The sequence below is a fragment of the Streptomyces typhae genome (assembly GCF_009755605.1).
Lineage (GTDB): Bacteria > Actinomycetota > Actinomycetes > Streptomycetales > Streptomycetaceae > Streptomyces > Streptomyces typhae.
This window is the reverse complement of sequence record NZ_WPNZ01000006.1, coordinates 286774-344444: the sequence shown is the minus strand read 5'-3', so window position 1 is coordinate 344444 and position 57671 is coordinate 286774. Positions and strand designations below refer to the sequence as shown.

41 protein-coding genes (2 of these 41 only partly in view) are annotated in these 57671 nt (G+C 73.4%); 26 read left to right on the top strand and 15 right to left on the bottom strand.

Features of this window, described 5'->3' with window-relative positions; genetic code table 11:
• Positions 1–461, top strand: partial view of a TylF/MycF family methyltransferase gene (locus tag GPA10_RS13665; protein WP_343040786.1) — the 3' portion only. Its footprint begins 319 nt before the window's first position; only the last 461 of its 780 coding nucleotides appear in the window; its start codon lies off the left edge, out of view; the stop codon is at positions 459–461.
• 36 nt (positions 462–497) lie between these two features.
• Here GPA10_RS13665 and GPA10_RS13660 read toward each other — a convergent pair whose 3' ends face one another.
• Genes GPA10_RS13660 through GPA10_RS13640 form a run of 5 tightly spaced genes read right to left on the bottom strand, consistent with a single transcriptional unit; the run spans position 498 to position 7493 of the window.
• Positions 498–2336 (bottom strand): fatty acyl-AMP ligase, encoded by a 1839-nt coding sequence (locus tag GPA10_RS13660; RefSeq protein WP_157165733.1) that lies wholly within the window; start codon positions 2334–2336, stop codon positions 498–500.
• Positions 2333–4240 (bottom strand): ABC transporter ATP-binding protein, encoded by a 1908-nt coding sequence (locus tag GPA10_RS13655; RefSeq protein WP_157165732.1) that lies wholly within the window; start codon positions 4238–4240, stop codon positions 2333–2335. The genes GPA10_RS13660 and GPA10_RS13655 overlap by 4 nt, the downstream gene beginning before the upstream one ends.
• Positions 4221–5753, bottom strand: coding sequence for an aromatic amino acid ammonia-lyase (locus GPA10_RS13650; protein ID WP_157165731.1), 1533 nt, complete (start codon positions 5751–5753; stop codon positions 4221–4223). The genes GPA10_RS13655 and GPA10_RS13650 overlap by 20 nt, the downstream gene beginning before the upstream one ends.
• Positions 5750–7243 (bottom strand): class I adenylate-forming enzyme family protein, encoded by a 1494-nt coding sequence (locus GPA10_RS13645; RefSeq protein WP_157165730.1) that lies wholly within the window; start codon positions 7241–7243, stop codon positions 5750–5752. Before GPA10_RS13645 ends, GPA10_RS13650 begins: the two co-directional genes overlap by 4 nt.
• 4 nt (positions 7244–7247) lie before the next feature.
• On the bottom strand, positions 7248–7493 hold the full coding sequence (locus GPA10_RS13640; protein WP_214660346.1) for an acyl carrier protein: 246 nt from the start codon (positions 7491–7493) through the stop codon (positions 7248–7250).
• Between the two features lie 818 nt (positions 7494–8311).
• Between GPA10_RS13640 and GPA10_RS13635 the strand changes: the two genes are divergently transcribed.
• From GPA10_RS13635 to GPA10_RS13610, 6 genes are all read left to right on the top strand, one after another.
• Positions 8312–8995 (top strand): LmbU family transcriptional regulator, encoded by a 684-nt coding sequence (locus tag GPA10_RS13635; RefSeq protein ID WP_198351590.1) that lies wholly within the window; start codon positions 8312–8314, stop codon positions 8993–8995.
• Positions 8996–9208: 213 nt separating this feature from the next.
• Positions 9209–10318 carry a DegT/DnrJ/EryC1/StrS family aminotransferase gene (locus tag GPA10_RS13630; protein ID WP_157165728.1) on the top strand — a complete coding sequence of 370 codons (1110 nt, stop codon included), beginning with the start codon at positions 9209–9211 and terminating at the stop codon, positions 10316–10318.
• A gap of 60 nt (positions 10319–10378) precedes the next feature.
• Positions 10379–11761 carry an NDP-hexose 2,3-dehydratase family protein gene (locus tag GPA10_RS43685; RefSeq protein WP_343040805.1) on the top strand — a complete coding sequence of 461 codons (1383 nt, stop codon included), beginning with the start codon at positions 10379–10381 and terminating at the stop codon, positions 11759–11761.
• A 24-nt stretch (positions 11762–11785) separates the two neighbouring features.
• Positions 11786–12421: a dTDP-4-dehydrorhamnose 3,5-epimerase family protein gene (locus tag GPA10_RS13620; RefSeq protein WP_058852785.1), complete on the top strand. Its 636-nt coding sequence runs from the start codon at positions 11786–11788 to the stop codon at positions 12419–12421.
• On the top strand, positions 12414–13463 hold the full coding sequence (locus GPA10_RS13615; protein ID WP_157165726.1) for an NAD-dependent epimerase/dehydratase family protein: 1050 nt from the start codon (positions 12414–12416) through the stop codon (positions 13461–13463). Before GPA10_RS13620 ends, GPA10_RS13615 begins: the two co-directional genes overlap by 8 nt.
• A gap of 65 nt (positions 13464–13528) precedes the next feature.
• Positions 13529–13978: a 2-thiouracil desulfurase family protein gene (locus GPA10_RS13610; RefSeq protein WP_157165725.1), complete on the top strand. Its 450-nt coding sequence runs from the start codon at positions 13529–13531 to the stop codon at positions 13976–13978.
• 511 nt (positions 13979–14489) lie between these two features.
• Here the strand turns inward: GPA10_RS13610 and fabG are convergent.
• Positions 14490–15194, bottom strand: a complete 705-nt coding sequence (gene fabG / locus GPA10_RS13605) for a 3-oxoacyl-ACP reductase FabG (protein ID WP_157165724.1) — start codon at positions 15192–15194, stop codon at positions 14490–14492.
• 74 nt (positions 15195–15268) lie between these two features.
• Entirely contained in the window at positions 15269–16168 is a 900-nt protein-coding gene (locus tag GPA10_RS42415; RefSeq protein WP_343040785.1) for a TetR/AcrR family transcriptional regulator, read from the bottom strand.
• 117 nt (positions 16169–16285) lie between these two features.
• On the opposite strand from GPA10_RS42415, the gene GPA10_RS13595 reads away from it, so the two are divergent.
• Positions 16286–18085, top strand: coding sequence for an MFS transporter (locus GPA10_RS13595; RefSeq protein WP_157165722.1), 1800 nt, complete (start codon positions 16286–16288; stop codon positions 18083–18085).
• 178 nt (positions 18086–18263) lie between these two features.
• On the top strand, positions 18264–18635 hold the full coding sequence (locus tag GPA10_RS13590; RefSeq protein WP_157165721.1) for an STAS domain-containing protein: 372 nt from the start codon (positions 18264–18266) through the stop codon (positions 18633–18635).
• A gap of 222 nt (positions 18636–18857) precedes the next feature.
• On the opposite strand, the gene GPA10_RS13585 is transcribed toward GPA10_RS13590, so the two are convergent.
• On the bottom strand, positions 18858–19250 hold the full coding sequence (locus GPA10_RS13585; protein WP_058852852.1) for a DUF5997 family protein: 393 nt from the start codon (positions 19248–19250) through the stop codon (positions 18858–18860).
• A gap of 58 nt (positions 19251–19308) precedes the next feature.
• Between GPA10_RS13585 and GPA10_RS13580 the strand changes: the two genes are divergently transcribed.
• Positions 19309–20163, top strand: a complete 855-nt coding sequence (locus GPA10_RS13580) for a LysR family substrate-binding domain-containing protein (protein WP_343040784.1) — start codon at positions 19309–19311, stop codon at positions 20161–20163.
• A gap of 98 nt (positions 20164–20261) precedes the next feature.
• The gene (locus GPA10_RS13575) at positions 20262–21737 is read left to right on the top strand and encodes a M28 family metallopeptidase (protein WP_198351589.1); all 1476 of its coding nucleotides are present in this window, start codon (positions 20262–20264) and stop codon (positions 21735–21737) included.
• 91 nt (positions 21738–21828) lie between these two features.
• Here GPA10_RS13575 and GPA10_RS13570 read toward each other — a convergent pair whose 3' ends face one another.
• On the bottom strand, positions 21829–23133 hold the full coding sequence (locus GPA10_RS13570) for an MFS transporter (RefSeq protein ID WP_157165720.1): 1305 nt from the start codon (positions 23131–23133) through the stop codon (positions 21829–21831).
• A 463-nt stretch (positions 23134–23596) separates the two neighbouring features.
• Between GPA10_RS13570 and GPA10_RS13565 the strand changes: the two genes are divergently transcribed.
• From GPA10_RS13565 to GPA10_RS13525, 9 genes are all read left to right on the top strand, one after another.
• Complete coding sequence (locus GPA10_RS13565; protein WP_157165719.1) at positions 23597–24925, top strand: condensation domain-containing protein; 1329 nt, start codon at positions 23597–23599, stop codon at positions 24923–24925.
• Between the two features lie 177 nt (positions 24926–25102).
• A complete protein-coding gene (locus GPA10_RS13560) occupies positions 25103–26056 on the top strand; it encodes a fatty acid desaturase family protein (RefSeq protein WP_157165718.1) in 954 nt (317 codons plus the stop codon).
• A gap of 90 nt (positions 26057–26146) precedes the next feature.
• Positions 26147–26803 carry a GNAT family N-acetyltransferase gene (locus tag GPA10_RS13555; RefSeq protein ID WP_058852795.1) on the top strand — a complete coding sequence of 219 codons (657 nt, stop codon included), beginning with the start codon at positions 26147–26149 and terminating at the stop codon, positions 26801–26803.
• Entirely contained in the window at positions 26775–28502 is a 1728-nt protein-coding gene (locus GPA10_RS13550) for an aspartate aminotransferase family protein (RefSeq protein WP_157165717.1), read from the top strand. Before GPA10_RS13555 ends, GPA10_RS13550 begins: the two co-directional genes overlap by 29 nt.
• Before the next feature lie 2 nt (positions 28503–28504).
• A complete protein-coding gene (locus tag GPA10_RS13545) occupies positions 28505–30037 on the top strand; it encodes an AMP-binding protein (RefSeq protein ID WP_246259090.1) in 1533 nt (510 codons plus the stop codon).
• Positions 30034–31032 carry an amidohydrolase family protein gene (locus tag GPA10_RS13540; protein ID WP_157165715.1) on the top strand — a complete coding sequence of 333 codons (999 nt, stop codon included), beginning with the start codon at positions 30034–30036 and terminating at the stop codon, positions 31030–31032. Before GPA10_RS13545 ends, GPA10_RS13540 begins: the two co-directional genes overlap by 4 nt.
• Positions 31029–31277 (top strand): hypothetical protein, encoded by a 249-nt coding sequence (locus GPA10_RS13535; protein ID WP_157165714.1) that lies wholly within the window; start codon positions 31029–31031, stop codon positions 31275–31277. Before GPA10_RS13540 ends, GPA10_RS13535 begins: the two co-directional genes overlap by 4 nt.
• Complete coding sequence (locus tag GPA10_RS13530; protein ID WP_157165713.1) at positions 31274–32212, top strand: amidohydrolase family protein; 939 nt, start codon at positions 31274–31276, stop codon at positions 32210–32212. The genes GPA10_RS13535 and GPA10_RS13530 overlap by 4 nt, the downstream gene beginning before the upstream one ends.
• Before the next feature lie 124 nt (positions 32213–32336).
• Positions 32337–38861, top strand: a complete 6525-nt coding sequence (locus GPA10_RS13525) for a non-ribosomal peptide synthetase (RefSeq protein ID WP_157165712.1) — start codon at positions 32337–32339, stop codon at positions 38859–38861.
• Here the strand turns inward: GPA10_RS13525 and GPA10_RS13520 are convergent.
• Positions 38858–39436 carry a TetR/AcrR family transcriptional regulator gene (locus GPA10_RS13520; protein WP_058852802.1) on the bottom strand — a complete coding sequence of 193 codons (579 nt, stop codon included), beginning with the start codon at positions 39434–39436 and terminating at the stop codon, positions 38858–38860. The two genes, GPA10_RS13525 and GPA10_RS13520, sit on opposite strands and share 4 nt — an antisense overlap.
• Positions 39437–39772: 336 nt before the next feature.
• Between GPA10_RS13520 and GPA10_RS13515 the strand changes: the two genes are divergently transcribed.
• The 4 genes from GPA10_RS13515 to GPA10_RS13500 are packed head-to-tail and all read left to right on the top strand — an operon-like array spanning position 39773 to position 44625.
• Positions 39773–40357, top strand: a complete 585-nt coding sequence (locus GPA10_RS13515; RefSeq protein ID WP_157165711.1) for a (2Fe-2S)-binding protein — start codon at positions 39773–39775, stop codon at positions 40355–40357.
• Positions 40354–41364 carry an FAD binding domain-containing protein gene (locus GPA10_RS13510; RefSeq protein WP_157165710.1) on the top strand — a complete coding sequence of 337 codons (1011 nt, stop codon included), beginning with the start codon at positions 40354–40356 and terminating at the stop codon, positions 41362–41364. The genes GPA10_RS13515 and GPA10_RS13510 overlap by 4 nt, the downstream gene beginning before the upstream one ends.
• Positions 41361–43508: a xanthine dehydrogenase family protein molybdopterin-binding subunit gene (locus GPA10_RS13505; protein WP_157165709.1), complete on the top strand. Its 2148-nt coding sequence runs from the start codon at positions 41361–41363 to the stop codon at positions 43506–43508. The genes GPA10_RS13510 and GPA10_RS13505 overlap by 4 nt, the downstream gene beginning before the upstream one ends.
• Entirely contained in the window at positions 43501–44625 is a 1125-nt protein-coding gene (locus GPA10_RS13500) for an XdhC family protein (protein WP_343040780.1), read from the top strand. Before GPA10_RS13505 ends, GPA10_RS13500 begins: the two co-directional genes overlap by 8 nt.
• 30 nt (positions 44626–44655) lie before the next feature.
• Here GPA10_RS13500 and GPA10_RS13495 read toward each other — a convergent pair whose 3' ends face one another.
• Positions 44656–47193, bottom strand: coding sequence for a polysaccharide lyase family 8 super-sandwich domain-containing protein (locus GPA10_RS13495; protein WP_157165708.1), 2538 nt, complete (start codon positions 47191–47193; stop codon positions 44656–44658).
• Between the two features lie 195 nt (positions 47194–47388).
• Between GPA10_RS13495 and GPA10_RS13490 the strand changes: the two genes are divergently transcribed.
• Positions 47389–50469: an NACHT N-terminal helical domain 7-containing protein gene (locus tag GPA10_RS13490; RefSeq protein WP_157165707.1), complete on the top strand. Its 3081-nt coding sequence runs from the start codon at positions 47389–47391 to the stop codon at positions 50467–50469.
• A 112-nt stretch (positions 50470–50581) separates the two neighbouring features.
• Here the strand turns inward: GPA10_RS13490 and GPA10_RS13485 are convergent, their stop codons facing one another.
• The 4 genes from GPA10_RS13485 to GPA10_RS13470 are packed head-to-tail and all read right to left on the bottom strand — an operon-like array spanning position 50582 to position 54562.
• Positions 50582–51559 (bottom strand): ABC transporter substrate-binding protein, encoded by a 978-nt coding sequence (locus GPA10_RS13485; protein WP_343040804.1) that lies wholly within the window; start codon positions 51557–51559, stop codon positions 50582–50584.
• Positions 51560–51615: 56 nt separating this feature from the next.
• Positions 51616–52386 (bottom strand): amino acid ABC transporter ATP-binding protein, encoded by a 771-nt coding sequence (locus GPA10_RS13480; RefSeq protein WP_058852809.1) that lies wholly within the window; start codon positions 52384–52386, stop codon positions 51616–51618.
• On the bottom strand, positions 52383–53414 hold the full coding sequence (locus GPA10_RS13475) for an amino acid ABC transporter permease (RefSeq protein ID WP_058852810.1): 1032 nt from the start codon (positions 53412–53414) through the stop codon (positions 52383–52385). The genes GPA10_RS13480 and GPA10_RS13475 overlap by 4 nt, the downstream gene beginning before the upstream one ends.
• Positions 53411–54562 carry an LLM class flavin-dependent oxidoreductase gene (locus tag GPA10_RS13470; protein ID WP_157165706.1) on the bottom strand — a complete coding sequence of 384 codons (1152 nt, stop codon included), beginning with the start codon at positions 54560–54562 and terminating at the stop codon, positions 53411–53413. The genes GPA10_RS13475 and GPA10_RS13470 overlap by 4 nt, the downstream gene beginning before the upstream one ends.
• Before the next feature lie 466 nt (positions 54563–55028).
• Here GPA10_RS13470 and GPA10_RS13465 point away from each other — a divergent pair, with 466 nt between their 5' ends.
• Positions 55029–57671, top strand: partial view of a tetratricopeptide repeat protein gene (locus tag GPA10_RS13465; RefSeq protein WP_343040803.1) — the 5' portion only. The gene runs 222 nt beyond the window's last position; 2643 of the gene's 2865 nt are visible here — the first part of the coding sequence; it begins with the start codon at positions 55029–55031; the stop codon falls past the right edge of the window.

Genomic DNA, 57671 nt, shown 5'->3' with positions numbered 1-57671 from the left:
CGTACGACGTGAAGGACCGCACGGTCTGGGTCGCCGACTCCTTCGAGGGCATCCCCAAGGGGGACCCGGAGAAGTATCCGGGCGACGACCTCGCGCCGCTGTACCGCTTCAACGACGTCTTCGGCGTCTCGCAGGACACCGTGCGCGAGAACTTCCGCCGCTACGACCTCCTGGACGACCAAGTGCGGTTCCTTGCGGGCTGGTTCCGCGACTCGCTGCCCGGCGCCCCCGTGGAGCGGCTCGCCGTGCTCCGCATGGACGGCGACCTGTTCGAGTCCACGACGGACGCCCTGGTGCACCTCTACCCGAAGCTGTCGATCGGCGGCTATGTGATCGTCGACGACTACCGCGCGCTGCCTCCCTGCCGGGTCGCCGTCTACCAGTACCGCAAGGAGCACGGCATCACCGACCCCATCGAGGAGATCGACGGGGTCGGTGTCTACTGGCGGCGCACCCGCTGAACACGTCTTTCAAGGCGCGGCGTACGGACACGCCTCTCAGGGGCGCGGCGATGCGAAGTCCCCGGCCAGGTAGCGCCGTCTGCACAGACCGCGCTGGATCTTCCCGCTCGTCGTCCGCGGCAGCGTCCCCCTGCGGACGACGACCACGTCGTGGACGGCGAGCCCGTGCTGACGGCTCACGGTCTGCCGGACGCGCTCCGCGAGGGACGCCCGGTCGGGCGCCGGCAGGACCGTCATCGCCGTGTCGGCCTCCATCAGGACGACGAGGCGCGCCGTCGGATCGCCCGCCACGCCGACGGCCGTCGCCGCGACCGGCGCCACCGACTCGACCGTGGCCTCGATGTCCTCCGGATAGTGGTTGCGGCCCCGGACGATGATGACGTCGTCCAAGCGCCCGACGACGTAGAGCCCGCCCTCGTGCCGGAAGCCCCAGTCGCCGGTCCGCAGCCAGCCGTCGGCGAACACCCGCGCCGTCCGCTCCGGTGCCTCCCAGTACCCGTCCGTGCGGTTGGGGCCGCTGACACGGATCTCGCCGACCCGCCCCGGGGCCTCCTCGCCGGTCGCCGGGTCGACGATCCGCACGGACACCCCGGGCACCGGCGTGCCGTTGCTCACCAGGCGCACGGAGTCCGGCCCCGGCGGTACGGGCAGCACCCGGCCCGCGGTGAGGGCCGCACGGTCGAAGTGCCGGCTCAGCGCGCCGGTGCCGTTGGGCGTCATCGTCACGGACAGCGTGGCCTCCGCCAGGCCGTAGCACGGCACCGGTGCGCGCGGGTCGAGCCCCGCTCCCGCGAAGGCCTCCACGAACGCCGCCACCGCCTGCGCGTGCACCGGCTCGCCGCCGATGGCGAGGGCGCGCAGCCGGCTGAGGTCCAGCGTCGCCGCCTCCTCGGCTCCGACGCGGCGCACGCAGTGGGTGAGACCGAAGTTGGGGGTGACCGTCCAGTCGGCGCGATAGTCGGACAGCGCCCGCAGCCAGCGGTGGGGGCGGTGCAGGAAGCCCATCGGACTGAGGTGCACCATGTGCATGCCCGCGCTGAGGGGGCTCGCGACGGCGCAGATCAGACCCATGTCGTGGAACAGCGGCACCCAGGACACGGCCGTGCGCGCCGGCATGAAGCGCGAGCGCATCTGGTGGGCCGCCGCGGCCAGGTTCGCCTGGGTGACCCGCACCCCCGCGGGCGCCCCGGTGGAACCCGACGTGTACTGGAGGTACGCCACGTCGTCGGGGGCCGCGGGCGGCCGCCGCCACTTCTGCGCCCGGTGCGTGGGGGCTTCGTCCACATGCAGTACGGGACCGTACCTGCGGCCCGTGCCGTCCAGGGCCGCGCGCACCGCGGACCGCACGGGTGCCGTCGTCAGGACGCAGCCGGGCGTGCTGTCCCGCAGGACCGCACGCAGCCGCGTCTGGCTGCGGAACAGCTCCGGCGCGTACAGCGGCACCGCGATCACGCCCGCGTACAGACAGCCGAGGAACGCGGTCACATAGTGCTCGTCGTGCGGGCACAGGACCGCCGCCCTCGTCCCGGGCGGGCACGTCGCCTGCAACTCGGCCGCGACCGCGCGGGCCCGCTCGTCCACCTCCCGGTACGTCAGCGTCACGACGGTCTCGGTGCGCCGGGTCCGGCCGCGCACCCGGCGGTCGCCGAGCACCGTCAGGGCGGGCGCGTCGCCGCGCTCGACGGCGAACCGGCGCACCGTGTCGGCCAGGTACTCCAGGCCGACAGGGGCGGGCCCGAGCGTGTCGAGTACGAAGCCGGTGGCCGACGCGTCCCCGGGGGCGGAACCGGTGGCCGACGCGTGCGCGGACACGGAGCCGGTGGCCGACGCGTCCCCGGTGCGGGTCGTGCCCGCGCTCATGGGCGGAATACTCATGGGCCCTCTCCCAGGATGTCGTTCGCGCGGACGGTGGTCGCCGCGGGCTCGGACACGGGCAGCAGCATCTGCGTGGCGGCGAGTTCGCGGTACAGGGCGTCCTCGCTCAGGAGCTCCTCATGGGTGCCGACGGCCCGGATGCGGCCGCCGTCCATCACCACGATCCGGTCGGCCATGCTGACCGTGGAGAGCCGGTGCGCGACCACCACGACGGTGGTCTGCGCCGTGATGCCGGTGATGACTTCGCGGAGCGCGTTCTCGTTGCGGGCGTCGAGCTGCGAGGTGACCTCGTCCAGGAGCAGCAGCCGGGGGCGGCGCAGCAGCGCGCGGGCCACGGCGACGCGCTGGCGCTCACCGCCCGACAGCTTGGTGCCCCGGTGGCCGACCTCGGTGTCGAGGCCGTGCGGAAGCCGGTCGACGAGTCCGTCGAGCCGGGCCTGCCCGACGACGCGGCGCAGCTCGCCCTCCTCGACGTACGGCATGCCGATGCACAGGTTGTCGCGGATGGTGCCGGCGAGGACCGGCGCGTCCTGCTCGACGTAGCCGATGGCGCCGCGCAGCTCGCCGAGGTCGAGGTCGCGGATGTCCCGGCCGTCCAGGCGCACCGTGCCGCCCTGCGGCTCGTAGAACCGCTCGATCAGGGAGAACACCGTGGACTTCCCGGCCCCGGAGGGCCCCACGAAGGCGGTCATGCCGGCGGCGGGCACCTCGAAGCTGATGCCGTGGTGCACCACCGGCCCCTCGCCCGGGTAGCGGAACACGACGTCCTCGAACGTGACCGAGGCGGGCACCGGAGCGTCCCGTCCGGCCGCCGCCGCGTCCCGTCCGGGCACCGGCCGCACCGGCGCCGGGCTGTACGGCTCGGTCCGCAGCCGCAGCAGCTCGCCGACCCGGGACATCGCGGCGGCGACCACGTTGAACCGGATCATCGCGGTGACGAGCGCGCCCAGCGGCGGCACGAGGTAGAAGAGGTAGAGCAGGAAGGCGATCAGGCTGCCCAGGCTCATCGCGTCGGACGCGACACGGGCACCGCCGACACCGAGGACGGCGAGGAACGCCACCTGGATGGTCACGGTGATGAAGGCGCCGACGAGGGAGTCGAGCCGCGCCACCTTGAGACTGTGCTGCCAGGCGTGGCGCGCGCCCCGCTCGGCGATCTCCGCCTCGGCCTCCTCCGCGCCGGACGCCTTGATGGTGCGGAAGGTGCCGAGCGCCCGTTCCAGGGCGGTGCTGAGTTCGGCCACGCCCTCCTGGGCGCGCCGGGCGGCGTTCTCCAGCTGGGGCAGCCCGGTGGCGACGAGCACGCCGCCGAGCAGCACGACGGCCAGCGTCGTCAGGAGCAGCACCCAGTCCATGAAGCCCATCAGGACGAGGATCGCCACCAGCATCACCGAGCCGTTGACGGTCTCCACGATCGCGGTCGTCACGGCGCTGCGCATCAGGGTGGTGTCGGCGGTGGCCCGCGACATCAGGTCGCCGGGCGGGATCTTGTCCGTCTCGGACACCCGCAGCCACAGCACCCGCCGGATGACCTCGCGGCGCGTGCTGAGGACGACCGACTCGGAGACCCGCATCAGGATGAACGTCCCGATGGCGCCCACCACGGCCGACACGAGCACCAGGGCGGTCAGGGCGATCAGCGCCGACATGACCGGCGTGCGCGACTCCAGGTTCTCCACCACGGACTTGGCGATCACCGGCTGGATCAGACCGGAGAAGCCGCCGAGCAGGGACAGGCCGCCGCCGACCAGGATGAGCCTGCGCTGCGGCCGCAGATAGCGGAGCATGTCGCGCCAGGCCTCGGCCCGCAGGATCGCGGGCCGTCCCGTCTCCGCGGGCGGTTCGGGGCCGTGCTCCTCGCGTGCGTCCGGCTCGCGGGCCGCCTCAGGCACCGTACCCAGCATCTGCGCTCTCCTCCTCCTGCTCGATGAGCTCCGCGGACCGGTGCGCGAGGACGTCGCGGGCCGCCCGCACCTCGGGGGCCAGCGGCCGGTCGGCGGCGAGCGCCGGTGAGACGGCGGCCAGTTCGGCCCAGGCGCCCGGCTCGGCGGCGGCCCCCGAGAGCGCCGCGTACTGCGCGAGCGCGACGCCCAGCGAACCCACGACGAGCCAGGCCTGCTCGACGGCGTCACTCACGGCGTTCGCGCCGTTGAGCGCCATCGGCACATGGTCCTGGTTCAGGCCGTTGCTGGGCAGCGCGGTCAGGCCCGACGGATAGACGAGCTGGCGGATGCGGGCGACGAACGAGGTGGCGCTGAGCTGTACCCCGGCGAGTCCGCTGCCGCTGCCGGGCGTCGGCGTGAGCATGGGCGGCAGACCGCCGTTGGTCTCGGGCAGGCACAGCAGGGCCAGTTGACGCTCGGCGAGGAAAGCGATCTGTTGCAGGCACAGGCCGATCTGGTCCGACGCCAGGCCCACCGGCATCGCGTGGAAGTTGCCGGCGTGCAGGAACTCGCCCTCGTAGTAGACCGGGTTGTCGGTGCAGCCGACCGCCTCGCGGACCAGGATGTCCTCCAGGACGGACAGCTGGTCGACGACGGCACCGATCACCTGAGGCGCACACCGCAGGCTGTACGGCTCCTGCAAGGGGCGTGCCGGAGCACGGCGGTGGCCGTCCGGCAGGTCCTCTCTGATCCACCGGGCGGCGACCGACTGCCCCGTCTGGCCGCGGACATGACCAACCCCCGGGTGGTACGCCTGCGGGCTCGCGCCGAGCAGGGTGACCGCCCGCGCGGTGAGCGCGGCGACCGCGCGGGCCAGGCGCAGCACCTCGCGGTGGTTCAGCAGGGTGACGGCGAGGCTCACGCTGGTGCCGTTGACGAAGGAAAGGGCCTGCCGGGCCCGCCACGCCACCGGCCGGGCACCGAGGGCGGCGAGGACGTCGGCGGCCGGGCGCACCCGCCACTCGCCCGCGTCGTCGCGCGCCCATGCCTCGCCCTGTCCGGCGAGGGCGAGCGCCGCGTGCGCGAGGGGTTGCAGGTCGCCGCTCGCGCTGACCGTGCCGTCCCGGGGGATCACCGGGGTGAAGCCCCGGTTCCACAACTCGGCGACACCGTCCCAGAACTCGGGCGCCACGGCCGAGTGGCCGAGCCGCATGCTGGTGAGCCGGATCCACACCACCAGCCGGCACGCCCGCGGGGACAGAGGCCGCCCCTGCCCGCTGCCGAGGTGGGCGATGAGCCCGCTGCCCTGCACCGTGTCCGAGGCGGCTGCCGCGTACTCGACCAGGGGGCCGAAGCCGCGCGTGACCCCGTACACCTGCTCCTCGTCCACGAGGGCCCGCGCGAGCCGGTCGGCGCCCGCCCGCATGCGCTCCGCCTCCAGGGGGCTGCACGGGCGCAGCCGGGCATCGTGGCGGGCCTGGCGCAGGATGTCCGCCAGACGTTCCTTCGGCGACTCGGCTACGTCGGTGATCATGTGGCGGCTCCTGCGTCGGCGGGGCTTGCGGGGTGGGTGCGGGGCGGCGGTCCCGTCCCGGCGCGGTCCGTGCGGTCCGTGCGGTCCGTGCGGTCCGTTAGGTCGGTTCGGTCCGTTCGGTCGGTGCGGTCGGTGCGGTCGGTGCGGTCCGTTCGGTCGGTTCGGTCCGTGCGAACCGAACGGACCGTGCCGGTCGTGTCGGCCGTGCGGTCGATGAGGTCCACCACGTGCACCTGGCGCGGCTGGACGGTGAGGTCGTGGGCCGCGACGAGCGCGCGGACGCGGGCCCGGTCGAGGCGGCTGCCCGGCGAGGGGACGACGTACAGCTCCAGGTGCTCGCCGCTGAGCGCGTCGGCGACGGGCAGGCACGCGAGGTCGGCGCAGTCGACGACGGCACGCAGCGCACGTTCGAGGGCGCCGAGGTCCACCCGGCGGCCGTTGATCTTCACGATGCGTCCGTGCCGGCCGGTGAACCGGAACCCGCGGGCCCCGCAGGGCTGTACGAGGTCGTCGGTCTGCCACCGGCCGAGCGGCGCGTGCCCCGGCCTTGCGGCGAGCCGGGGGCTGCGGACCGTCAGGGGGACGGAGCGGTCCGGGCGGCCGGGGCGGTCGGGACGGTCGCCGGGGTCGGCGCTGGGCACGCCGGAGCCGGTGCCGAGTCGGTCGGCGGTGGTGTCGATTCCTTCGGCGGTGGTGCCGGGGCCGTCGCCGGTGGTGCCGGGGCCGCAGGTGGTGGAGCCGGGGGCGCGGGCGGTGGAGCCGGGGTCGCGGGCGGTGGCGTCCTTGAAGCCGGTCCCGGGCGCGCCGAAGTCGAGTTCGACGTCGTCGAACAGCTCCCACGGCGGCTCGTCGGGCCCCCACCGCCGCCAGGCGATGCCGCCCGTCTCCGTGGACCCGAACACCTCCCGCACCGACACCCGCCCTGCGCCCGCCTCCTGGACGAAGTCACGCGCGGCGGAGGGCAGCATCGCGGTGCTGTGGAGGACGGCGACGTGCTCGCGGGCGTCGACCCACGGGCGTTTGCGGCGCAGCGCCGAGAACGCCCACGGCACCGCGATCACCGCCCAGCGGCCGCCGGGCGAGGGCGGCAGGGCGCCGAAGTACTGCGGCCGGTACCAGACGGGGATCCGCAGCCTGGCCGGCACGAGCAGGGTGGCGAGTGCCCCGTACACATGCCGGGGCGGCGCGAACGACAGGACCGCTTCGGGGCGTTCGGGCCGCAGCAGGTCGGCCAGCATGCCCGCCTCGGACCAGAGCTGGTCGCGGGTGCGCCGCCAGCACTCGCTGGGCCCCGTCGTGCCGGACGTGTGGAAGTCCAGGGCGGGCGGGAGGAGCCGGCGCACCAGGTCCCCGGGGTCCTCCGCGCCCCCCGGGTCCCTGTCGAGCAGGTCCCACCGCACCAGCCAGGGGCGGTCGTTGACGCGGGGGTCCGCGGGGCCCGCGGCCAGGAGCTCACGCGGGGTCAGTTCGGGGTGCTCGGGACGGCTCACCGGGTCACCTCCCGACCCGCTCCCGCACCAGGTCGACGAGATCCTGCACCGTCGTGATCGTGGAGAGCGACTCGTCCGGTATCTCGTCACCGGCCTGCCGCTGCAAGGTGAAGGCGATCTCCACCATGGAGAGGGAATCGATGCCGAGATCGTCCACCAACGACTTGCCCGGTGCCACCTCTTCGGCCGGAATTCCGGATACTTCTTCCACCGCCTCCGCGACAAAGCGAAGCGCGCTGTTCTGGTCCATGAGTGCGTCCATGCCCATCTTCTAATTCATGCGGTCACGACCGGTCAATGCGCCGTCGTGCACCGTTCATTACCGCATTCGGGGGCGTTGTTCGTCGTGCCCGGTCAGAAGCTTCGCCCTCCGAATTCCGATGCGAGGCCGCGTGTTCGGTGCGCTGCTATTCCGGTACGTGTACGTCTACGTCCACGTGTAGGCGTACGGGAATAGGCGCGCATCCCGGGCAGCACGGCGACGGCCACTGCCGGAACCGAACGACGCGGTCCCGGCCGTCTCCGTCCCGCCGGCGGGACGCCCCGCCGGGCCCCCGCGCACGGGCCGCGCAGCGCCGGAAGGCGGCCGCCGCGATGCCCGGACCGGCGTATCCGGAAGGGGGCCGCGGCCGCGGACGCGTGCTCCCGGAAGGGTTCCCGCGTTGCGAAAAGCGCAGGCGCGCTCCTCCTCGCCGCATTACACGGTGGTGCGGCGAAACGCCGCGAATCAGACCGCGCCGGAATGCGATCAACCACATGCCCCGGCCGGTCCCGCGGTCGGCCCATCCGGAACAACCGGCCATTCATTCCCCTGGACACCGCCCCGTACCCTGCCGCAGACTGCCGGAGTCCCGGGACCGCTCGGGACAGGTGAGAGTACAGCACGCTCACACGGAGGATGTCTTGCCAAGCAAGAGGTACGGGGGAATGCCTCCCGGCGTGAGGCCGCTAGCGCACTCGAATCCCACAACGATTACCGATCCGATTCCCGGAACCCTTGCGGGCGGGCTGCCGAGAAGTCGCGGTGCCCCGAATTCCCCGGAGCGGAAACGCGGATCGCAGGTACCGGTGAACGCGTCCGTGGTCGCCCGGCGCACCTCGCTCGACCTGCCGGTCGACCTCCCGCTGGAGCGGTGGCGGAGCCTCGGCGAGCACATCGCCGTCATCGCGGAGTCCTCCAGCTGGTGGCTCGGCGACTGGCTGATCTACGGTCAGGCCCACTATCCCGACCGCTACAAGATCGCTCTCGCCGACACGTCCCTGAGCTACCAGACGCTGCGCAACTACGCCTGGGTGGCGGGCCGGTTCGGGGTCGCGCGCCGCCACGACCGGCTGAGCTTCCAGCACCACGCCGAGGTCGCGGGTCTGGAGGAGCGCGTCCAGGACCACTGGCTGGAGCAGGCGGAGCGGCACGGCTGGTCGCGCAACGAGATGCGCAGGCACGTCAAGAACAGCCACAGCCTGCGCGCACGCGAACGCAGGCCGGTGGCGGAAGCGGCGGCGCGGCCGTCCTCCGGCGGGAAGCCGGCGGCCATCCGCTTCAAGATCACCACGGAGCGGCACATCCGCTGGCAGAAGGCGGCGGCCAACCAGGGGCAGGCGCTCGCCGAGTGGATCGTCGCCGTGCTCGACCGCTGCGCGCCCGCCACGGTGCGCACGGCGGCGGAGAACGCGGCCGCCACGGCGCTGGAGAAGTGCGGGGCCGGGCACGCGCGGCGCGGTCCCCTGGAGGCGTCGGCACCGCGGCACTGAGGCGGAGCCGCCCTCGGGGGTGACGGTGTCGCCGCACGGGGGCCGGACCTCCCTCGGGGGTGACGGTGTCGCCGCACGGGGGCCGGACCTCCCTCCGTGGTGACGGTGCCGCCGCACTGGAGCCGGACCGCCCCCGGCGGCCCCGGCTCCGCAGCACCGCGGCCGGTCCGTGCGTGACCGGCCGACCCCGAGTCGACCGAAGGGCCCGAGACCATGAGCATCAAGGTCTGGAACTACCTCGCGGAGTACGACGCCGAGCGGGCGGACGTCCTCGACGCCGTGGACACCGTCTTCCGCTCCGGCCGACTGATCCTCGGCCCCTGCGTCGAGGCCTTCGAGCGGGCCTTCGCCGACCGGCACGGCGTCCCGCACTGCGTCGGCGTCGACAACGGCACCAACGCCCTCGTGCTCGGACTGCGCGCGCTCGGCGTCGGCGACGGTGACGAGGTCGTCACCGTCGCCAACACCGCGGCGCCCACGGTGGTCGCCATCGACGCCGTGGGCGCGACACCCGTGTTCGTCGACGTGCACCCCGAGACGTATCTGATGGACGTCGAGCGGATCCCCGACGTCGTCACCGAACGCACCAAGTGCCTGCTGCCGGTGCACCTGTACGGCCAGTGCGTCGACATGACGGCGCTGACCGCGCACGCCGCCACCTTCGGACTCGCCGTCCTGGAGGACTGCGCCCAGGCGCACGGCGCGCGCAGGCACGGCAGGCCCGCGGGAACCATGGGGGACGCCGCGGCGTTCTCCTTCTACCCGACCAAGGTCCTCGGCGCGTACGGCGACGCGGGCGCCGTCCTCACGTCGTCGGCGACGGTGGACGCCGCCCTGCGCAGGCTGCGCTACTACGGCATGGAGGACCGCTACTACGTAGAGGCGACCCCCGGCCACAACAGCCGCCTCGACGAGGTGCAAGCGGAGATCCTGCGCCGCAAACTGACCCGCCTCGACGACTATCTGGCCGCGCGCAGGGCGATCGCGGCCCGCTACGCCGAGGGCCTCGCCGGCACCGGCCTCGTCCTGCCGTCCCTGGCGCCGGGCAACGACCACGTCTACTACCTGTACGTGGTGCGCCACCCGGAACGCGACACGATAATCGCCGAGATGGCCCGGCGGGACATCGCGCTCAACGTCAGCTACCGCTGGCCGGTCCACACCATGAAGGGCTTCGCCCGCCTCGGCCACCGCACGGGCGACCTGCCGGCCACCGAGCGGGCCGCCGACGAGATCTTCTCGCTGCCCATGTACCCCTCGCTGACCAAGGCCGAGCAGGACCTGGTGGTGGAGGCGCTGCGCGAGGTGCTCGCGGCGCTGTAGCGCCGGGGCCACCGCGCGCGGTGCCAGGGGTCGCCGCCGCGTTCAACGGGAGGTGCCGTCATCGTCACGTCGGAGCAGGGGCGCGGGTCCGCGTACGGGGAGCCGGACTCCGGGTTCGCCTCCTGGTGGGCCGAACGGCGCCGCGCGGCCCGCCTCTTCGTCACCCCCGTCCCGTTCCGCGAACTGCCGCACTGGTCCTTCACCCGGGACGGCGACCTCGTCCACGACAGCGGGCGCTTCTTCGCCGTCACCGGGCTGCGGGTGCACGGCCCCGCAGCCGGCGGACCGCCGCCGCGCGACCAGCCGGTGATCGTGCAGCCGGAGATCGGTGTGCTCGGCCTGCTCGTCGCGGAGCGGGACGGCGAACCGCACGTGCTGCTCCAGGCCAAGGCCGAGCCGGGCAACATCGACGGCATCCAGCTCTCGCCCACCGTGCAGGCGACCCGCAGCAACTACACACGCGTCCACCGGGGCGGCGCGACCCGGTACCTGGAGCACTTCACGGGACCCGGCCGCGGCCGGGTCCTCGTCGACTCGCTCCAGTCGGAACAGGGCGCGTGGTTCTGGCGCAAGCACAACAGGAACATGGTCGTCGAACCGGTCGGCGAGGTCGCCGAGCACCCCGACTACCGCTGGGTGGCGCTGCGTACCGTACGGCGGCTGCTGCGCGTCGACCACCTCGTCAACATGGACACGCGCTCCGTGCTCGGCTGCCTGCCGCCGGAGTCCGCGTCCGTGGCCGATGCGTCGGTGGCCGACACGTCCGTGACCGATGCGTTCGTGGCCGACACGTCCGCGCCGCGGTCCCTCACCAGCTGGCTCATCGACGCGAAACAGAGCTGCCCGTGGCGGACCCGGCTCGTCCCGCTGGCGGACGTGCGCGGCTGGACCCGGACGGACACGGAGATCGCCGCCGACTCCGGCCGGTCCTTCCGGATCATCGCGGTCCGGGTGGCGGCGGGCACCCGTGAGGTACGGCAGTGGGCGCAGCCACTGCTCGCGCCCGGCGGGCGTGGCCTCGCCGCGTTCCTGTGCCGATCCGCCGGACCCGTGCCCCGGGTCCTGGTCCGCGCCCGCACCGAACCGGGCCTCGGCGACCTCGTCGAGATCGGCCCCACCGTCCAGTGGACCACGGACACCGGGCCCGCGACGCCCGAGGAGGCCGGGCCCTTCGACGCCATGGCGCTGACCGCCGACACGGCGCGCGTACGGTTCGACGCGGAGCTGTCCGAGGAGGGCGGCCGCTTCCACCGGGCGGCGACCCGGTACCGCGTCGTCGAGGCCGACGACGCCCTCGACGACCTCCTCGACGGCGCACGACTCCCGGCCGACTACCGCTGGCTGACGGTGCCTCAGCTGCGCGCGCTGGTCGTCCGCGGCCAGCACGTCAACGTCCAGGCGCGCAGCCTCCTCGCCTGCCTGGCGGCACCGCCGCCACTGTGAGCCCCCGCTGAAAGGACATGTGCTGTGCAGACACGCGAGTTGGGAGTACGGGGCGCGCACGTGTTCACGCCCGACGTCTTCCCCGACGAACGGGGCCTGTTCGTCGCCCCCTACCAGCAGCCCGCGTTCACCCGCGCGCTCGGCGGCCCGCTGTTCCCGGTGGCACAGACCGGGCACAGCAGGTCCCGCCGTGGCGTGGTCCGCGGCGTCCACTTCACCCGAACCCCGCCCGGCATGGCCACCTACGTGCACTGCGCCCACGGCAGCGCCCTCGACTTCGTCGTCGATCTGCGCCTCGGCTCACCTACGTTCGGCCGCTGGGACCGCCTGGTCCTGGACGCCGTGACGTTCCGCGCGGTCCATCTGCCGGTCGGGGTCGGCCACGCCTTCCAGGCCCTGGAGGACGACACGGTGATGGCCTATCTGCTGTCGGGCGGGTACGCCGCCGACGACGAGAAGGCGGTCTCGGCGACCGACCCGGCCCTCGCGCTGCCCCTGCGGGACGACCTGCCCCGCCTCCTCTCCCCCCGGGACCGGGTGGCTCCCACGCTCGCGGCTGCCGAGCGCGCGGGGCTCCTTCCCGCGTACGAGACGTGCGTCCGCCTCGACGCCCGGCTGCACGAAGCCGCTCTGGCCGCGGCGGGGGAGCGTCATGGCTGACGTGCCGCGGTCCGAGGGGCCGGGGGCGGGGGTGCCCCGGGTCGCCGTGCTCGGGGCCTCCGGCTTTCTCGGCTCCGCCGTCGCCGCGACGCTCGCACGGCGGCGGCTCCGGCTTCGTCTGGTGGCGCGCCGCCCGAGCGCCGTCCCCGCCGGCCCGGTGGCCGAGGTGGAGGTGCGCGCCGCGGACCTCACCGACGCGGCGAGCCTGGCCGCCGCCGTCGACGGCGCCGACGCGATCGTCCACCTGGTGTGCCACCGCTCCGGCGCCCGCGCCTGGCGTACCGACGACGACCCGCAGGGGGAGTGGGTCAACGTCGGCATGGTGCACGCCCTCGTCGACGTCCTGCGCGCCGCTCGGGGCGGCGGGCCGCGCCCCGCGTGCGTCTTCGCCGGATCGGCGAGCCAGGTGGGGCTCACGGCCCGCACCCGGATCGACGGCACCGAGGAGGACCACCCCGCGAGCCGCTACGACCGGCACAAGGTCCTGGCCGAGCGGGCCCTGCTCGACGCCACCCGCGAAGGGGTGCTGCGCGCGGTCTCGCTCAGGCTGCCGACCGTGTACGGCGAGAGCCGCACGCCGACCGCTGCCGACGGCGGCGTGGTGACCGCCATGGCCCGCCGCGCCCTGGCGGGCGAGCCGCTGACGGTGTGGCGCGACGGCACCATCGGCCGGGACCTGCTGCACATCGACGACGCGGCGCACGCCCTCGTCACCGGCCTCGACCGGATCGACGAACTCGCTGGGCGGCACTGGCCGGTGGGCACCGGCCGCACGACCGCCCTCGGCGATCTCTTCCGCGCCGTGTCCCGGCTGGCCGCCGACTTCACGGGCGGGCAGCCGGTGCCGGTGGTCACCGTCGAACCCCCTGACCACGCGACCCCCGCCGACTTCCACAGCTTCACGGTCGACGCGACGGCGTTCCGCGCAGCCACGGGCTGGTCCCCGCACGTGCCCCTGCACGCAGGTCTCGTACGCACGGTGGGAGCGCTCGCGCGGGAGCGCGCCGCGGGGGCGGGGGCGGCGCGGCTCCGGGGGACGTGACACCTGCCCCCTGTGCGCGCCCCCCGCCCGGCTGCCCGCACACGTGCGGTGACTAGCCTGCCGGCATGGAAGCAATCCTGGTCAGTGCCTGTCTGCGCGGAGTGCCGTGCCGCTTCGACGGTCGGCACAAGGCCTCGCCGGAGTCGGCGCGCGCCGTGGACGGCCGTGACGTCGTCTCCTTCTGCCCGGAGGTGGCGGGCGGCCTCACGACACCGCGGCGGCCCGCGGAACTGGTGGGCGGCGACGGCCACGACGTCCTGGACGGAACGGCACGGGTGATCGAGGACACCGGACGCGACGTCACCGCGGAGTTCGTCGCCGGCGCCCACCGCGCACTCGCGGCGGCCCGGCACGCCGGCTGCACGGAGGCACTGCTGATGCCGCGCAGCCCCTCGTGCGGTCGGGGCAAGGTGTACGACGGTTCGTTCACGGGGGAGTCGCGGACGGGCGACGGGGTGACGACGGCCCTGCTGAAACGCCATGGGATCGCGGTGCGGGCTGCGCCGGGGCTGTGAGGGGGGCACCCCGGGGTTCCCGGGGTGCCCGTGGTGCGCCCGAGGCGCTCGCCACGCCGGTGGCGCGGGGCGGTGCCTGTGGTGTCTGCGGTGCCCGGGGCTAGGTGTTGCTTGGAGTGTGCGGGGTGTCTGCGGTGTCCGGGGTTCCGGTGGTGTGCCTGAGGCGCTCGCCACGCCGGTGGCGCGGGGCGGTGCCTGTGGTGTCTGCGGTGCCCGGGGCTAGGTGTTGCTTGGAGTGTGCGGGGTGTCTGCGGTGTCCGGGGTTCCGGTGGTGTGCCCGAGGCGCTCGCCACGCCGGTGGCGCGGGGCGGTGCCTGTGGTGTCTGCGGTGCCCGGGGTTCCGGTGGTGTGCCTGAGGCGCTCGCCACGCCGGTGGCGCGGCGCGGTGCCTGCGGTGCCTGCGGTGTCCGGGGTGCCCGTAGTGTGTCCGAGGCGCTCGCCGTGCCCGAGGCCCGGGGCGTGCCCGAGGCGCCCGGGAGTACCCGGAGGATGCCCGGTGCTCCCCGCGGGCTCAATGCCCCATGCCCAACCCTCCGTCGACCGCCATCACGGCCCCCGTGATGTACCCCGCCCCGGGCCCCGCGAGGAAGTCGACCGCCGCCGCGATCTCCTCCGCCGTGCCCATGCGCCCCAGGGGCACGGACGCGGTGATGGCCTCGATCCGTGCCTCGGTCAGGGACGAGGTCATGTCCGTGTCGACGAGACCCGCGGCGATGACGTTCACGGTGATGTCGCGCGGCGCCAGCTCCCGGGCGAGGGAGCGGCCGAAGCCGATGAGGCCCGCCTTGGACGCCGCGTAGTTCGCCTGCCCCGCCGTGCCGAGGAGCGCGGAGACCGAGGAGATGAGGACGATCCGGCCCCGGCGTGCGCGCATCATGGGCCGCACGGCCCGCCGGGCCACCCGGAAGGTGCCGACGAGGTTGGTGTCGAGGACGGCCCCGAAGTCCGTCTCCGACATCGTCGCGAGCAGCCGGTCACGTGCGATGCCCGCGTTCGCGACGAGGACCTCCACCGCGCCCTGCTCGGCCTCGACCTCCTTGAAAGCGCGGTCCACCTGCCCCCCGTCCGTGACGTCGCACCGCACCCCGAAGAGCCCCGCGGGCGGCCGGCCGGACCGGAACGTGACCGCCACCCGGTCGCCGCCCGCGGCAAGCCGCCGGGCCACCGCGAGCCCGATGCCGCGGTTGCCACCCGTGACCAGAACCGAACGTGCCATCACTGCCTCCCCGTACCGTCCCACAGTCCCCGTACGGACACAGTCCCCGTACGGACTGACGCCATGCCGCGCGCTCAGGTCGCGCGGCGGATCACCAATTGCTCGATGCCGTCGAGCAGCCGCTGGAGTCCGAACTCGAAGGGGGCGCCCGCGTACGGTGTCGCCCCGGCGGCGAGGGCCCGCCGCAGTGCCGGATAGCGGTCGAAGTCCACGAGCTGCCCGAGCACGTCGTCACGCTCCCGCGTGCTCATGCCCTCCCGGCCCTCGGTCTCCCCCCGGCCCTCGGTCTCCCCCCGGCCCTCGGTCTCCCCCCGGCCCTCGGTCTCCCCCCGGCCCTCGGTCTCCCCCCGGCCCTCGGTGTCCCCTCGGCCCTCGGCGGTGGCGGCCCCCCTGCCCGCCGGGCCGTCCGCCGCGGCCTCCTCGGCGCCGCGCAGCCGTCCGAGGCCGCGCACATAGGCGTCGACGGTCTCGATGGCGGACAGCTTCTCCGCCTCGCGGAGCCCGGTGCCGTCGAAGACGCGCAGCGCGGAGTCAAGCCAGCGCAGCATGTTCGGCCCCGGTACCTGCTCGGCCGCGCCCAGTTCGAGGACCCAGGGGTGCCGCCTGATCTGCCGCCAGTCGTCGTGCGCGAGCGCGGTGAGCTTGGCGCGCCAGTCGCCCGGCCACTCGTGCGGCAGGGTCGGTCCCACCGCGACCGCGTCGAGCATCAGGGCCTCCAGCTCGGCCCGGCCGGGGACGTAGGTGTAGAGCGACGCGACGCCGACACCGAGCTGCGCGGCGACCCGGCGCAGCGACATCGCCGCGGGGCCGTCCCGCTCGACCACGTCGATCGCGGCCTCGACGATCCGCTCCCGGGTGAGCCCGCGCGCGGGACCGCGCGAGCCACGGGTGTCCCCGCCCCAGAGCAGCGCGAGGGCGCGCTCCTGCGGGGTGGAGGTCGGCACCGTGGGTGAAGCGGGCAGTGGATCCGTCACCAGGGACATCCTCCAACGGGCCGGCCGCCCTCACGCGCGGCTCACTCTTTGCGATCAGCTCGCAACTCAGTATACCGTTCGGAGTTAACCGAACAGTGCTCGGAGTGGGGCGGACACATGATCGGAGACAGCCCGGAGGCGGACGCCCCGGCAGCGAAAACCCCGGCAGCGAAGACCCGGACAGCGGGCTCCTCTCAGGCGGGTGTCCCTGAGGCGGCCTCTCCGGAGACGGGCGCCCCGGAAGCGGCCACGGAGAAACCGTCGCCCTCCCGCCGCCGCGAGGAGCGCACGCTGTACGCGGCGGCGTTCACCAACGGCCCGAACGAGCTGTTCGACTTCGTCCTGCCCCTGTGGGCGGGCGCGGCCCTCGGCCTGACCGCCACCGAGGTCGGCATCCTGATGGCCGTGGAGATGGCCCTCTCCGTGATCGCGCGACCGATCGCGGGTGTGCTCGCGGACCTCTTCGAACGCCGCTACGTCGCCGCGACCGGCGCGTTCCTGTACGCGGCCGCCGCCGCCGGGTACGCCCTCGCGCAAAACGCCGCCTCCGCGTACGCCGCCGCCGCGGTCGGCGGGGTGGGCGGCGCCCTGCTGTGGGTGGCGGTCCGCGCCATCATCAGCGAGCGCCTCGCGGAGGACTCCGCGGTCTTCCCGCGCCTGCTCGCCTCCCAGGAGACGGGGTCCTGGGTGGCCTTCGTCGCCGGGATGGTCCTGACCGGCGGGATCGGCTTCGACGGCGTCTTCTGGGCGTGCGCCGGAGCCTGCCTCCTCGCCGCCGTCCTGCTGCTGTCCTCGCCCCGCGGGCAGAAGGCGTTGGGGCCAGGGCCGGGGCCCGCGGCCGCCGTCGCCGGGCTCGGTGCCGTCGGCCGCAGGCTCCGGCCCATGCTGCTCGCCGTCGTGGTGACCATGGCGGCCGAGGCCGCGATCTCGCTGCTGCTCCTGATGCACCTCCAGCGGGAGTTCGACTTGGAGGTCGTCGAGGTCGCGTACGTCTTCCTGCCCGGGGCGATCGTCATGAGCGTCGCCGCGGAGCGCCTGCACACCTACGTCGTCCGCTTCGGCCGCACCCGGATCCTGATGTACGCGTCGTGCGCCAGCGCCGCCTTCGCGGCCGGCCTCGCGTGGGCGCCGCACCCCGCCGTCATCGCCGTCCTGTGGATCCTCAGCGGCCTCGCCTGGGCGGCGGTCATACCGATCCAGCAGGCGGTGATCGCGGAGGCCTCCGGTGACCACGCCGGGCGCGGCATGGGCGTGTACGAGTCGGCGAACCTCCTGGGCGCGCTGGTCGGCGCCCTCGCCGCGGGGATGCTCTACGACGGCGCGGACTGGACCGTGGCCTGTCTCGGCGCGGCGGTCCTGATCCTGGCCGGGGCGGTGATCGTGCCCCGCGCGGTGCGGAGCCTCGGTGTCGCCGACGTGCCGCCGCCCCCGCCGGAGCCGCGGCGGGACGCTTCCGGGGCGCAGGCCGCTTCGGAGAAGGCCGTTGCGGGCAAGGCCGTTCCGGCGAAGGACGAGCCCTCTGAGAACTGCCCCCCTAAGAACGGCCCCCCTAAGGACGAACCCTCAAAGGACGGCTCCCCTGAGGACGAACCCTCAAAGGACGGCTCCCCTGAGGACGAACCGCCCAAGTCGCGGCAGCAGATCCTCCGGGAGCTCGCCCTGCACGCGGCCGCGTACGCCCTCGCACAGGTCGTCCTGCTGCTCCTCGGGCTCTCGTGGCTGCACGACCTCGTCGCGGGGGACACCGCTGACGTGCTGCTGCACGGCGGCGGGCAGGAGTCCGGGTTCGCCCGGGTGCCGGAGGACGGCGGGAAGATCTGGACGTTCGTCCTCGCCGGGCACGCGCTGTGGGCCGGTGCGAAGTGTCTCGCGCTCTCGCTGCGGGGAGAAGTCCACGCCGGGCGGTCCAAGGGCTGACATTCGGCCAAGTCTTGTTTAATGCAGGGCAGTTGCATTATTCTCCCGCCGACGGGTATGCCAAGGGCAAGAACGTGCCACCCCTGTCCCCGGTGGCGACAGCTCATCGCACAGACCCCGCCGCTGATCAGCTCAGGCTCACCCCGGAGCCGCACTCACGGTGCCATGAGGGGGAACGATGCTCGAGGACCACGCCGCGTTCGGCCTCCGCGCGGATGTGCGGCAGGAACGGATGATCATCGCGTTCTGGGGAGAGCTGGACATACTCGCGGACGAGGTCCTCGCCGCTCCGCTCGCGCGCCTCGCCCGGGAGAGCCGCCGCGACCTCGTGCTCGACCTGAGTGCAGTGACGTTTCTCGACTGCGGCGGACTGACGCTTCTGTGCCGGGCCCGGGATGCGGCCCGGCGGCGTGAGGCGGGTGTCGTCCTGGTCGTGGACAACCCGTTCTTCCGCAAGGTCCTGCGCCTGGCCGGTCTCATGTCGACGTTCGAGATCGCGGGGGATCTGGAGACCGCGCTCATGACGGGGGCGGAAGGGTCACCCGTGTGACGGTCCCGTGCCCGGACTGCCCGGACTGCCCGGACTGCCCGGACTGCCCGGACCGTTCCCGGCCGGACCGCTCGGGCCCGGCCGGGCCGCGGGGCGCGCTCTCCCGGCCGGACCGAGCAGACCAGGGCGGACCGGGCGGATCAGCCGGACCAGCCGTATCGGCCGGGTGGAACGAACCGGCCGGGACGCGGCGAACCAGCCGGATGGTTCGGATCGCCCCGTTCAGTCGGATTCGGCCGCGGCCTCGCGCTGCTTCTCCTTGAGGCGGGCGGTCTCCTTGCGGACCTCGGCCTGGGTGGCGCGCTCCCGCCGCAGCCACTCGGGGTTCTCCGTCTTCAGGGCGTCGATCTGCTCGGTGGTCAGCGCCTCGGTGACACCGCCGCGGGCGAGGCCGGAAATGGAGACGCCGAGCCTCGCCGCGACCACGGGACGCGGGTGCGGGCCGGTGCGGCGCAGGTCCTGGAGCCACTGGGGCGGGTCGGCCTGCAGCGCGTTGAACTCGGCCCGGGAGACCACGCCCTCCTGGAACTCGGTGGGGGTGGCCTCGAGGTACACACCCAGCTTCTTCGCCGCAGTCGCGGGCTTCATGGTCTGGGTGGTCTGGTGCGACGTCATGGTCACCAGGGTATCGAGCGCCTGAGCGGCCTCCGACCACGCCGGGTAGCCTGGCGTGGTGACAGGCTCGGAAAACACCTCTTCGTTCCGGCTGGCCTATGTCCCGGGGGTGACACCCGCGAAGTGGGTGCGTGTCTGGAACGAGCGGCTGCCCGACGTCCCGCTGACGCTCGTACCGGTGGCGCCCGCCGACGCGGACGAACTGCTCCGGAGCGGTGGTGTCGACGCGGGCCTGGTGCGGCTGCCCGTCGACCGGACCGTCCTCAGCGCCATCCCGCTCTACACGGAGACGACCGTGGTCGTCGTCCCCAAGGACCACCTCGTGACGGCTGCCGACGAGGTGGGCGTCGCCGATCTTGCCGACGAGATCGTCCTCCACCCTCTCGACGACACCCTTGGCTGGGAGGAGCTGCCGGGCCGCCCCGCGAGGGAGCGCCCCGCGACGACGGCCGACGCCGTCGAGCTGGTCGCGGCGGGCATCGGCGTGCTCGCGGTGCCGCAGTCGCTGGCGCGTCTGCACCACCGCAGGGACCTCACGTACCGGCCGCTCACCGACGTACCGCAGTCGGGCGTCGTGCTGTCCTGGCCGGAGGACGCCACGACCGACCTGGTGGAGGAGTTCATCGGCATCATCCGTGGCCGGACCGTGAACAGCACCCGAGGCCGGGGTCCGGCCGCGGCACAGACCACCGAGAAGCGGGGTGCGACCAAGGGCTCGCCCCGCAAGGGGGCGCAGGGGAAGCCCGCCTCGGCGAAGCCGGCCTCCGGGAAGACCGGCAAGTCCGCCTCGGGTAAATCCGCTTCGGGCAAGTCCGCCTCCGGCAGGACGGGAAAGCCGACCCCCGGCCGCACGGCGCGTCGCGCAGGCGGCGGCCCCCAGGCCAAACGGGGCAAGCCGCGCCGCAGGTCGTAGCGGCCCCGCAACCCCCGGCCTTTCGCCCCCGCCCCAAGGCGCCGCGGCACACCCCCGGCCCCCTTGCGTCCCGTTGTGGTGTCCATGACTATGGCCGCATGTCGGAGCAGACGGGCACTTCCCGGCGGACCGTCCTCGCGGCGGCCGCGGTCGCCGGTACGGCCGAGGCCGTCGGCCAGGCGGGACCGGCCGCGGCACGCGACGGCCGACACGCCCCGGCCGGTGCGAGCGCCACCACATCTGCCGGTGCGAGCGCCACCGCGCCTGCCGGTGGGAGCGCCACCGCGCAACCACCCCCGCGCGCCCTGCGCGCGCTCCTGCGGGAGATCGACCACCGCCGCGTCGAGGCGACCGTGCGCCGGCTCGCCGCGTTCGGGACCCGGCACACGCTGTCCGCGCAGGACGACCCCGTACGCGGCATCGGGGCCGCCCGCGACTGGATCCTCGCCGAGCTGCGGCGGCACGCGCGGGCGTCGGGCGGCCGGATGAGCGTGGAGCTCCAGTCGTACGTACAAGAACCGGGCCCGCGCATTCCACAGCCGACGCGGATCACCAACGTCGTGGCCACCCTGCGGGGATCGGCGTCCCCGGACCGGATCTACGTCGTGTCGGGGCACTACGACTCCCGGGCGAGCGACGTCATGGACGCCACCGGCGACGCCCCCGGAGCGGACGACGACGCCTCCGGGGTCGCGGTCGTCCTGGAACTCGCCCGGGTCATGGCGACCCGGCGACTCGGCGCCACGGTCGTCTTCGCGGCCGTCGCGGGCGAGGAGCAGGGGCTGTACGGCGCGGCCCACATGGCGGAGCAGTACAAGCGGCAGAAGGCGGACGTCCAGGCGATGTTCACCAACGACATCGTCGGCAGCTCCACCGCGGACGACGGCACCCGCGACCCCCGCACCGTCCGGCTCTTCGCCGAGGGCGTGCCGTCGTCCGAGACCCCCGAGGAGGCCGCCGTACGCCGCTCCGTGGGCGGCGAGAACGACTCACCGGCACGCCAGCTCGCCCGCTTCGTGCGCGATGTCGCCGACAACGACGCGACCGGGATGAGGGTGCGCGTCGTGCACCGCCGCGACCGCTATCTGCGCGGCGGCGACCACATCCCCTTCCTCGAACGGGCCTATCCGGCGGCCCGGTTCACCGAGCCCGCCGAGGACTACGCCCACCAGCACCAGGACGTGCGCGTGGTCGACGGCAAGCAGTACGGGGACCTGCCGGAGTTCTGCGACTTCCCCTACATCGCCCGGGTGGCGCGCGTGAACGCCGCCGCCCTGTGGAGCCTCGCCCAGGCGCCGGGCACCCCGCGGGGCGCGAAGATCCGTACCGCCGAGCTGACCAACGACACCGAACTCGTGTGGGAGCGCGGCCCCGAGAGCGACCTCGCCGACCTGGCCGGGTACGAAGTGGTGTGGCGCGAGACCACCGACACGGACTGGACCGAGGTCGTCGACGTCGGCGACGTCACCCGCCACACCGTCGAACTCTCCAAGGACAACGTCTTCTTCGGCGTCCGCGCGGTCGGCCGCTCCGGAGTGCGCAGCCCGGTGGCGTTCCCGGCACCCGAGCGCTGAGGCTCGGCGACCCGCGGCGACCCGCGGCGATCCCCGGCGACCCGCATCGACCCGCGGCGACCCGCATCGACCCGCGGCGACCCGCGGAGCCTCACTTCTCGGAGTAGACGTCCTCGGCCGGAGGGCCGGGCGGTCCCTGCGGGTCCTGCGGGTCCTTGGGGCCCGCAGGTGCCTGGTGGTCCGCTGCCGCGGCCCAGGGGTCGTCGCGCCCCACGGGGAAGAACTGTTCCTCCAGGAGCAGCACGAGGGCCGCCACCGTCATCAGGCCGCCCACCAGGAACGTGCCGCGCACGCCGATGGCCGGCAGGAGCAGGCTCCCCGCGAGCGCGCCAGCGGCGACCCCGAGGTTGTACGCGGCGCTGTTCGCCGCGACCGCCGTCTCGGTGCGGCCCGGCGCGAAGTGCATGACCTGGGTCTGCGTGGCCATGAACACCGGGCCGAGGGACGCGCCGAGGAGCACCATCATGGCCACGGCGACGGCCTTGGAGCCGCCCGCCGCGTACAGCCCGAGGAGCGCGGCGGCCTGGGTGGCCACGGGGACGGTGAGGGTGGCGCGCGGACAGCGGTCCAGGAGGCGGCCGTAGACCGCGACGGAGACGATGCCGGTGACGCCGAGCACCAGGAGCAGCGTGCTCACCGTGGACTCCGTGAAGCGGCTCTCGTCCACCAGGAACGTGGAGATGTACGTGTAGCCCGCGAAGACACCCGTGACGGTGAGGCCGGTGACGGTCAGGACGACGGCGAAGCGGCGGGTGTCGGGGACCACGCCCCGCACGGCGTGGCTCTCCTCCGGGCGGGAGACGGGCAGGGCCAGGGCGATGAGGACGAGCGGCGGGACGGCGAGCGCGCCGACCACCAGGAACGGCAGCTGCCAACTGCTGTGCTGGCCGAGCCAGGTGCCGCCGGGCACACCGAGGACGAGCGCCGCCGAGCCGCCCACCGAGAGCGCCCCTATGACGCGCCCGCGCACGTGCGGTGGGAAGAGCCCGACCGCGACCGGCCCCATCACCGCCCAGAACAGCGCCTGCGCGACCGCCGTCACCAGCCGGCTGGCCATCAGGACCCAGTACGAGGAGACGAGGGCCGCCACGAGGCTCGCGAGGAACAGGGCGGCGAGGAGTACGCACAGCACTGCGCGGCGTGGGACCGAACGGGTCATCTGGGCGATGGGCACCGACACGACCGCGACGGTCAGGCCGTACCCGGACACCAGCAGGCCGACGGCCGACAGTGAGACGTCCAAGTCGTCCGACATGAGTTTCAGGACGCCGATCGGGAGGTTCTCGGTGGTGTTGAAGGCGAACGCCCCCAGCATCAGGGCGGCCACCACGGCCACGCCGCGCCGGGTGGCGGCACGCTGGTCGCCGGGTGGGGCAGCTGTCGGGTCCGTCGCCATCCATCCTCCACGTTCACCGTGCGTACACGAGAGTTCCGGAACTGCTGCTTCATGTTTCAACGGGCTGTAGGCAAAGAGAGTTCGAAGTGCCGCCCCGAAGATCGTGACGGCACTCGCAGGCCAGCGTAAACCCTGGTCGTCAAGGTGCGGTCAATTCGCGCCGAGTTGGCCGGGTCCAATGCACGTAGCTTTGTGTGATTGCCGCCCGGGTAACAGGGTGGCTGGCCCTTGCATTCAGTGACATTGGCACATGCAGGCAGAGAGGTATGGACGGCCGATCAAGTGACAGGTAGGCTACGTGCGTTGTCCAGGGACCTGCCTATCCCCCCACCAATCCTCCCGCTCTTCCCGGACTCCACAACTGTTCCCCACCATTAGGTACGCACGACCAAGAAATTGTGTTCGTGACGCCTGTGCGATGTGGCGTCGATTTAAGCAAGTGTCCTCTTGAGGAGGGTGTACGTTGCTTAATCGCGAAAGAACGGAACTACCGCTCCTGGCGGCGCAGTTGCGCACATGGATGGCTCAGTCAGAAGATTTCGGTAACCCTGTTTACTGTATTTGCGACTATGTGGACATCCGTGGCCCCGTCGATCCGGAGACCATGCGGGCGGCGCACGAGCAAGTGGAGCGCGAGGCCGAGGCCCTACGTCTCGTCATCGTTTCCGACGAGGACGCGGACGGCGGTCACCGCCAATTCGTGAAGGACGATCCGGCGCCGCTGCCCTATGTCGACCTGAGTACCGGACCCGCGCCCGAAGCGGCTGCCCGCGCCTGGATGGAGAAGGACGCGGAAGGGCCCGTCGACCCGCAAGCGCTGTGCCGTGCCGCCCTGCTGAAAATCGCCGACGACCACTTCGTCCTGTACCGGCGCGTGCACCACGCGGTCGTCGACGGCTACAGCCTTGCGCTCGTCTTCAACCGCACCGCCGCCGTCTACTCGGCACTCGCCCGGCAACTCCCCGCCGAGGGCGGCGCCTTTCCCGCCTTCGCCCACCTGGTGGAGACCGAGACCGCCTACCGCGACAGCAGGAGCTTCCCCCGGGACCGGGCGCACTGGCTCGACACCCTCGCCGGACACCCCGAGCCGGTCGGTCTCTCCGGTCGGCGCGGCGGGCTCGCCATCGGCCGCCGCCGCACCGTCGAGCTGGCCCCGGACCGGGTCGGGCACCTGGAACGAGCGGCCGCCGACCTCGGCGTGACCTGGTCCGACCTGGCCGTCTCCACCATCGCGGCGTACGTGGGGAAGCACACCGGCGCGGACGAGCTGCTGCTCGGCCTGCCCACCGGCGGACGCCTGAGCCCACAGGTGCGCAACGTCCCCGGCATGACCATGAACATCCTGCCGCTGCGGCTCACCGTCGACACCGGCCTGCCCCTCGGCGCCTTCACCCGGCGCGTGTCACGCACGATCAGAAACGTCCTGCTGCACTCCCGCTATCCGACCGCCGAGATCTCCAGGGAAGTCCTCGGCGAGGGCGGCGGACGGCTGTGGGGGCCGATGGTCAATGTGATGAAGTTCGACTACAAGCTGGACTTCGGGGGGTCGGCCGCGACGATGCGCACCCTCTCGATCCCCCTCACGGTCGACATGACCGTCTATTTCTTCCAGACCTCGGCGGACGGGACGACGGACGTCATTCTCGACGCGCACCCCGAACTGTTCACCGCCCAGGAGACGGACGCGCATCTGGAGGGGATCCTCGGTCTGCTCGACGCGCTCGGGACCGCGCGTCCGGAAACCGCCGTGCGCGACCTCTTCCCCCGGCCGGCGCCCGTGGCAGCCGACTGACCGACCCGCACCGAACCGAGCGGCACACCCGGCGGACCCTGCCGGGCCACGTGTGTGCCGTCGCAATGCCGTGCCGCGCCGTGCCCAGGCCACGATGGCCGGGTTCCGTCATGCCGTGCGCCCGCGCGCGGTGTCGCACGGTCACCGGGAAAGCTACTGCGAAATCGAGGGAACACGATGGATCTGACCGCGGGCGATGCCGTCGACCCGGCCGTACGGAATCCTCAGGAGGCCACCGCTCTCAGAGCGTCACTGAAACACCTGCGCACGGAGCCCCGCGGGTGGGTGTTCACCCTCAAATTCGCCCTCTGCGCGGTCCTCACCGCGGTCGGAGTCGTCGTTGTCCTGCAACCGGTCCTGTGGTGCCGGATCACCGGTGTCGTCCTCATCGGATGCATGCTCGCGCACGCCGCGGAACTCCAGCACGAGACGCTCCACAATCTCGCGTACCGCAGCCGCAGGGCGAACACCGTCACCGGCGTCGTCCTCGGAATTCCGATGCTGATCTCCTTCGCGGCCTACAAAGCGGCGCACATGCGCCACCACCGCGATCTCGGCACGCCGGAGAACCGGGAGTTCTTCGACTACGGGGACCAGTACGGCGACAGGGAGAAGTCGACGTTCGGCACGGCGGTGGACTGGACCGTGAGATTCACCATGGCCCACCACTACTGGCTGTTCCTGCAGAATCTCGGGCGGTCGCTGCTCGGCCGGGAATTCGAGGGGGAGAGCGTCCGGGTGTCACGCCGTATCCGGCGGGACCATTTCATCGCGTTGGCCGCCGTGCTCGCGCTCACCGGAATATCCTTCGCACTGGGTTCGGCGGTCGTTCTGTGGGTATGGCTGATTCCGCTGGTGCTTGTTGCGGGACCCGTGCACGCCCTCATCGAACTCCCCGAGCACTTCGGCTGCGAGGTATTGGACCGGGACCCGTTCGCCAATACCCGTACGATCCGCTCCAATCGCGTCCTGACGTGGTTCACGAACGGCAACAATTACCATGTCGAGCACCATCTGATGCCGAATCTGCCGCTGGAGCGGCTGCCCGATCTGCACGGCGAGGTGCGCGGTCGCATCCGCTACTACAACCGCGGCTATCTCGAATACTTCGGAAAGCTGCTCCGCAAGTGAGCGGGCGCCGGAGCGCCGCCCGTCCGAAGCACCGTCCTTTCGGAGCACCGCCTGTCCGGTGAACCGTCCGTCCCGTGAGAGGAGCAGTAGGTGGAGCTGACCTTCGCAGTGGCGCGCACCGAGGCCGAACACGCCGATGTGCTGCGGCTTCGTGAGGCCGTCTACGTCGCGGACCAGGGCCGTCTCGCCGACGCAGGCGACACGGCGGCGACGTTCGACCGGTTCGACGCGCACGCCGAGTACATCCTCGGATATGTCGACGGCACGGCCGCGGGAACGGTCAAGGTGGTGCCGGACTCCGCGGCCGGACTTCCCTGCGACGACACCGTGGACATCTCGGAACTGCGCGCGGGCAACCGCCTCGTGGAATTCGGGCACTTGATGACCCTGCCGTCCATGCGCCACCGCGAGATCGGCATGGCACTGATGCGCGAGGCCGTCATCCACAGCGCCCGCGAGCACGACATGACGCACATACTCGGGGACTTCTTCGTGGACGACTCCGAAGGGCTGCGCAGTTTCTACAAGGAAATCGGCTTCTTCGCCCTGCACGAACCGTACGAGGACACCCGGTTCAAAGGTGCGCCGCTCAGCCTCGTCGCCGCGCTCGACGTCACCGAAGCGGTGCGCAGGGCCCGCACGGAGGAAGGCCGGAAGAGCAGGCTGCTCCAGTACTTCTTCGGCGACTACGACAGCTACACGGCCAAGGAGGCGGAGAATGCGGACACGGCGCCAGCAGCTGGCTGAGACCAAGGCGGCCCACAATCATCCCGCCTACGCGAAAATGGCCTTCGTCATGGGCTGCGGCGTCCAGGGCGAGGGGAAGGGCAGCCGCGTCGTCGACGACGAGCGGGGAACGCCCTACCTCGCCCTGTTCGACCAGTACGGCAACCAGTCCTTCGGCTACTCCCACCCCCGCGTCGTCGCCGCCGTGCGCGAACAGCTCGACACCGGCGTACTGAACAGCACGAAGATCATGTTCGAGGAGGTGCAGATCCGGCTCTCCGCCCGCCTCGCGGAGGCCACCGGCCAGCGCCTGCCGTACTCCTACCTCGCCAACGGCGGCGGCGAGACCATCGACAACGCCCTCAAGCTGGCCCGCGCCGCGACCGGCCGCCCCGGCGTCATCAGCGCCCGCGGCTGCTTCCACGGCAAGACCTTCGCCACGCTCAGCGCCTCCGACCGGCCCGAACACCGGGAGCTGCTCGGCCCGTTCATGGAGCACTTCCGGCAGGTCGACTTCGGCGACCTCGACGAGCTCGCCGCGGCACTCGACGACACCGTCGCCGCCGTGCTCCTCGAACCCGTGCAGGCGGAGGCCGGGGTGATCGTGCCGCCGCCCGGCTACCTCCAGGAGGTGCGCAGGCTGTGCACCGAGGCGGGCGCGCTGCTCGTCCTCGACGAGATGCAGACGGCGTTCGGCCGCTGCGGCACCTTCTTCGCGTACGAGCAGTTCGGCGTCACCCCGGACCTGGTGTGCGTGGGCAAGGCCTTCGGCGGCGGCGTGCTGCCCCTGTCGGCGGTCCTCGGCACCAAGGAGGTGTGGGAGGTCCTGCGGGTGCTGCCCTCCACCTTCGGCTCCAGCCTGGGCGGCAACCCGCTGTCGTGCCGGGTCGGCCTGGAGAGCATCGCCATCGCCTCCGACGAGGCCTTCCTCACCGGCGTGAAGGAGCGGGCCCGCACCATCGACGAACGCCTGAGCGCCGCCGCCGAGCGCCACTGCGGCATCGTCGCCGAACACCGCGGCCTCGGCATGATGCACGGCCTGGAGTTCACCGACGGCGCCACCGCCGGGTTCGTCCTCGGCCGCCTCCTCGAAGAGGGCGTCACCTCCACGTACTCGCTCTACCACGCGAACGTGCTGCGGGTGCAGCCGCCCATGGTGATCTCCGAGGCCGACCTGGACCAGGGGCTCTCGGTGCTCGAAGGCATCCTCGCGGAGGCCGACGGCACCGGGACCGCGTCCGCGCCCGCCTCCGCCGAAGGCCTCCCCGCGGCAGAACTGTCACCGGTGACGCGGACCGTGCTGCTGCCGTACCCGCCCGCCGACGTCCTGGAGCTCCTGCACTCCCGGCCCCGGCTCCTCGACCCCTTCGCGGCCGACAGCGGCTCCCCGGCCGCGGCGGGCCGCGCACCGGAGTTCGCCGGTCGGCTCGGCGGCGACGCCGTGGTCTGGGCGGACCGGACCGAACTCCTCGACGACGGCGTGCGCGCGAGCGCCGAGGCGGACTGGCTGTGGCACACCCTCGAACGCCGGGCCACCGTCACGGCCGCGCCGGGCGGCAGCCGGCTCGACGCGCGCGTCACCTGGGACACCGACAGCGGATCGTACGAAGACCTGCTCGGCGGCCGGATCGGGTTCCTCGCGGGCTCCGGACTCGACGCACTGATCACCGCACTCACGGCCGAACTGGCCGCCCAAGGAAGGAAGTCGGCCGACACGTGAGCATGAACCTCGCAGGCCTCCTGGACCGCTCCAGCCACCACACGACCGCCCGCGTCGTCGACGTCGACATCTCCGGCAAGCGGCGCGAGACGACCCAGGCCGAGCTGACCGCGCTCGCCCGCACCCGGGCCGACCAGCTCACGGCGGCCGGCGTGCGCCCCGGCCACGTGATCGGGATCCGCGCGGGCAACAGCCTCGACTGGCTCTCCTGGGACCTCGCCGCCCTCGCCACCGGCGCCCGGCTCAAGGCGTTCGGGGACGCCACCGAGATCGACGACCCGCGCGCGTTCATCGCCGAGCACCGCCTCGCCCTGCTGATCGCGGACGAGCCCGTGCCCGCCGACACGCCCGCCGTCGTCCGCCCCGGCGGCGCCCCCGCACCGGGCGCCGCGGCCCCCGGCGCCGTGGTGATCGACGTCGACGACGTGCACAGCCTGGTCTACTCCTCGGGCACCTCCGGGCGGCTCAAGGGCGTGGAGATCAGCGTCAAGGGCACCGAGTACGTCATCAACCGCTTCATCGACGCCTTCGGCATGACCGAGCGCGACCGGCACCTGATCTTCCTGCCGCTGGCCAACAACCAGCAGCGCCTGTCGGTCTACCTCTGCCTGTGGCTGGGCGCGGACCTCGTGCTCGCGCCCTATCAGCGGGTCTTCCAGGCGGTCCGGAAGGAGAGCCCGACCTTCCTCATCGGCCCGCCCGTCTTCTACGACACCGCGCTCCAGCTGTATGTGAAGTCCGGCGGCGACGCCTCGCTCGCCGACTTCCTGGGCGGCCGCATCCGTTTCATGATCACCGGCATGGCGCCGATCCGCCGCGAGACCCTGGACGGGTACTGGAGCCGCGACGTGGCGCTCCTGGAGGCCTACGGCCTGACCGAGACCGGCATGGTCGCCTGGAACACGCCCGACCGCCACCGCGTGGGCACCGTGGGGCAGTTGATGGACCCGGAGTCCGTGACGTTCCTCGACGACGGCGAGGTGATCATCACCCGGGACGCGCCGCTCGGCCGCGGCTACTTCGACACCGACGGCGATCCGTCCGCCGCGGACGTCTTCCGCCCCGACGGCTCCATCCTCACCGGCGACTACGGCCGCCTGGACGAGGACGGCTTCCTCACCCTGATCGGGCGCAAGAAGGACGTCATCGCGCTCGGCAGCGGACGCAAGGTGCACCCGGCCGAGATCGAGGCCGCGTTCGCCGGTGTCGAGGGCATCACGGAGATCGTCGTGGTGCCGACGCCCCAGTCGAACCGGCTCGGCGCCCTCGTCACCCCGTCCGACCCCGACGACGCCGCGCTGCGCGCCCGCATAGAGAAGCGGATCGACGAGGTCAACGCGGCGCTCGACGCCCATGAGCGGGTGATGTCCCTGGTCTTCTCCGCCACGCCGCTGCGGGCCGACCCGGCCTTCATGACGGCCAACATGAAGCTGAGCCGGGCACGGGCGGCGGAGCACTTCGCGGAGCGGATCGCGGCGGCCACGGACCGGAACCCGGACCCGGACGCCGCCGCCGGGGCGGCAGGCACCCGATGAGCGCCGCAGGGACCGTGCTTCCCGGGCACCCGATCGTGGACGCACAGGTCCAGCTCGGCAGCCAACTCGCCATCCCGCGCGAGTTCCTGGAGCACCAGGCGGCCAACGCACACCACCGCCTGACCGCGTACGGCCACACGGTGCGGCCCGAGCGGATGCTCGACCGGGTGCTCTCGGTGCACCAGGACGACGACGCGGACCGGCTCGTCGCGGAGCTGGACGAGGCGGGCGTCGACGAGGCGTTCCTCGTGGTCCCCGACTACTCGCACGTGGCGCGCTGCGCCCTGACACCACCCGAACTCGCCGGACACCTGGACAAGGTGAACCGCCGGCACCCGGGCCGCTTCCGGGTGTTCTGGGGAGTGGACCCGCGCGGGGGGCAGGACGGCATCGACCTGTTCGAGCGGTGCGTCACCGAGTACGGCTTCGCCGGTCTGAAGCTGTACCCGCTGTGCGGCTACTCGCCGAGCGACCGCCGCCTCTACCCGTACTTCGAGGTGGCCCGCGCGCACGGCCTGCCGGTGCTGAGCCACACCGGGCCCGGCTGGGGGCCGCTCGACTTCGCGTACGGCCTTCCGCTGCTGCTCGACGAGGCGGCCAGGGACTTCCCCGAGGTGAACTTCATCCTCGGGCACGGCGGCGTCACCCATGTCGACGAGGCCACGTATCTGTGCGCCCACCGGCCCAACGTCCATCTGGACATCAGCCAGTTCCACTCGGTCCTCGCGGCGGACGGCTGGCAGGCCCATCTGAACCGGCTGTTCCGGCTCGGCCTCGGCCACAAGATCCTCTTCGGCACCTGCTGGCCGTCGTACCGGCTCTCCGAGTCGCTGACAGGGCTTGTCGCCGCCTTCGCCAAGGGGCAGCCCGCGGTGGCCGGGATCAAGGAGGCCGACCGCCGGATGATCATGGGCGGCAACAGCCTCCGCCTGGTGGGGAACGCGCGCGACGACAAGAAGAGCAACACCATCACGGACCGGGGAGGCCGGGCATGAGCGCGGATGTGGCGGAGCTGGAGAAGCTGCTCGTCGAGTGGGTCGAGCGGTGGATCGAGGGGGAGTCGGAGACGGTGATCGGGCCGCGCACCAACCTGAGCCACACCGGGCTGCTCGACTCGATGGCCGTCGTCGGCCTCATCTCGTACCTGGAGGAACAGGCGGACGCCGAGTTCGACTTCGCCACCTACGACCCCACGCACGGCGTCAGCATCCAGGGCCTCATCAAGCACTGCGTCGGATGACCGGGGTGTACGACGGCCACTGCCACGTGGCGTCGAGCCGCTTCATCCCGCGGGCCTTCGTCGAGGACGTGGCGAGCAACGTGGCGTGCCGCCTCGGTTCGATGGGCGCCGCCCCGAAGCCGGGGCGGATCGCCGACGGCCTCGCCGCGCAGCACGCGGACCACCTCGCCGACGGCCTGGTCGAGGAGATGGACGCGGCCGGGGTCGAGCGTGCCGTGCTGCTCGTGCCCGACTTCGGCCTGCGGATGGCGGGGACCGCCGAACCGGCGGAGGCGGCACGGCTGCACCACGACATCAGACAGCGCCACCCCGGCCGGTTCTGGGTGTACATCGGCGTGGACCCGCGGCGCGGGCCCGAGGCCGTGCGGGACTTCGAGGACATGGTCGACGCCTACGGCCTCGACGGCGTGAAGCTGTACCCGCCGTGCGGCTACTCGCCGTCGGACCCCGGCCTCTACCCGTACTACGAGATCTGTGCCGCCCGCGCGCTGCCGGTGTTCGTGCACACCGGACCCACGGCCCGCAGCCTCGACTACAACCCCGCGCACCCGATGCGCGTCGACCGGGCGGCACGGGACTTCCCCACCGTCCCGTTCGTCCTCGGCCACGGCGGGCTCACCCACGTCGAGACCAGCGCCTATCTCGCGGCGTACCGGCCCAACGTGTACGTCGACACCGGCGGATTCGCCAGCGCCCCGAGCCTCGCCTCGTGGCCCGAGCATCTGAACCGGCTGTTCAGGACGGGCATCAACCACAAGATCATCTTCGGTACGGACTGGCCGCTCGGCCGGCTGAACGGCGGTCTGAAAGGCCTGATCGCCGAGGTCGTCGACGGGCCGACGGTCTTCGCGGGCGTGTCGAGGACGGACCGGGAGCTGCTGCTGCGCGAGAACCTCCTGCGCGTCCTCGCGCCGGGCAGCCGCCCGCCCGTCTGACACACCCCGGGCCCGCGGGCCCGGACGGCGACCGGCGGCACACCCACGGCACACACGGCACGAGCGCGGTCAGACACGACAGAACGCAACGGCGTCGGCGAGCGAGCGACCAAGGGGCTGGGCAATGGCTATCACCGGATCGGACAGCGCTCGCACGGGAGCGGAGGACGCACGCTCTGACCACCGGCGGCGGGCCGTCGCCCACGACCCGCGCGAGCGGGCCGCGGTGCTCACGGACCTCTTCCAGGCCCAGGTGGCCCGGCACCCGCACCGCACGGCCCTGAGCCTCGGCGGCGACCATCTCGACTACGCCGCCCTCAACGCCCGCGCCAACCGCCTGGCGCACGCGCTGCTCGCCCGCGGCGCCGGCCCCGAGCGCCTGGTCGCGCTCGCCCTGCCGCGCTCGCTGGACGCCGTCGTCGCGATCCTCGCCGTCCTGAAGACCGGCGCCGGCTATCTGCCGCTCGACCTGGACCACCCGCGGGAGCGCGTCGACCGGACGCTGGCCGACGCCCGCCCGGTGCTCCTCGTCAGCCAGGACCCGCTGGACGTCGGCGCAGGCGTCCCCCGCCTCGTGCTCGGTGCCCGCGGCACCGCCGAGGAACTGGCCGTGCGCCCCGACACCGACCCCACCGACGCCGACCGCCTCGCGCCCCTCACCCCCGGGACCGCCGCGTACGTCATCTACACCTCCGGGTCCACGGGCCGCCCCAAGGGCGTGGTCGTCTCGCACCACAACGTCGTCCGGCTGTTCACCGGGACGGCGCACGAGTTGCCCTTCGACGAGCACGACGTGTGGAGCCTGTTCCACTCCTACGCCTTCGACGTGTCCGTGTGGGAGATCTGGGGCGCCCTGCTGCACGGCGGCCGGCTCGTCGTCGTGCCGTACGAGACGAGCCGGACGCCCGAGCGCTTCCGGGCGCTGCTCGCCGCCGAACGGGTCACCGTCCTCAGCCAGACGCCGTCCGCGTTCTACCCGCTCCTCGAAGCCGACCGGACGAGCGGCGCGGACGCCGGTGCACTCGCCCTGCGCCTGGTGGTGTTCGCGGGCGAGGCACTCGACTTCGGCAAGCTGGCCCCCTGGTACGGGCGCCACCGCGACGACGCCCCGGTGCTCGTGAACATGTACGGCATCACCGAGACGACCGTCCACACCACCGTGACCCGGCTCACCGCCGCGGACGCGGTGCCGGGCGCCCCGAGCCGCGTCGGCACCGGCATCCGGGACCTGGCCCTGTACGTGCTCGACGAGGCGCTGCGGCCCGTGCCGCCCGGCACGGCGGGGGAGCTGTACGTCGCGGGGGACGGCGTCACGCGCGGCTACCTCGGCCGCCCGGACCTGACCGCCCAGCGCTTCCTCGCCGACCCGTTCGGCGCGCCCGGCGCCCGCATGTACCGCAGCGGTGACGTCGTGCGCCGCACCGACCACGGCGACCTGGAGTTCCTCGGCCGCGCCGACCAGCAGATCAAGATCAGAGGCTTCCGCATCGAGCCGGGCGAGATCGAGGCCGCCCTCACCGGACACCCCGCCGCCCGCCAGGCCGCCGTCGTCGCCCGCGAGGACACGACGGGTGACCGGCGCCTGGTCGCCTACGTCGTACCGGAGTTCCGCCGCGAGCCGGACGCGGCGACGGCGGACGGCACCGCGGCACGGCAGGTGGGGGACTGGGAGCAGGTGTTCGACGCGCAGTACGCGGGCGGTGGCGGGGGCAGCGCCGAGGCGGCGGGCGCCCGGGGCACGGGTGCCCGGCGGGCGGCCCCGCGGCCCGCGTTCGGCGAGAACTTCGCCAGCTGGTACGACAGTTACACCGACCGCAGGCCCATCGCGCCCGACCACATGAGGGAGTGGCGCGACGCCACCGTGCGCCGTGTCCGGGACCTGCGCCCCCGCCGCGTCCTGGAGATCGGCACCGGCACCGGCCTGCTGCTCGCCGCTCTCGCACCGCACTGCGAGGAGTACGTGGGCACCGACATCTCCGGCCGCGCCCTGGCCGACCTGCGCCGCGACATCGCCGCCAGGACCCGCCTGCGCGGCCGGGTCCACCTGCGGCACCAGGCCGCGCACGACACCACCGGGCTGCCCGGCGGCCACTTCGACGCCGTCGTCATCAACTCCGTGCTCCAGTACTTCCCGAGCGCCGACTACCTCCTCGACGTCCTCGGCAAGGCCCTGGAGCTCACCGCGCCCGGCGGCGCCGTCTTCGTCGGCGACGTACGCGACCTGCGCACCCTGCGCGCGTTCGGCACCGCCGTCCAGCTGCGCAGGGCCGCCCCGGACGCCGAGCGCGCCGCCGTGCGTCACGCCGTCGAACGGGCCCTCGTACGCGAGGAGGAACTGCTGCTCGCCCCCGAGTTCTTCCACGCCTTCGCGGCCCGCGAGGACAAGGTCGGCGCGGTGGACATCCAGGTGCGGCGCGGCACCCGGCACAACGAGATGACGCGCTACCGCTACGACGCCGTCCTGCACAAGAACCCCGTCGAGAAGGTCCCGGCGGCGGACACACGGCTGCGGTTCGGCGACGACGTGCCCGACACCGGCGCCCTGCGCGCGTACCTGGAGGGCCACGTCCCGGCCCGGCTGCGGGTGCTCGGCGTCCCCAACCGCCGCGTCGCCCAGGAGACCGCCGCCGCCCGCGCCTTCGACAACGGCGCCACCGTCGCCGATGTCCACCGTGCCCTGGCGCAGGAGCCCCACGGCGTCGAACCCGAGGATCTGCACCGCCTCGGGGAGCACCTCGGCTACCGCGTCGCGGTCGCCCCGGCGGCCACGGCCCCGGACGCGGTGGACGCCTTGTTCGTACGCCGCGCCGACGGTCCTGACAGCGATGACCGCGCCGGTGACCAGGACGCCGTCCTGGAGGCGTACGAGCCCGACGGCACGCCCGGCGACCCGCTGACGTACGCGACCAGCCCGGTGACCGCACGCCGCGGCGGACAGCTCACGGCGGCGCTGCGCGAGCACCTGCGCGAGCGGCTGCCCGACTACATGATGCCGTCGGCCGTCGTGCTCCTGGAGCGGCTTCCGCTGACCGTCAACGGCAAACTCGACCGGGCGGCGCTGCCCGCGCCGGTCGTCGAGGCGCAGTCGGCGCGCGCCGCGCGCACCGAGCGCGAAGAGATCCTGTGCGCCCTGTTCGCGGAGATCCTCGGCGTCGACGGCATCGGCATCGACGACGACTTCTTCGCGCTGGGCGGGCACTCGCTCCTCGCCACCCGCCTGGCGGCGCGCGTCCGCACCCGGCTCGGCGCGGAACTCACCATCCGCGTCCTGTTCGAGCACCCCACCGTCGCCACGCTCGCCGCCCACCTGGAAGCAGCCGGCGCCTCCGGCGCACCCGGCGCCCCGCGCCCCCGGCCCGCGCTGCGCGCCGGTGCCCGCCCCGACCCGCTGCCGCTGTCCCACGCCCAGCGCCGCCTGTGGTTCCTGCACCGCCTGGAGGGCGCGAGCCGCGCCTACCACGTGCCCTGGACGCTGCGCCTCACCGGCGACCTCGACGTGCCCGCCCTGCGCGCGGCCGTCGCCGATCTCGTCGCCCGGCACGAGTCCCTGCGCACCGTCTTCCCCGAGCACGACGGCGAGCCCCGGCAGCACATCCTGGCGCCGGAGCGGGCCAGGCCGCCGCTGGACGTCACCGTCACGACCGAGGCCGCACTGCCCGGCGCGCTCGCCGCCGCCGCGGGCCACCCCTTCGACCTGGCCGCCGACATCCCCCTCCGCACGACGCTGTTCCGGGTCGGCGCCACCGAGCACGTGCTGCTCCTGCTCGTCCACCACATCGCCTGCGACGGCTGGTCGTTCGCGCCGCTGGCCGAGGACCTCATGGCGGCCTACGAGGCACGCAGGACGCCGCCGGGGACCACCGGGGCGGATGCGCTCCACCCCCGCGAACCCGCCGTCCAGTACGCCGACTACGGCCTGTGGCAGCGCGCGCTCCTGGGCGACCCCGACGACCCGGCGAGCCCTCTCGCCCACCAGCTCGCCTACTGGCGGCGCCACCTCGCGGACCTGCCGGACCAGGTGGACCTGCCCTTCGCGAGGACGCGCCCCGCCGCACCCGGCTACGGCGGCGAGACCCTCTCCGTGGCCTGGGACGCGGAGCTGCACCGGCGCCTTGCCGCGCTCGCCAAGGACACCGGCACCAGCCTGTTCATGGTGCTCCAGGCGGGGCTCTCCGCGCTGCTCACCCGGCTCGGCGCCGGTACCGACATCCCCGTCGGCTCACCGATCGCGGGCCGCACCGACCAGGGCCTCGACCGGTCCGTCGGCTTCTTCGTCAACACCCTCGTCATCCGCAACGACACCTCGGGCAACCCCTCGTTCCGGGAGCTGCTCGACCGGGTCCGTGAGGTGTCCCTGAACGCCTACGAACACCAGGACGTGCCCTTCGAGTACCTCGTCGACGACCTCAACCCGCCCCGGGCGATCGGCAGGCACCCGCTCTTCCAGGTGTCCCTGGTCGTGCAGAACGCGCCTGCGCCGCGCCTCGACACCGCGGGCCTCACGGTCACCACCGACCTCCTGCACCCGGGTTCGGCCCGCTTCGACCTGCTCCTGAACATCGAGGAGCGCTTCACCGACGACGGGGCGCCCGCGGGCCTGACGGGGTTCTTCGAGTACAGCACCGACCTGTTCGACCCCGAGAGCGTGGACACCGTGGCGACCCGCCTCGCCCGGCTCCTCGGCGCGGCGGCCGACGATCCCGGGCTGCCGATCGGGCGGCTCGATGTCCTCGGAGCCAAGGAGCGGCGGCTTCTGTTCGAGGAGTGGAACGACACCGGACGGCCCGTGCCGCCCTTCACGGTGCCGGACCTCTTCGAACGGCAGGTGGCGAGCACGCCCGACGCCCCCGCCGTCTCTTGCGGCGACGTACGGCTCACCTACGCGGAGCTGAACACCCGGGCCGACCGGCTGGCCCACCGGCTGATCGCCGCGGGCGCCGGACCCGAGCAGGTCGTCGCCCTCGCCCTGCCCCGCTCGGCGGAGCTGATCGTCGCCCTCGTCGCCGTCCTGAAGAGCGGCGCCGCCTATCTGCCGGTGGACCCCCGCCACCCCGCCGACCGCATCGCCTTCATGCTCGGCGACGCCGCGCCCGGCTGTGTCGTGACGGCCCACGACGCCGACTGCGCGCTGCCCGACGACGTGCCGCGCCTGTACGTGGACGAGGGGCCGGACGCCGCCGTGGGCGGGACCGCCGCAACCCTCGGCAGCCCCCGCGACAGCGACCGGACCGCGCCCCTGACCCCGGCCAACGGCGCCTACGTCCTCTACACCTCCGGTTCCACCGGCCGCCCCAAGGGCGTCCTCGTCCCGCACACCAACGTCGTGGACCTGGTCCTGTGGGGCCGCGAGGCCCTGGGCCGCCCGCAGCTGTCCCACGCCCTGGCCGCCACCCCGCTCACCTTCGACGTCTCCGTCTTCGAGCTCTTCGGGCCGCTCCTGTCCGGTGGCGCCGTCGAGATCGTCCCCGATGTGCTGGCCCTCGGCGAACTCGCGGGCGGGCGGTGGCGGGGCAGCCTCATCTGCGCCGTGCCGTCGGCCCTCGCGGAGCTGGTGAGCCACCACGACGTCACCCTGGGCGCGGCCGTCGTCGCGCTGGGCGGCGAGGCCCTGTCCGCGCACACCCTGGCCGGGATCCGGGCCGCGGCGCCGGGCGCCCGCATCGTCAACGTGTACGGGCCGACCGAGGCGACCGTCTACACCACGGCGTGGTTCTCCGACGACCTCGCCGGGCACGGCGAACGCTCCACCGACGACGGCGATGCCCCGCCCATCGGCCGTCCCGTCCGCAACAGCCGCGCCTACGTCCTCGACGCGTGTCTTGAGCCCGTACCGGTGGGCGTGCCCGGCGAGTTGTACGTGGCCGGGGCCGGACTCGCCCGCGGCTATGTGCGCAGGCCCGGACTCACGGCGGAGCGGTTCGTCCCCGATCCCTTCGGCGCTCCGGGCGAGCGGATGTACCGCACCGGCGACGTGACCCGGTGGCGCGCGGACGGCCACCTGGAGTACCTGGGGCGCGCCGACGACCAGGTGAAGATCCGGGGCTTCCGGATCGAGCCGGGCGAGGTGGAGTCCGCCCTGGCGGCCCACCCCGGCCTCGCGCAGGCCGCGGTCGTCGTGCGCGAGGACCGGCCGGGGGACCGCAGGCTCGTCGCGTACTGCGTCCCCGCCGCGGACGGCACCGCGAGCGCCGCGGGACCCCTCTCCGCGGCACCGGCCGAACCCGCCCCGGGCGAGGCCGAGCTGCGGGCCCATCTGGCGCGCCTGCTGCCCGCGTACATGGTGCCCACGGCCTTCGTCCCCCTAGCGCGGCTGCCGCTGAGCCCCAACGGCAAGCTCGACCGGCGGGCCCTGCCCGCGCCCGACGACGCCGACGCCGACGGGCGGCAGCCGGGACGCGCGCCGCGCACCCCGACCGAGGCCACGCTGTGCGCCCTGTTCGCCGACGCCCTCGGCGTACCGGACGTCGGTGTCGACGACGGCTTCTTCGACCTCGGCGGGCACTCCCTGCTCGCCGTGAAGCTGGTGTCCCGTGTCCGCGCCGCGCTGGACGTGCCCCTCGGCATCCGGGCGGTCTTCGAGGCCCCCACCGTCGCCGCCCTTGCCCTGCGGGTGAGCGAGCAGCGAAGCGAGGTCGACGACAGGACCTAGCGGCCCGGCGCGCCGGCCCGCATGCCGTCCATGACCAGGTCGAGGAGGCGGGCGGCGCGCTGCTGCCACTCCTGTCGCGGGTCGATCTGCCACAGTCCGGCGATCGCCAGCATGAAGTCGTCGGGGGTGAGCCCGGGGCGGATGGTGCCGGCCTCCTCGTTGGCCTCCAGGAGCAGGGCGACGGCGCTCGTGAGCGGGCCCTGCGCCACGCTCTTGAGCGTGCCGTGGCTGGTGGTCGCCGCGCGCATCGCGTCGGCCAGGCCGGCCTTGGTCATGGCGTACCGGGCGAGGCGGTCCATCCACTCCCGCAGCGCCCGCTCGGGCGGATGGGCCTGGAGGAGCCGGGGAGCGGCGTCGGCGACCTGTCGCACCTCGTGCCGGTACACCTCGAGGACGAGGGCCTCGCGGCTCGGGAAGTGGCGGTAGAACGTTCCCTGGCCGACACAGGCCTTCTTCGCGATGGTGCTCAGCGCGGCGTCGCCGGAGCGGGTCAGCTCCTCCAGGGCCACGGCGAGGATGCGCTCGCGGTTGCGCTGCGCGTCGGAGCGCAGGGGGCCCTCTCTCTTCTCCCGCACGCGTCGCCTCCGATGCTCGCCAGGTGACCGGCCCTGGCGGACCGGGGTTGCTAAGCGGACAACTGTCCGCTAGGTTCTTGAGCCATAAACGGACAGATGTCCGTTTGAGTGCACTCCACCATAGCGGCAGATTTGGCCGAATGCATGCGGCCGCCACCCCCCGCCACCTGTTGAGTTACACCAGCACGCCCTCTCGCACCAGCGCCCGCCCGGCACACACCAGCGCACACCGGCACGCACCACACCAGCTCGCACCAGCTCTCCTTCCGCGTCACCCGCACCACGGTGCCCCGCGCACCCCCGGCGCCCGCCGTACACCGCGAAAGAAGGCCGACCATGGTTCCACCGACGTCCAGCGCCACCGAGACGTCCAGCGGCATCACCCTGAACGTCAACGGCGAGAAGCACACGCTGCCCGTCGACCACCGCACCACTCTGCTCGACGCGCTGCGCGAGCGCCTCGATCTGACGGGCACGAAGAAGGGCTGCGACCAAGGGCAGTGCGGTGCCTGCACGGTCCTCGTCGACGGCCGCCGCACACTGTCCTGTCTGAAGTTCGCGGTCGCCGCCGAGGGCCGGGAGATCACCACCATCGAAGGCGTCGCCGACGGCGACCGGCTGCACCCGGTGCAGCAGGCCTTCCTCGACCTCGACGGCTACCAGTGCGGCTACTGCACGCCCGGCCAGATCTGTTCGGCCATCGCGGTGATCGAGGAACACGCGGCGGGCTGGCCGAGCGCCGCGACCGCCGACGTACGGCCCGAGGCGGGGCCGCCACCGCTGGACGCGGACGAGATCCGCGAACGCATGAGCGGCAACCTGTGCCGCTGCGGGGCCTACGTGGCCATCGTGGGGGCGGTCGCACGCGCCACCGAAGAGGTGCGGGCCGACGCCGTCCCGACCGAGGAGGCCCTGGCATGAGGGAGTTCGGATACCAGCGGGCCCACGACGTCGCCGGCGCCGTCGCCCTGCTCGACGCAGCCCCCGAGGCGCGCTTCCTCGGCGGCGGCACCAACCTCGTCGACCTGATGAAGACCGGCGTCGAGCGCCCCGCGCTGCTCGTCGACGTGACCGAACTGCCCCTGGACGGCATCGAGGTGACGGCCGACGGCGGCCTGTGCGTCGGCGCGACCGCCACCAACAGCGACCTGGCCGCGCACCCCGAGGTCAGGCGCCGCTACCCGGCCCTGGCCGAGGCCGTCCTCGCGGGTGCGTCCGGCCAGCTCCGCAACATGGCCACCGTCGGCGGGAACCTGCTCCAGCGCACCCGCTGCGGCTACTTCGCCGACACGGCGAGGCCCTGCAACAAGCGCACGCCCGGCAGCGGTTGCTCCGCCCGCGAGGGCGTGCACCACAACCACGCGATCCTCGGCGCGTCCGCGCACTGCGTGGCCACGCACCCCTCCGACATGGCGGTGGCGCTCGCCGCCCTCGACGCCGTCGTCTCCTACGAAACGGCGTCAGGAACCGGCGAGTTGGCGTGGGAGGACTTCTACCTCCCCGTCGGCGACACCCCGCACCGCGAGACCGCGCTGCCGCCCGGCGCGCTCATCACCGGCGTCACCCTGCCGCCCGCGCCCGTCGCCGCCCGCTCCCGCTACCGCAAGGTCCGCGAGCGCGCCTCGTACGCCTTCGCCATCGGTTCGGCCGCCGCGGCGCTCGACGTCAGGGACGGCGTCGTGCACGAGGTGCGCCTGGCGTTCGGCGCGGTCGCGTCGCGGCCCTGGCGGGCCCGGACGGCCGAACGCGCGCTGACCGGCGGCCCCGCCACGGCCGCCGCCTTCGCCGCCGCGGCGGACGCCGAACTGGCCGCGGCCGAACCGCTGCCCGACAACGCGTACAAGGTGCCGCTGCTGCGCAACGTGACCGTGGCCCTGCTGAGCGAACTGGCGGACCGGACCGAGCCGACCGAAGGGGCGCAGCGATGACGACCGCGACCGGAACGACCAGGACCACGGGCGCCGTCGGCACCGCACGCACCCGCGTGGAGGGCCTCGACAAGGTCACCGGCAAGGCCCGCTACGCCGGAGAGGTGCCGTTCGCCGACCTCGCGCACGGCTGGATCGTGGTGTCCACCGTCGCCCGCGGCCGTATCCGCTCCATCGACGACGCACCCGTACGGGAGATGCCCGGCGTGCTCGCCGTGCTGCACCACGGCAACGCGCCCCGCCTCCAGGAGAACTTCGTCGGCACCATGGGGCCCGACCCGGTCGCGGAGATACTCCAGCGGGACCGGGTGCCGCACGTCGGCGCGCCCGTCGCGCTCGTCGTCGCCGAGACCTCCGAACAGGCCAGGGAGGCCGCCGAGGCACTGGTGGTCGCGTACGACACCGAGCCCCACGACGTCGCCTTCGACCGGGAGCACCCCGGACGCTACACCCCCGAAGCGACCGTCCAAGGTCCCGCCGTCACGGAGAAGGGCGACCTGGAGGCCGGACTCGCCGCCTCCGCGGTGGTCGTCGACGAGCTCTACACCACCCCGGAGCAGCACCACAACGCCATGGAGCCGCACGCGGCGATGGCGCGCTGGGACGGCGGCCGGCTCGAAGTGGTCGACACCAGCCAGGGCACCATGATGACGGCCAACGACCTCGCCGCGCTCTTCCAGCTCGACCCGGAGTCCGTGCGCGTGCGCTCCGAGCACGTCGGCGGCGGCTTCGGCTCCAAGGGCTGGGTCCGCGCGCACAACGTGCTCGCCGTGATGGCGGCCACCGTCGTCGGCCGCCCGGTCCGCGTGGTCCTCACCCGCCGGCAGGTGTTCTCGCTCACCGGCTACCGCAGCCCCACGGCGCAGCGCGTCCGGCTCGGCGCCGACGCCGACGGGCGGCTGCGCGCCCTCGACCACGACGGGATCTCGCTCACCTCGACCCTCACCGAGTTCGTCGAGGCGACCGGCGCCTTCGGCCGCGCCATGTACGAGGCCGAGGCGCTGCGCACCGCCAACCACGTGGTGGCGCTCGACGTGCCCACGCCGACGTTCATGCGGGCACCGGGGGAGGCACCCGGCTCGTTCGCCCTGGAGTCCGCGCTCGACGAGCTCGCCGAGAAGTGCGGCATCGACCCCATCGAGCTGCGGGCCCGCAACGAACCCGCCGTCGGGCCCGTCACGGGACTGCCCTTCGCGGACCGCGAGCTGCTGACCTGCTTCCGCGAGGGCGCCCGCCGCTTCGGCTGGGACGGCAGGGACCCGCGCCCCGGCGTCCGGCGCGAGGGCCGCTGGCTGCTCGGCACCGGTACCGCCGCGGCCACCTTCCCGGCGGGCGTCGCCCCCTCGACGGCGGCCGTCACCGCCGAGGCCGACGGCAGCTTCACGGTCCGGATCAACGCCGCCGACGTCGGCACCGGCGCCCGCACCGCGATCGCCCAGGTGGCCGCCGACGCCCTCGCGGCGGACCCGCAGCGGGTCCGGGTGCGCATCGGCGACAGCGACCTCGGCCGGGCCTGGCTGTCCGGCGGCTCCATGGGCACGCGCTCGTGGGGCTGGGCGGTCATGGCCGCCGCGTCCGAGCTGCGCGAACGCCTCGCCCTGTCCGCGGACCTGCCGCCGGAGGGCATCACCGTGCGCTCCGACACCACGGAGGCCGTCGGCGCCCTCGCCGAGCGCGAACGGCACTCCTACGGCGCCCAGTTCGCCGAGGTCGCCGTCGACGTCGGCACCGGCGAGGTGCGGGTGCGCCGGATGCTCGGCATCTTCGCCGCGGGCCGGATCGTCAATCCGCTCACCGCGCGCAGCCAGTTCGTCGGTGGCATGATCTGGGGACTGTCCATGGCCCTGCACGAGGAGGCGTTCAGGGACCGGGTCTCGGGCGGCCTCGCCAACGGCGACCTCGCGGGTTACCACTTCGCCGCCAACGCCGACGTGCCCGTCATCGAGGCCGACTGGGTGCACGACCCGGACCCCGACGACCCCGTCGGCATCAAGGGCATCGGCGAGATCGGCATCGTGGGCGCCGCCGCGGCGATCGCCAACGCCGTCCGGCACGCCACCGGCGTACGCCACCGCGCCCTGCCGATCCGGCCGGACCGGGTGCTCGCGGCGGGCGCCGCACCGGAAGGAACCGCACGTGCTTGACATCGCCGACGAGCTGCGCCGGTGGGCGGAGGAGGGCCGCGAGTTCGCCGTCGCCACCGTCGTGGCGGTCGGCGGCAGCGCCCCGCGCCCGCCCGGCGCGGCCCTCGCCGTCGACCGTGCGGGCACGGTCATCGGCTCCGTCTCCGGCGGCTGCGTGGAGGGCGCCGTGTACGAGCTGTGCGCCCAGGCGCTCCAGGACGGCGAAAGCGTCGTCGAACGCTTCGGCTACAGCGACGACGACGCCTTCGCCGTGGGCCTCACCTGCGGCGGGGTCATCGACATCCTGGTCACCCCGGTGGGCGTGGACACCCCGGACCGCCCGGTGCACACGGCCGCGCTCGCCGCGGCCGCCGCCGGGGAGACCGCGGCGCTCGTACGGGTCGTCCGCGGCCCCGGCGACCTGCTCGGCAGGTCACTGCTCGTACGGCCCGCAGGCGCGGTCGAGGGCCGGCTCGGTGGCGCGCCCGTCCTCGACCGCACCGCCGCGGCCGAGGCGCGGGCGCTGCTCGACGCGGGCCGCACGGGCACCGTCGAGGTGTCGGAGGACGGCGCGCACTGCCCCGGCGGACTCACCCTGCTGGTCGAGTCGAGCGTGCCGCCGCCCCGCATGGTCGTGTTCGGCGCCGTCGACTTCGCGGCGGCCCTGGTGCGCGCGGGCAAGTTCCTCGGCTACCACGTGACGCTGTGCGACGCCCGGCCGGTGTTCGCGACCCCGCAGCGCTTCCCCGAGGCAGACGAGGTCGTCGTGGAGTGGCCGCACCGCTATCTGGAGCGCACCGCGACGGATGCGAGGACCGTCCTGTGCGTGCTCACCCACGACGCCAAGTTCGACGTGCCGGTCCTGGTGCGCGCGCTGCGGATGCCGGTCGCGTTCGTCGGCGCGATGGGCTCGCGCCGCACCCACGAGGACCGCGACCGCAGGCTGCGCGACGCGGGCGCCACCGACGCCGAGCTGGCCCGGCTGCACTCGCCCATCGGCCTCGACCTGGGCGCCCGCACCCCCGAGGAGACCGCCCTGTCCATCGCCGCGGAGATCGTCGCGACCCGGCGCGGCGGCACCGGGGTGCCGCTGCGGGGCGCGCACACGCCCATCCACCACGACACGGTGGCCGCCTGACGCCGAGGCCGTGGGCGGCGGCGCCGGGCCTCACCGCCCGCCGCGCAGCGTCACCGTGAGGCTCCGCCCGTACGCGTGGTGGGTGTCCGCGTCGACCCACGTGCCCCCGCCCACACCGCGCACCCGTACCCCGGGGTCCGCGGTCACCACCCGCAGCCGTCGCCCCCGCACCAGGACACCGACCCGGTCCCGCCCCATGGTCGGGTCGGACACGGCGATCCGCAGGGTCCTGGACCGCTCCTGCCGGTGCACCAGGACGCACGCGGGACCGGTGACGCGCAGCGCCCCCACGTCGTGCGGCCCCGGGGCGAAGGTGTTGACGGCGGTGAGGCCGAGGCCCTGATGGGCGACGGCCTGGGTGCGCGGAGAGTTCGCGAGGACCCTGAGCGGCCCGTCCGCGTAGGCCCGCAGTCGCGCCGCCGTCGCGTGCGGGACCAGGGCGTACGCCAGCCTGTCGGGCCCGGCCCCGGCCGCCCGGTCGACGCCCACGCCGAAGACCTGACGCGTCACGGGCGTGTCCGGGTTGGCGGTGCGCACCACGCGGCGGCTGCGCGTGACCTGCTCCAGGCCCACCCGCACCGGGGGCGTGTCGAGGAAGAGATAGCCCACGGCCTCGCCGCGCGTGCGGTTGGCGTACCGCAGCCAGAGCAGTTCCGCGGAGCCCGTGCCGGACCAGGCGCCGCCGGCACGGCGCACACCGGTCAGCAGGATCTCGTCGTCCGGTGCCGCGATCCGCGTGTCCACCGTCGTCGTCACCGCGCGCCCCGCCGCGTCGCCGACCCCCGCGGCGAGCACGACGATCTCGTCGTCGAACAGGAACCACGACTTGGTCGCCGACGCGCCTCGGTGCACCACGAAGTCGTCCGGCAGCACCTCCCGGTCGGCGAAGGCGGCGTCGTCGGACTGCACCATCGCGGCCGTGCCGTACGCCCCGAGCACCACGCCCCCGGAGTGCGCGTGGGTGCCGCGCGGGAAGTACACATAGCGGTTCTGGGACTCCGACGACGACGTGAAGCGCAGCGGATGACCGGGGTTGTCGTAGTACGGCTTGCCGTACAGATCCGGTACCGTGCGCCGCTGTTCGACGGGCGCCGTCACCCCGGCGAGCGCGTACGGCGACACCGTGGTGTAGAAGTCCACGCCGTGGGCGGCCGTCTGGTCCTGCCCGGTCAGATACAGGTGGTGCGCGCCCTCGCCCTGGAACCACGGCATGAGGTTCTCGCCGTTCATGTACTCGTACTTGCTGATCCGCGCCGAGTTGCGGGCGAGCGCGAACGCGTGGCCGGGCCTGCGGTGCACGGTCCGCTCCATGGCGTTGAAGGCGACACTGCGCGCGGCGGGGTTGAGGTCGGCCGCGGGCACGGAGGCGTCGGCGACGATGTCGGCGTAGCGGGCGACACTGACGGGGGAGACGAAGCGGGCCGGGTCGAGCGGTGCGTGCGAGGTCTCCCGCAGATGCTTGACGTACCCCTTCAGGGCGGTGGCGGCGGCACCGTCCGCGAGTGAGGAGAGGTCGACGACGGCCTCGGCCACGGCCGCGGTGTCCGTGTAGCCGGAGTCGGTCCGCGACACCGCTCGGCCCTTGACGATCTCCATCATCCAGCCCTCGAAGATCAGTGGCGCGAATCCGTCCCGCACCCACCCGTGGACGACGGGAACCAGCTTCTCGCCGTGCGTGAACCCGGTGCCGTCCAGGATCCGCAACGTCTGCACGACGCGCGTCAGAAGCCCCTTGCCGTAGGAACCGGTGTAGGCGACGGACGCGTGCTGGATGAAGGAGCCGTCGGCGTAATGGCCGTCCGTGACTCCGTGGTTCAGGTGGTAGGGGTCGACGGTGACGAACACCGTGAGCTGGTCCGTGAGGGCCTTGCGGACGCGGGCCCCGTCGTCGAGGAGCGCGCCCTGGAGGACACGGTTCGTCGTGATGTCCGCGAGGTTCGCGCCGGTGTGGAAGCGCGAGTCCAGGTTCACGTCACCGTCGGTGCCGTTGCGCAGATAGGCGTCCATCGAGGCCACATAGGTGCGCACGAGGTCAGGGCGGTGGGCGCGCACCTCGTCGTACAGGAGCACGAGGGTCCTGCTGACGTGCTGGGAGATGCCGATCTCCCAGTGGAACCAGTTGCCGTAGTAGCCCTTGGACTGATCGCCGTAGTACCGCTCGTGGAGCCAGGCCAGGCCGTCGACGACACGGCGGGCGGTACCGGTGTCGCCGTGCAGGCCGCCGCCGGGTGTGCGGGTGGCGAGGGCGGTCTCGTACAGACGGCGGTAGGCGGTGTTCAGGTTCGCGTCGTCGCTGCCGAGCGGCAGACCGGCGAACAGCTCGCCTTCTCCCGCCGTGTCCATGGCCTCCAGATGCGTCCGCGCGAGCCGCTCCACGGCGGCGATCTTCGTCGCGGCCTCGGGGCGGGCGTTGGACTCGGCCGTCCCGGCGAACACCGCCTCCGTGTTGGCGCGCAGCCGCGCGAGGCCCCCCGCGGCCCTGGCCGCGCTCATCGGACCGACCGGGACGACGGCCGGCAGGCCCGTCGCCGCCAGCGCGGTGAGCAGACGTCTGCGGGTGATGTCCATCAGATTCCTCCGCCCATGAGGTGGCGTTCCGGCGGCGGAGTCAAGCAGATGCCCCGAACCGCAACAAGAGGGCTCGCGCGAGCCCCGCGCCCCGTCGGCGCGGACCGCACGGACGCGCCGCGAACCGGGCTCCTCGCTGCTCCGTCCGTGGCAGGCTGGCAGCCAAGTCCGTGCCGCACACGCCATGGGGGGACTGTGGGCCGCCGCAAGCTGCTGTCGTTCGGGGACGCCCTCGTGCTGCTCGGCGGTGATCCGCCCGCGATGGCGGCGCTCGACCGGGTGCTGGGCGGGGCGCTGAATCTGGGGACCGGCGGGCTGAGCAGCGGCGTGGTCGGCATGTTCGACGCGCGGGGCCGCGTCCTCGGCCTCGGCCGCGATGCGGCACGGGGCCTCGGCGAGCGGCTGCGCCGCACCGAAGGACGGGTGGAGCGCACCCGGGTCCTGGAGGCGGCCCACACCGTGATCGTCGTCCTCGCGTTCTTCGACTCCCTGGAGCGGGCGGAGCTGCCCTTCCCCCTGGACGAGGTGGAACTCACCCGCGGGGAGCAGCTCGTCGTGGCGGGCGGGCGGCCCCCCTCCGCCGCGGGCCTCACGGAGACCCTGGCGCAGGTCGACGCGCCGCACCCCGCGCCGCACCTCCCCTACGAGGACCACGTCGGCAGGCTCCACGACTGGTACCGGCACCTGGCGACTCGGACGCACGACTTCCTGCACGGCCTCGACGTGTGGCAGCGCCTCGACGAGACGGCACGCGAGGAGGCGACGGCCACCGTGTGCACGACGGTGCCGCGCCTCGCCCTCGCCGAGTACGAGACGCTGTACGCCCGCCTCGTCCTCGAAGCGCCGGAGTTCCGCTACTGGTCGGGCCGCATGGAGCACCGGGCCACCCGCGCCGAGCTGCGCAGGGCCCTCGCCGGCCTGGAGTCGCTCCTGACCGCGAGCGCGGCGGGGCACAGCCCGCCGGTGGACGTCGCGGGCGCCCTCTGCCGCGCGCACCGCTCCGCCCTGGAGCACCGCATCCTCGACGCCCAGGAGACCCCCGAGGGCATGCAGGTGCCCGCCCTGGCCGAGGCCTATCTCGACCCCGACTTCCGGGTCCGGGCGGTGCAGGGGCAGCGCAGCCCGGCGGACGAGGAGTGGTGGGCGCCCGCACCGGTGCGGCAGGACCTCACCGAGTACCTCACGGGCGCGCTGACCTCCGAGGGCCTGACGGCGGCACCGCTGCTCGTGCTCGGCCAGCCGGGCGCGGGCAAGTCCGTCCTGATCCGCATCCTCGCGGCCAGGCTCCCGTCGGCGGGCTTCCTGCCGGTGCGGGTGGCGCTGCGCGACGTCCGCGCCGACGACGAGATCCAGGACCAGATCGAGCAGGCCGTCCGCGAGGCCACCGGGGAGCAGGCCACCTGGACCGATCTGGTGCGCTCCGCGGGGGCGGCGGTGCCCGTCGTCCTGCTCGACGGCTTCGACGAGTTGCTCCAGACCACCGGGGTGCACCAGAACGACTTCCTCGTACGCGTCGCCCGCTTCCAGGAGCGGGAGGCCGAGCAGGGGCGTCCGGTCCTGGCCGTGGTCACCAGCCGTACCGCGGTCGCCGACCGGGTGCGCTACCCGCAGGGCACCGTCGCGCTGCGCCTCGAACCGTTCCGCAAGGAGCAGATCCAGGTCTGGATCGAGCGCTGGAACCTCACCAACGCCCTGAACTTCCGGGCCCTCGGCCTGCCGCCGCTCACCTGGGACGCCGTCGCGCCGCACCGCGCCCTGGCCGGGCAGCCCCTGCTGCTCACCATGCTCGCGCTCTACCAGGCGGCGGGGAACGACCTGCGCGGCGAGGACCTGCGCCCCCTGGACGAGGCCGAGCTGTACGAGGCGCTGCTCGGCTCCTTCGCCCGGCGGGAGGTGGGCAAGGACACCCGGATCCCCGCGCACGAGGTGGAGCAGCGGGTCGAGGAGGAACTGGAACGGCTCTCCCTCGTGGCCTTCGCCATGTTGAACCGGCGGCGCCAGTGGGTGTCGACGGCCGAGCTGGACGAGGACCTGTCGGCGCTGCTCGGCCGGGCCCCGGCCCGCGCCTTCGGGCTGCGCTCGCCCCTCGGGCAGGCCGAGGTCGCCCTCGGGCGCTTCTTCTTCGTGCAGCGCGCCCAGTCGATCAGGGACGGCAGGACGCTGTCCACGTACGAGTTCCTGCACGCGACCTTCGGCGAGTATCTGGCGGTCCGGCTCGCGGTGCGCCTGCTGTCCGGGCTCCTCGCCCACCGCCCGGCCCTGTCGATGGGCGGCGAGCCCCTCAACGACGACATGATGTTCGCCCTGCTCTCCTTCGCGCCGCTCGCCTCCCGGCAGATGCTCCGCTTCGCCCGAGCCCGCGTCGAACGGCTGTCGCCGTCGGAGCGTGAGACGCTGGCGCTGCTCGTCGTACGGGCCATGGGGGAGCGGGAGCTGCGGGCCGAGCTGCCGTATGCGGCGTATCTTCCGCGGCGCGTCAGGGTGGCTTCCCGGCACGGGATCTACAACGCCAACCTCGTGGTCCTCGCCCTCCTCCTGACCGGCGGCACGACGGCCGGCGCGCTGTTCCCCTCGACGGGTGACGCGGGCGGCGCCTGGCACCGGCACGTGCTGCTGTGGCGGTCCTCGCTGAACGAGGCGCAGTGGACCGACCTCGCGATCGCGCTGCGCGTACGGCGCGTCAGGGTGGGGGACGACCGGGACCTCGAAGTGGCCGTCGCGCAGGAAGAGGTCGGACCGGCGGAGCCGGTGGACGCGTACTGGCTCTTCCGGGGCCCCCGGGTGGAGGGGCACACCGTCTGGTACCGCACGTACTGGAACGAGATCTGGCACAAGATGGACGTGTCCGCCGGGACGAACGACGGGGTGGCGCTCCAGGCGCTGCGGCCGCTGTTCGAGGCACTGGGGCCGCTGGTGACCACGTTCAGCGGCGAGGGGACCCGGCCCGCCACCTCGACCGCCCACGACCTGCTGCGACTGTGGTTGCAGGGCGGCTCCGAACTGACCGTCACGGAGATCCAGGACCTGTACGCACGGATCGGCGGGGCCTTCCGGGTCCTCACCCCGTCGGTGGGGGTCGTCCGGCGGCTCGTGCCCCTTCTGATCGCCCTGCTCGACCGGGATCTGCCCCAGCTCAGTCCGGAGCAGTCCCTGGTCGTCCTCGGACGCCTGCTCGACGAGGCCCCCATGGGGCTCGTCGACCAGATCCACGATCACGTCAAGACCCATCACTCCCGGCTCTACAGCAAGATCGCCCGCAGTGTCGACGGCTCCTGAGCGCTCCGGGCGGCAGCGCTCCGGGCGGCAGCGCTCCGGGCGGCAGCGCTCCGGGAGGCTGCCGACCGGGCGGCGGCGCTCCGGGAGGCGACGTGCGCCTTCCGGCGGCCGGTCAGGTCTTGGGCAGGCCCCGCGGGTTCACCTGTGAGGACGGCACCGCCTCGGCCGTGAGCCCCCAGCGCTCCAGGACGCGGCCGTAGCTCCCCTCCTCGATGAGGTGCTCCAGTGCCTCGTGGAGCGCCTCGACGAAGCCGTTGTCCTTCTTCGTCGTGGCGGCGATCTTGCCCTGGAGCCGGTCGCCCGCACCGGAGAACGTGCCGACGATCTCCGTCTTGCCGGTGGTGGTGGCGTGATAGGCGGCGACCGGGTTCGGCCCCAGATAGGCGTCGAGGCGGCCGGAGCCGAGCGCGAGGTAGTAGTCGCTGGTGTTCTGGAAGTACTTGATCTCCGTGGCCTCGCGGCCCGCCTTCACGTTCTGCTTGCTCCAGTCCACGAGCAGCTTCTCCTGGTTGGTGCCGGAGGACACGCCGACCGTGCGGCCCGCCACGTCCTTCGGCCCCTCGACCTTCCAGCCGCGGCCGGTCCTCGCCTCGAAGGAGATGGTGTCGAGCCGGTAGGTGGCGAAGTCGTACTTCTCCTTGCGTTCCTCGGTCACGGTGATGTTGCTGAAGCCCACGTCGTACTTGCCGCTGTCCAGGCCGACGAAGATGTTCGCCCAGTCCACGACGTGCAGGCGGACCCGCAGCCCGAGGACGTCGGCGACGATCTGGGCGATGTCCGTCTCCACCCCGATGACGGTCTTGTCGTCGGTGGCGTAGAACGTCAGCGGCGGCGCCGATTCCGCGGAGCCCACCACGGCGAGCGTGCCCCGGGCCCGGATCCTCTCGGGGACGAGCCGGGCGATGGCGTCGACCTTTCTGGCTCGGACGCGTCTCTGGTCCGGGCCCAGGTTGATCTTCGTGCCCTTCGCGCCGCCGGGCTCGGCGCGCCCTGCCGGGGCTCCGACTTCGTCGTCCGGGGTGCCGCAGGCCGTGGCGGTGAGGGCGAGGGCGGAGGTGAGGGCCAGCGTCAGGGCGGTGCGGCGGCTCACGGCGGTGGACGGGGTGCGAGGGGACACGTGCTTGCTCCTTGCGGCCGGGGCGGGGGTCACAGGACCTTGGACAGGAAGGCCTTGGTGCGCTCGTGGCGCGGGTGGTCGAGGACGTCGCCCGGTGGTCCCTGCTCGACGACCACGCCGTCGTCCATGAAGACCACGGTGTCGGCGACCTCGCGGGCGAACCCGATCTCATGGGTGACGACGATCATCGTGGTGCCCGCGCGGGCGACGTCCTTGATGACGTCGAGGACCTCACCGACCAGCTCCGGGTCGAGGGCGGACGTCGGCTCGTCGAAGAGCAGCACCTGCGGGTCGAGGGCGAGGGCGCGGGCGATGGCGACGCGCTGCTGCTGCCCGCCGGAGAGCTGCCGCGGATAGGCGTCGGCCTTGTCGGAGAGCCCCACCCGGGCGAGCAGCGCGTGCGCGCGCTCCCGGGCCTCGCCGCTCGGCCTGCGCAGCGCCGATATCGGGGCCTCGACGATGTTCTCGACGACCGTGAGGTGCGGGAAGAGATGGAAGTTCTGGAAGACGAAGCCGATGCGGGTGCGCCGGCGCAGGATCTCGCGCTCCTTCAGCTCGTACAGCTTGTCGCCGCGGCGGCGGTAGCCGATCAGCTCGCCGTCGATGCTCACCGAGCCGCGGTTCGGCTTCTCCAGGTGGTTGATGGCGCGCAGCAGCGTCGACTTGCCGGAACCGGAGGGGCCGATGACCACCGTCACCTCACCGGCCCGTACCTGGAGGTCGATGCCGCGCAGGACCGGGTGGGCGCCGAAGCTCTTGTGGATGCCGCGGACGTCGACGATCACGGGGGCGGTGCTCATCGCTTCTCCGGAAGGGGTGCGAGGGGGCGGCGGGACGTGAGGGTGCGGACGAAGGCGCGGGCGCGCTGCACCGGGGTGGGCGCGGGCGCGCGGTCGGCGCCGCGCGCGAAGTGCCGCTCCACGTAGTACTGGACGATGGAGAGCAGCGTGGTCAGGACGATGTACCAGACGGTCGCCACCATGAGGAGCGGCACCACGCGGCCGTTGCGGCCGTAGATCACCTGCACCTGGTAGAAGAGCTCGCCGATGGCCATCACCGACACGATCGACGTGCCCTTGAACAGCGACACGATCTCGTTCGCGGCGTTCGGCAGGATCGAGCGCATCGCCTGCGGCAGGACGATCCGGCGCAGCTGCCGCAGCCGCGGGATGCCGAGCGCGGCGGCCGCCTCCAGCTGGCCCGGATCGACGGCGAGGAAACCGCCGCGCAGGATCTCGGCGGCGTACGCGGCCTGGTGCAGCGCCAGACCGATGACGGCGGCCGACATCGCCCCGACCAGGTGCATGGTGCCGAAGCTCCACACGACGGGACCGAAGGGGATGCCGACGCCCAGCTCCTCGTACAGATAGGCCAGGTTGAACCAGAACAGGAGCTGCACGATGAGCGGAATGGAGCGGAACGCCCAGACGTAGGCCCAGGCCACGCCGGCGAGCAGCGGGCTCTTCGAGAGCCGCATCAGGGCGACGACCAGGCCGAGCGCGAAGCCGATCAGCGTGCCGTACGCCGTCAGCTGGAGCGTCACCCACACCGCCCGCAGGACGCTGTCGGCGAGCAGATAGCGGAAGAAGACCTCCCACTCCCAGGCGGGGTTGGTGACGAGGCCGTGCGTGAACTGGGCGACCAGGACGAGGACGGCGGCGCCGACCGCCCAGCGGCCGTAGTGGCGGGCCGGGACGACCTTCGGCTCGGTGAGGTCCTCCGTGCCGCTCCGGGGCGCGGCGTCCTTCGCGGGCGGGGCGGCTCCGGGCGGGGCGGTCGGTGGCCCCGGTGGTGTCCCGGCGGGAGAAGCGGGGGCAGCGGACGTCATCCGGCCACCGCCAGGGAGCTGAGTGTGCGCTCCAGCGTCTGCGGTCCGCGCGCGGCCCGCTCCCGGTCCCGCTTGGCGACCTCTTCGCGTACGAGCGGGATGACGTACCGGCCGAAGTCGACGGCGTCGTCGAGGAGGTCGTAGCCGCGCGCTGACAGGATGTCCACGCCCAGGTCGTAGTAGTCGAGCAGCGCCTGCGCGACCGTCTCCGGGGTGCCCACGAGGGCGTTGGAGTTGCCCGCGCCCCCGGTGGCGGCGGCGGTCGGCGTCCACAGGGCGCGGTCGAAGCGCTCGCCCTGCTCGGCGATGGCGATGAGCCGCCGCGAACCGGTGTTCTCCGGCGTGTCGCCGGAGTGCCGCCTGGTGAGCGGCTTTCCGTCCGCACGGCGCTCCCGGATCGCGCCGACCGTGCGCCGCGCCTTCTCCCAGGCCAGCTCCTCCGTGGGCGCGATGATCGGCCGGAAGGCGACCTGGACGCGCGGCACGTCGTCGCGCCCGGCGGCGCGTGCCGCCCGCGTGACCTCCTCGATCTGCTGGGCGGTCTCGGCGAGCGGCTCGCCCCACAGGCAGTACACGTCCGCCTCGGCGCCGCCCGCCGCGTACGCCGCGGGCGAGGAGCCGCCGAACGAGACGCCCGGACGCGGTTCCTGGACGGGGAAGACGTCGCTGACGAAGTCCTGGAAACGGTAGTGCGGGCCCTCGTGGTCGAAGGGCTCGTGCCGCGTCCACACCTTCTTGACGATCTCGATGTACTCGCGGGTGCGGGCGTAGCGCTCGTCCTTGGTGAGCGTGTCGCCCTCGCGGCGCTGCTCGTGGTCGCTGCCGCCGGTGATGAAGTGCACGGTGAGGCGGCCGTCGCTGACCTGGTCCAGGGTCGCGAACGTGCGGGCCGCGTAGGTCGGGTACGACACGTTGGGGCGGTGCGCGAGCAGGATCTGGAGCTTCTCGACCTTGGCCGCGAGGTATCCGGCCGCCGCCGCGGGGATCGGCGACCCGGAGCCGTAGGCGAACAGGACCCGGTCCCAGCCGTGGTCCTCGTGGGCACGGGCGAGCCGCAGCGTGTACTCCTTGTCGAAGGCGGCGCCGGAGCGCGGCGCGGTCTCCGAGCCGTCGTTGGTCGCGGCGATGCCGAGGAACTCCACGGGCATGACGGGGCCCTTTCGTACGCGGTGGTGGTGGCGCGGTGCAGGTGGCGCGGTAGGGGGGCGGCCGCGGCGGTGCGGAGGGCCCCGGTGCCGCCGGCAGACGTGACGAGGCGTCAGTTACCGGCGGTGCGAAGGGAAGAGCGGCCGCGGAAGGCGGCGGGCTGCGCGGTCAGGAAGCCGGACACGCGGCGGACCACACACGACACAGGTCGATGTGGCCGCGGGAGACCAGCGGCAGCGAAGGGAACATGCGCACAGTTGAGCACCGTACTTTTGGCTCCGTCAACGGTCCCGAAGGGTTGTGGGGACGCTGCCACACGCCGTTCACACACGGGGTGGCGCCCCCGCCGTGGGACAGTGGGACATCGTGACGCGTGGGGGCGTGCGACGCGGGACCGGGGTGGGGCGCGGGACCGGATGGAATGCGGGCCGGGTGGGGCCGGGCTGGACGACAGGGGCCGAAGTGACGATGCACCGCCAGTGGATCGAGGGCGGGACGGTCCACGGGTCCGTGATCCAGGCACACGAGATCCGCTCCGTCCACCTGGGCGCGGACCGCCCCCTGTACGCGGTGGACGCCTTCCCGCCTGCCAGTCCCGCCCTGTCGCCCACCTGGGTGCGGCAGCAGCCCGCCCGGCTGCTCGACGCCCGCTACGCGCTGGTCGACTTCACCGGACGCCACGACGAACTGGCCCGGCTCGCCGCGTGGCGCGACAGCCCCGACCGGGTCTCCGCACTCCTGGTGCACGGACCCGGCGGTCAGGGCAAGTCGCGGATCGCCGCCCAGTTCGCACGCGGCAGCCACACGGAGAACTGGCGCGTGCTCCAGGCACGGCACGCGACGGCGGGACTCCTGTCGCCCGCCGTGCCGTTCACCGGCCGGACGGAGGGCGACGCACCCGTCCTGATGGTCGTGGACTACGCCGAACGCTGGCCCACGGCGGACCTCATAGAACTCCTCCTGGACGCCGTGCGCCAGGGCGGCCGCGTCCGGGTGCTCCTCGTCGCCCGGCCCCGCGGCACCTGGTGGCAGCACCTCGTCCACCGCCTCGGCGACTTCGACATCCCGGTGGCCGACCTGGCGCTTCCCGGCCTGTCCGACGACGCCGACGTCGTCCCGCAGACGCTGTTCCGCACGGCACGCGACTGCTTCGCCCGCGCCCTGGACGTACACGACGTCGACGCCGTCGGCCCGCCGGACGGCCTCGAGAGCGACCCCGAGTACCACCAGGTCCTCGCCGTCCACATGGCCGCGCTCGCCGCCGTCGACGCCCACCGGCGCCAGCAGCAGGCACCCGACGGCGCGGCGGCGGTCTCCGCCTATCTGCTGGCCCGTGAGCGCGCCCACTGGGAGTCGCTGCACGGCAACGCGCGCGTCCGCATCACCCCGGACGCCTTCGGGCAGACCGTCTACACCGCCGCGATGACGAGCGCGCTCAGCCATCGCGAGGCCCTCGGCGTGCTGGACCGGATCGCCGTCGGCTCCGGCGAGCACGCCGACCAGATACTCAAGGACCACGCCCTGTCGTATCCGCCCGCCGACGGCGGCACCGGCGGCACCGTTCTCGAACCCCTCTACCCCGACCGGCTCGCCGAGGACTTCCTCGCGCTGAGCGTCACCGGCCACGGCATCGACGCCCACCCGCCGGACCCCTGGGCCCTGGACGCCCCCCGACGGCTCCTCGACGGCGAACCGCTGCCCTGTCTGCGCCGGGTCCTCGCGACGCTGGTCGCGACGGCGGCACGCTGGCCCCACGTGCGCGCCGCGCAGCTCGAGCCGCTGCTCAGGGAGCGGCCCGGACTCGGGGTCGCCGCGGGCGGTGCCACGCTCGCCGCGCTCAGCGACATCGAGGGCCTCGACCCCGACGTCCTGGAGGCCATCGAGTCCCATCTGCCCGAAGGCGCCCACACCGACCTCAACTCCGGTGCCGCCGCCCTCGCCCACCGCCTCGCCGACCGCAGGCTCGCGCGCACCGAGGACCCGGAGGAGCAGGCACGCGTCCTGAACGCCCTCGCCCAGCGCCAGTCCCACGCGGGTCTGCACGACCAGGCCCTGAAGTCGGGGCAGCGGGCGATGGCCATCCGCCGCGGCATGCACGCCGCGCGCACCGACGCGCCGGAGCCGTCGTTCGCCGCCGTGCTCGGCGACGTGGGTGTCTACCTGGCCAAGGACGGCCAGTTCGCGGACGCGCTCGCGGCGAGCGGACAAGCGGTGCGGCTGCTGCGCCGGCTGGTCGACGAACAGCCGGGGCGCCACGGCGACGAACTGGCCCTCGCCCTGTCCAACCACGCCGCCGACCTGGCGACCGCGGACCGCTGGGAGGAGGCTTTGCACACCGTCCAGGAGGCCGTGCAGATCCGGCGCCGGCTCGTCGGCGCGGCGGGGCCGCAGGGAGGTGGTGCGCCGGGTTCCGCGCACGGGGCCGTACTCGTCGTGGCGCAGGACGCCCAACTGGCCCCCCTGGCCGCCGCGCTGGCGAACCTGGCGATCTGTCTGGCGCAGGCCGGGCGCCGGGAGGAAGCCTGTGCCGCCGCGCAGGAGGCCGTGCACATCCGGCGGGACCTGGCCCGTGACCGGCCCCACACCCACGAACCCGCCCTCGCGACCGCGCTCGTCAACCTGAGCCGCCGCCTGACCCGGGTGGCACGGCACACCGAGGCGCACCGGGCGGCCGCCGAGGCGGTGACGGTGCTGCGCGGCCTGGCCGAGACGGGGTCCGGCGCGTTCGACGAGGACTTCGCCGCCGCCCTCGTGAACCTCGGCGCGTGTCTCGCACCGCTCGGTGCCACGGCGGAGGTGTGCAGGGTCCTTCAGGAGGCCGTGGCCGTACGGCGCCGCCTCGCGGCCCGGCAGCCGCGGCAGTTCGAGCCCGCCCTCGCCGCCGCGTTGCAGAGCCTCGCCCTGGAGTCCTTCCGCGCGGGCAGCCGCGGCCGGGCGGGCGCGGCGTGGCACGAGGCCGTGGAGCTGCGGCGCCGCTTCGCCGCGACGGGCGGCGACCGCGAACGCTCCGACCTCGCCGGGCTCCTTCGCACCATCGCCTGGATGCACCTCGTCGAGCGCTGGGAGCTGCCCCGGGCCCTGGAGGCGATCGAGGAGGCCGTCGGCCTGCTG

Bases quoted from the DNA above. Each gene is read 5' to 3' on its own strand.
- GPA10_RS13505 (WP_157165709.1), top strand. From the start codon at position 41,361: ATGACGACCGCGACCGGAACGACCAGGACCACGGGCGCCGTCGGCACC.
- GPA10_RS13615 (WP_157165726.1), top strand. From the start codon at position 12,414: ATGGCTGACGTGCCGCGGTCCGAGGGGCCGGGGGCGGGGGTGCCCCGG.
- GPA10_RS13510 (WP_157165710.1), top strand. From the start codon at position 40,354: ATGAGGGAGTTCGGATACCAGCGGGCCCACGACGTCGCCGGCGCCGTC.
- GPA10_RS13475 (WP_058852810.1), bottom strand. From the start codon at position 53,414: ATGACGTCCGCTGCCCCCGCTTCTCCCGCCGGGACACCACCGGGGCCA.
- GPA10_RS13610 (WP_157165725.1), top strand. From the start codon at position 13,529: ATGGAAGCAATCCTGGTCAGTGCCTGTCTGCGCGGAGTGCCGTGCCGC.
- GPA10_RS13530 (WP_157165713.1), top strand. From the start codon at position 31,274: ATGACCGGGGTGTACGACGGCCACTGCCACGTGGCGTCGAGCCGCTTC.
- GPA10_RS13495 (WP_157165708.1), bottom strand. From the start codon at position 47,193: ATGGACATCACCCGCAGACGTCTGCTCACCGCGCTGGCGGCGACGGGC.
- GPA10_RS13550 (WP_157165717.1), top strand. From the start codon at position 26,775: ATGCGGACACGGCGCCAGCAGCTGGCTGAGACCAAGGCGGCCCACAAT.
- GPA10_RS13660 (WP_157165733.1), bottom strand. From the start codon at position 2,336: ATGAGTATTCCGCCCATGAGCGCGGGCACGACCCGCACCGGGGACGCG.
- fabG (WP_157165724.1), bottom strand. From the start codon at position 15,194: ATGGCACGTTCGGTTCTGGTCACGGGTGGCAACCGCGGCATCGGGCTC.
- GPA10_RS13515 (WP_157165711.1), top strand. From the start codon at position 39,773: ATGGTTCCACCGACGTCCAGCGCCACCGAGACGTCCAGCGGCATCACC.
- GPA10_RS13655 (WP_157165732.1), bottom strand. From the start codon at position 4,240: ATGCTGGGTACGGTGCCTGAGGCGGCCCGCGAGCCGGACGCACGCGAG.
- GPA10_RS13535 (WP_157165714.1), top strand. From the start codon at position 31,029: ATGAGCGCGGATGTGGCGGAGCTGGAGAAGCTGCTCGTCGAGTGGGTC.
- GPA10_RS13570 (WP_157165720.1), bottom strand. From the start codon at position 23,133: ATGGCGACGGACCCGACAGCTGCCCCACCCGGCGACCAGCGTGCCGCC.
- GPA10_RS13525 (WP_157165712.1), top strand. From the start codon at position 32,337: ATGGCTATCACCGGATCGGACAGCGCTCGCACGGGAGCGGAGGACGCA.
- GPA10_RS13560 (WP_157165718.1), top strand. From the start codon at position 25,103: ATGGATCTGACCGCGGGCGATGCCGTCGACCCGGCCGTACGGAATCCT.
- GPA10_RS13585 (WP_058852852.1), bottom strand. From the start codon at position 19,250: ATGACGTCGCACCAGACCACCCAGACCATGAAGCCCGCGACTGCGGCG.
- GPA10_RS13650 (WP_157165731.1), bottom strand. From the start codon at position 5,753: ATGATCACCGACGTAGCCGAGTCGCCGAAGGAACGTCTGGCGGACATC.
- GPA10_RS13640 (WP_214660346.1), bottom strand. From the start codon at position 7,493: ATGGACCAGAACAGCGCGCTTCGCTTTGTCGCGGAGGCGGTGGAAGAA.
- GPA10_RS13595 (WP_157165722.1), top strand. From the start codon at position 16,286: ATGATCGGAGACAGCCCGGAGGCGGACGCCCCGGCAGCGAAAACCCCG.
- GPA10_RS13575 (WP_198351589.1), top strand. From the start codon at position 20,262: ATGTCGGAGCAGACGGGCACTTCCCGGCGGACCGTCCTCGCGGCGGCC.
- GPA10_RS13470 (WP_157165706.1), bottom strand. From the start codon at position 54,562: ATGCCCGTGGAGTTCCTCGGCATCGCCGCGACCAACGACGGCTCGGAG.
- GPA10_RS13630 (WP_157165728.1), top strand. From the start codon at position 9,209: ATGAGCATCAAGGTCTGGAACTACCTCGCGGAGTACGACGCCGAGCGG.
- GPA10_RS13590 (WP_157165721.1), top strand. From the start codon at position 18,264: ATGCTCGAGGACCACGCCGCGTTCGGCCTCCGCGCGGATGTGCGGCAG.
- GPA10_RS13540 (WP_157165715.1), top strand. From the start codon at position 30,034: ATGAGCGCCGCAGGGACCGTGCTTCCCGGGCACCCGATCGTGGACGCA.
- GPA10_RS13480 (WP_058852809.1), bottom strand. From the start codon at position 52,386: ATGAGCACCGCCCCCGTGATCGTCGACGTCCGCGGCATCCACAAGAGC.
- GPA10_RS13545 (WP_246259090.1), top strand. From the start codon at position 28,505: ATGAACCTCGCAGGCCTCCTGGACCGCTCCAGCCACCACACGACCGCC.